Source organism: Roseibium sp. SCP15 (assembly GCF_040329435.1).
In the GTDB taxonomy this organism is placed as follows: Bacteria; Pseudomonadota; Alphaproteobacteria; order Rhizobiales; family Stappiaceae; genus Roseibium.
Genome location: NZ_JBDZYI010000005.1, coordinates 338,822 through 395,862, shown reverse-complemented (window position 1 = coordinate 395,862; position 57,041 = coordinate 338,822). Strand labels below are relative to the sequence as shown.

53 protein-coding genes and 2 tRNA genes (1 of these 55 cut by a window edge) are annotated in these 57,041 nt (G+C 56.2%); 32 read left to right on the top strand and 23 right to left on the bottom strand.

Features of this window, described 5'->3' with window-relative positions:
• The 4 genes from ABLO27_RS24830 to ABLO27_RS24815 all read left to right on the top strand — a co-directional run.
• On the top strand, window positions 1-992 hold the end of the coding sequence (locus ABLO27_RS24830; RefSeq protein WP_353036754.1) for an ABC transporter permease. Its footprint begins 1,591 nt before the window's first position; only the last 992 of its 2,583 coding nucleotides appear in the window; its start codon lies off the left edge, out of view; its stop codon occupies window positions 990-992.
• Between the two features lie 158 nt (window positions 993-1,150).
• Window positions 1,151-1,924, top strand: coding sequence for a hypothetical protein (locus ABLO27_RS24825; RefSeq protein ID WP_353036752.1), 774 nt, complete (start codon window positions 1,151-1,153; stop codon window positions 1,922-1,924).
• 172 nt (window positions 1,925-2,096) lie between these two features.
• Window positions 2,097-2,879: a Bax inhibitor-1/YccA family protein gene (locus ABLO27_RS24820; RefSeq protein WP_352947517.1), complete on the top strand. Its 783-nt coding sequence runs from the start codon at window positions 2,097-2,099 to the stop codon at window positions 2,877-2,879.
• Window positions 2,880-2,985: 106 nt separating this feature from the next.
• A complete protein-coding gene (locus ABLO27_RS24815; protein WP_353036751.1) occupies window positions 2,986-3,636 on the top strand; it encodes a hypothetical protein in 651 nt (216 codons plus the stop codon).
• 10 nt (window positions 3,637-3,646) lie between these two features.
• On the opposite strand, the gene ABLO27_RS24810 is transcribed toward ABLO27_RS24815, so the two are convergent.
• A complete protein-coding gene (locus ABLO27_RS24810; protein WP_353036749.1) occupies window positions 3,647-4,036 on the bottom strand; it encodes a DUF2794 domain-containing protein in 390 nt (129 codons plus the stop codon).
• Window positions 4,037-4,570: 534 nt separating this feature from the next.
• Between ABLO27_RS24810 and ABLO27_RS24805 the strand changes: the two genes are divergently transcribed.
• Window positions 4,571-5,110: a GNAT family N-acetyltransferase gene (locus ABLO27_RS24805; RefSeq protein WP_353036747.1), complete on the top strand. Its 540-nt coding sequence runs from the start codon at window positions 4,571-4,573 to the stop codon at window positions 5,108-5,110.
• A 78-nt stretch (window positions 5,111-5,188) separates the two neighbouring features.
• Here the strand turns inward: ABLO27_RS24805 and ABLO27_RS24800 are convergent, their stop codons facing one another.
• Complete coding sequence (locus ABLO27_RS24800) at window positions 5,189-5,770, bottom strand: hypothetical protein (protein WP_353036745.1); 582 nt, start codon at window positions 5,768-5,770, stop codon at window positions 5,189-5,191.
• Between the two features lie 134 nt (window positions 5,771-5,904).
• Between ABLO27_RS24800 and ppa the strand changes: the two genes are divergently transcribed.
• Window positions 5,905-6,444, top strand: a complete 540-nt coding sequence (ppa, locus tag ABLO27_RS24795; RefSeq protein WP_353036743.1) for an inorganic diphosphatase — start codon at window positions 5,905-5,907, stop codon at window positions 6,442-6,444.
• A gap of 37 nt (window positions 6,445-6,481) precedes the next feature.
• On the opposite strand, the gene ABLO27_RS24790 is transcribed toward ppa, so the two are convergent.
• The 5 genes from ABLO27_RS24790 to ABLO27_RS24770 all read right to left on the bottom strand — a co-directional run bounded on the left by ABLO27_RS24790 (window position 6,482) and on the right by ABLO27_RS24770 (window position 8,645).
• On the bottom strand, window positions 6,482-6,916 hold the full coding sequence (locus tag ABLO27_RS24790; protein ID WP_353036741.1) for a metallopeptidase family protein: 435 nt from the start codon (window positions 6,914-6,916) through the stop codon (window positions 6,482-6,484).
• A 38-nt stretch (window positions 6,917-6,954) separates the two neighbouring features.
• Window positions 6,955-7,209 carry a hypothetical protein gene (locus tag ABLO27_RS24785; RefSeq protein WP_353036740.1) on the bottom strand — a complete coding sequence of 85 codons (255 nt, stop codon included), beginning with the start codon at window positions 7,207-7,209 and terminating at the stop codon, window positions 6,955-6,957.
• On the bottom strand, window positions 7,206-7,730 hold the full coding sequence (locus ABLO27_RS24780) for a disulfide bond formation protein B (protein WP_353036738.1): 525 nt from the start codon (window positions 7,728-7,730) through the stop codon (window positions 7,206-7,208). Before ABLO27_RS24780 ends, ABLO27_RS24785 begins: the two co-directional genes overlap by 4 nt.
• A gap of 18 nt (window positions 7,731-7,748) precedes the next feature.
• Complete coding sequence (locus tag ABLO27_RS24775; protein WP_353036736.1) at window positions 7,749-8,327, bottom strand: YqaA family protein; 579 nt, start codon at window positions 8,325-8,327, stop codon at window positions 7,749-7,751.
• Between the two features lie 233 nt (window positions 8,328-8,560).
• Window positions 8,561-8,645: transfer RNA gene (locus ABLO27_RS24770), tRNA-Leu, on the bottom strand.
• Between the two features lie 270 nt (window positions 8,646-8,915).
• Between ABLO27_RS24770 and ABLO27_RS24765 the strand changes: the two genes are divergently transcribed.
• Window positions 8,916-9,443 (top strand): cupin domain-containing protein, encoded by a 528-nt coding sequence (locus ABLO27_RS24765; RefSeq protein ID WP_353036734.1) that lies wholly within the window; start codon window positions 8,916-8,918, stop codon window positions 9,441-9,443.
• A gap of 123 nt (window positions 9,444-9,566) precedes the next feature.
• Complete coding sequence (locus tag ABLO27_RS24760) at window positions 9,567-11,132, top strand: CYTH and CHAD domain-containing protein (protein WP_353036732.1); 1,566 nt, start codon at window positions 9,567-9,569, stop codon at window positions 11,130-11,132.
• A 60-nt stretch (window positions 11,133-11,192) separates the two neighbouring features.
• On the opposite strand, the gene phnF is transcribed toward ABLO27_RS24760, so the two are convergent.
• Window positions 11,193-11,933 (bottom strand): phosphonate metabolism transcriptional regulator PhnF, encoded by a 741-nt coding sequence (gene phnF / locus ABLO27_RS24755; protein ID WP_353036730.1) that lies wholly within the window; start codon window positions 11,931-11,933, stop codon window positions 11,193-11,195.
• Between the two features lie 122 nt (window positions 11,934-12,055).
• Here phnF and phnG point away from each other — a divergent pair, with 122 nt between their 5' ends.
• The 12 genes from phnG to ABLO27_RS24695 all read left to right on the top strand — a co-directional run bounded on the left by phnG (window position 12,056) and on the right by ABLO27_RS24695 (window position 21,357).
• Complete coding sequence (gene phnG, locus ABLO27_RS24750; protein WP_353036728.1) at window positions 12,056-12,529, top strand: phosphonate C-P lyase system protein PhnG; 474 nt, start codon at window positions 12,056-12,058, stop codon at window positions 12,527-12,529.
• Window positions 12,529-13,164, top strand: a complete 636-nt coding sequence (phnH, locus tag ABLO27_RS24745; protein WP_353036726.1) for a phosphonate C-P lyase system protein PhnH — start codon at window positions 12,529-12,531, stop codon at window positions 13,162-13,164. The genes phnG and phnH overlap by 1 nt, the downstream gene beginning before the upstream one ends.
• A 3-nt stretch (window positions 13,165-13,167) precedes the next feature.
• Window positions 13,168-14,289 carry a carbon-phosphorus lyase complex subunit PhnI gene (locus ABLO27_RS24740; RefSeq protein ID WP_353036724.1) on the top strand — a complete coding sequence of 374 codons (1,122 nt, stop codon included), beginning with the start codon at window positions 13,168-13,170 and terminating at the stop codon, window positions 14,287-14,289.
• Entirely contained in the window at window positions 14,286-14,714 is a 429-nt protein-coding gene (gene fosX / locus ABLO27_RS24735; RefSeq protein WP_353036722.1) for a FosX/FosE/FosI family fosfomycin resistance hydrolase, read from the top strand. Before ABLO27_RS24740 ends, fosX begins: the two co-directional genes overlap by 4 nt.
• A complete protein-coding gene (locus tag ABLO27_RS24730) occupies window positions 14,711-15,637 on the top strand; it encodes an alpha-D-ribose 1-methylphosphonate 5-phosphate C-P-lyase PhnJ (RefSeq protein ID WP_353036720.1) in 927 nt (308 codons plus the stop codon). Before fosX ends, ABLO27_RS24730 begins: the two co-directional genes overlap by 4 nt.
• 8 nt (window positions 15,638-15,645) lie before the next feature.
• Window positions 15,646-16,422: a phosphonate C-P lyase system protein PhnK gene (phnK, locus tag ABLO27_RS24725; RefSeq protein ID WP_352947686.1), complete on the top strand. Its 777-nt coding sequence runs from the start codon at window positions 15,646-15,648 to the stop codon at window positions 16,420-16,422.
• A 14-nt stretch (window positions 16,423-16,436) separates the two neighbouring features.
• Window positions 16,437-17,141: a phosphonate C-P lyase system protein PhnL gene (gene phnL / locus ABLO27_RS24720; RefSeq protein ID WP_353036718.1), complete on the top strand. Its 705-nt coding sequence runs from the start codon at window positions 16,437-16,439 to the stop codon at window positions 17,139-17,141.
• Window positions 17,142-17,253: 112 nt separating this feature from the next.
• Window positions 17,254-18,003, top strand: coding sequence for a DUF1045 domain-containing protein (locus ABLO27_RS24715; RefSeq protein WP_353036716.1), 750 nt, complete (start codon window positions 17,254-17,256; stop codon window positions 18,001-18,003).
• Window positions 18,000-19,145 (top strand): alpha-D-ribose 1-methylphosphonate 5-triphosphate diphosphatase, encoded by a 1,146-nt coding sequence (locus ABLO27_RS24710; RefSeq protein ID WP_353036714.1) that lies wholly within the window; start codon window positions 18,000-18,002, stop codon window positions 19,143-19,145. Before ABLO27_RS24715 ends, ABLO27_RS24710 begins: the two co-directional genes overlap by 4 nt.
• A gap of 4 nt (window positions 19,146-19,149) precedes the next feature.
• A complete protein-coding gene (gene phnN, locus ABLO27_RS24705; protein WP_417714842.1) occupies window positions 19,150-19,716 on the top strand; it encodes a phosphonate metabolism protein/1,5-bisphosphokinase (PRPP-forming) PhnN in 567 nt (188 codons plus the stop codon).
• Window positions 19,717-19,933: 217 nt separating this feature from the next.
• On the top strand, window positions 19,934-20,302 hold the full coding sequence (locus ABLO27_RS24700) for a group I truncated hemoglobin (RefSeq protein WP_353036710.1): 369 nt from the start codon (window positions 19,934-19,936) through the stop codon (window positions 20,300-20,302).
• A complete protein-coding gene (locus ABLO27_RS24695; protein WP_353036708.1) occupies window positions 20,299-21,357 on the top strand; it encodes an adenylate/guanylate cyclase domain-containing protein in 1,059 nt (352 codons plus the stop codon). The genes ABLO27_RS24700 and ABLO27_RS24695 overlap by 4 nt, the downstream gene beginning before the upstream one ends.
• A gap of 37 nt (window positions 21,358-21,394) precedes the next feature.
• Here ABLO27_RS24695 and ABLO27_RS24690 read toward each other — a convergent pair whose 3' ends face one another.
• From ABLO27_RS24690 to ABLO27_RS24670, 5 genes are all read right to left on the bottom strand, one after another.
• Entirely contained in the window at window positions 21,395-24,277 is a 2,883-nt protein-coding gene (locus tag ABLO27_RS24690; RefSeq protein ID WP_353036706.1) for an AsmA family protein, read from the bottom strand.
• A gap of 232 nt (window positions 24,278-24,509) precedes the next feature.
• Window positions 24,510-25,670, bottom strand: coding sequence for a DUF1513 domain-containing protein (locus ABLO27_RS24685; RefSeq protein WP_353036704.1), 1,161 nt, complete (start codon window positions 25,668-25,670; stop codon window positions 24,510-24,512).
• Window positions 25,660-26,733, bottom strand: a complete 1,074-nt coding sequence (locus ABLO27_RS24680; RefSeq protein WP_353036702.1) for an imelysin family protein — start codon at window positions 26,731-26,733, stop codon at window positions 25,660-25,662. Before ABLO27_RS24680 ends, ABLO27_RS24685 begins: the two co-directional genes overlap by 11 nt.
• A complete protein-coding gene (locus ABLO27_RS24675) occupies window positions 26,733-28,274 on the bottom strand; it encodes a di-heme oxidoredictase family protein (protein ID WP_417714841.1) in 1,542 nt (513 codons plus the stop codon). The genes ABLO27_RS24680 and ABLO27_RS24675 overlap by 1 nt, the downstream gene beginning before the upstream one ends.
• Before the next feature lie 81 nt (window positions 28,275-28,355).
• Window positions 28,356-29,618: an imelysin family protein gene (locus ABLO27_RS24670; protein WP_353036698.1), complete on the bottom strand. Its 1,263-nt coding sequence runs from the start codon at window positions 29,616-29,618 to the stop codon at window positions 28,356-28,358.
• Between the two features lie 300 nt (window positions 29,619-29,918).
• Here ABLO27_RS24670 and ABLO27_RS24665 point away from each other — a divergent pair, with 300 nt between their 5' ends.
• From ABLO27_RS24665 to ABLO27_RS24655, 3 genes are all read left to right on the top strand, one after another.
• Complete coding sequence (locus tag ABLO27_RS24665) at window positions 29,919-30,395, top strand: TerB family tellurite resistance protein (RefSeq protein ID WP_353036696.1); 477 nt, start codon at window positions 29,919-29,921, stop codon at window positions 30,393-30,395.
• Window positions 30,396-30,483: 88 nt separating this feature from the next.
• On the top strand, window positions 30,484-31,239 hold the full coding sequence (locus ABLO27_RS24660; protein WP_353036694.1) for a glutamine amidotransferase: 756 nt from the start codon (window positions 30,484-30,486) through the stop codon (window positions 31,237-31,239).
• 157 nt (window positions 31,240-31,396) lie between these two features.
• The gene (locus ABLO27_RS24655) at window positions 31,397-32,506 is read left to right on the top strand and encodes a calcium:proton antiporter (protein ID WP_353036692.1); all 1,110 of its coding nucleotides are present in this window, start codon (window positions 31,397-31,399) and stop codon (window positions 32,504-32,506) included.
• Window positions 32,507-32,578: 72 nt separating this feature from the next.
• Here ABLO27_RS24655 and ABLO27_RS24650 read toward each other — a convergent pair whose 3' ends face one another.
• The gene (locus ABLO27_RS24650) at window positions 32,579-33,529 is read right to left on the bottom strand and encodes a DMT family transporter (protein ID WP_353036690.1); all 951 of its coding nucleotides are present in this window, start codon (window positions 33,527-33,529) and stop codon (window positions 32,579-32,581) included.
• Between the two features lie 80 nt (window positions 33,530-33,609).
• Here ABLO27_RS24650 and ABLO27_RS24645 point away from each other — a divergent pair, with 80 nt between their 5' ends.
• On the top strand, window positions 33,610-35,004 hold the full coding sequence (locus tag ABLO27_RS24645; RefSeq protein WP_353036689.1) for a PLP-dependent aminotransferase family protein: 1,395 nt from the start codon (window positions 33,610-33,612) through the stop codon (window positions 35,002-35,004).
• A 101-nt stretch (window positions 35,005-35,105) separates the two neighbouring features.
• Here ABLO27_RS24645 and ABLO27_RS24640 read toward each other — a convergent pair whose 3' ends face one another.
• Together ABLO27_RS24640 and pyc are read right to left on the bottom strand one after the other, a co-directional pair.
• Complete coding sequence (locus ABLO27_RS24640) at window positions 35,106-35,702, bottom strand: cytochrome P460 family protein (RefSeq protein WP_353036688.1); 597 nt, start codon at window positions 35,700-35,702, stop codon at window positions 35,106-35,108.
• Window positions 35,703-35,892: 190 nt separating this feature from the next.
• Window positions 35,893-39,333, bottom strand: coding sequence for a pyruvate carboxylase (gene pyc, locus ABLO27_RS24635; RefSeq protein ID WP_353036686.1), 3,441 nt, complete (start codon window positions 39,331-39,333; stop codon window positions 35,893-35,895).
• Window positions 39,334-40,132: 799 nt separating this feature from the next.
• Between pyc and ABLO27_RS24630 the strand changes: the two genes are divergently transcribed.
• The 6 genes from ABLO27_RS24630 (at window position 40,133) to ABLO27_RS24605 (ending at window position 47,409) form a co-directional block, all read left to right on the top strand.
• The gene (locus ABLO27_RS24630; protein WP_353036684.1) at window positions 40,133-43,243 is read left to right on the top strand and encodes a helicase-related protein; all 3,111 of its coding nucleotides are present in this window, start codon (window positions 40,133-40,135) and stop codon (window positions 43,241-43,243) included.
• Window positions 43,243-43,644, top strand: a complete 402-nt coding sequence (locus tag ABLO27_RS24625) for an RNA-binding S4 domain-containing protein (RefSeq protein WP_417714852.1) — start codon at window positions 43,243-43,245, stop codon at window positions 43,642-43,644. The genes ABLO27_RS24630 and ABLO27_RS24625 overlap by 1 nt, the downstream gene beginning before the upstream one ends.
• Window positions 43,645-43,869: 225 nt before the next feature.
• Entirely contained in the window at window positions 43,870-44,202 is a 333-nt protein-coding gene (gene fdxA, locus ABLO27_RS24620; RefSeq protein ID WP_352947596.1) for a ferredoxin FdxA, read from the top strand.
• Between the two features lie 454 nt (window positions 44,203-44,656).
• Window positions 44,657-45,247, top strand: coding sequence for a CarD family transcriptional regulator (locus ABLO27_RS24615; RefSeq protein WP_353036682.1), 591 nt, complete (start codon window positions 44,657-44,659; stop codon window positions 45,245-45,247).
• Between the two features lie 469 nt (window positions 45,248-45,716).
• Window positions 45,717-46,274, top strand: a complete 558-nt coding sequence (locus ABLO27_RS24610) for a hypothetical protein (protein WP_353036680.1) — start codon at window positions 45,717-45,719, stop codon at window positions 46,272-46,274.
• Window positions 46,275-46,545: 271 nt separating this feature from the next.
• Window positions 46,546-47,409 carry an RNA polymerase factor sigma-32 gene (locus ABLO27_RS24605; protein ID WP_353036678.1) on the top strand — a complete coding sequence of 288 codons (864 nt, stop codon included), beginning with the start codon at window positions 46,546-46,548 and terminating at the stop codon, window positions 47,407-47,409.
• 53 nt (window positions 47,410-47,462) lie between these two features.
• Here ABLO27_RS24605 and ABLO27_RS24600 read toward each other — a convergent pair whose 3' ends face one another.
• A complete protein-coding gene (locus ABLO27_RS24600; protein WP_353036676.1) occupies window positions 47,463-48,485 on the bottom strand; it encodes an alpha/beta hydrolase family protein in 1,023 nt (340 codons plus the stop codon).
• Between the two features lie 144 nt (window positions 48,486-48,629).
• On the opposite strand from ABLO27_RS24600, the gene ABLO27_RS24595 reads away from it, so the two are divergent.
• Window positions 48,630-49,709: a helix-turn-helix domain-containing protein gene (locus tag ABLO27_RS24595; RefSeq protein ID WP_353036674.1), complete on the top strand. Its 1,080-nt coding sequence runs from the start codon at window positions 48,630-48,632 to the stop codon at window positions 49,707-49,709.
• Window positions 49,710-49,868: 159 nt separating this feature from the next.
• Here the strand turns inward: ABLO27_RS24595 and ABLO27_RS24590 are convergent, their stop codons facing one another.
• Complete coding sequence (locus ABLO27_RS24590; RefSeq protein WP_353036672.1) at window positions 49,869-51,350, bottom strand: M48 family metalloprotease; 1,482 nt, start codon at window positions 51,348-51,350, stop codon at window positions 49,869-49,871.
• Window positions 51,351-51,378: 28 nt separating this feature from the next.
• On the bottom strand, window positions 51,379-52,314 hold the full coding sequence (locus ABLO27_RS24585; RefSeq protein ID WP_353036670.1) for a hypothetical protein: 936 nt from the start codon (window positions 52,312-52,314) through the stop codon (window positions 51,379-51,381).
• A gap of 278 nt (window positions 52,315-52,592) precedes the next feature.
• Here ABLO27_RS24585 and ABLO27_RS24580 point away from each other — a divergent pair.
• A tRNA-Arg gene (locus ABLO27_RS24580) sits at window positions 52,593-52,669 on the top strand.
• A gap of 62 nt (window positions 52,670-52,731) precedes the next feature.
• Here ABLO27_RS24580 and ABLO27_RS24575 read toward each other — a convergent pair.
• From ABLO27_RS24575 to ABLO27_RS24560, 4 genes are all read right to left on the bottom strand, one after another.
• The gene (locus ABLO27_RS24575; protein WP_353036668.1) at window positions 52,732-54,501 is read right to left on the bottom strand and encodes a caspase family protein; all 1,770 of its coding nucleotides are present in this window, start codon (window positions 54,499-54,501) and stop codon (window positions 52,732-52,734) included.
• Window positions 54,502-54,672: 171 nt separating this feature from the next.
• Window positions 54,673-55,068, bottom strand: coding sequence for a YbaN family protein (locus tag ABLO27_RS24570; RefSeq protein WP_353036666.1), 396 nt, complete (start codon window positions 55,066-55,068; stop codon window positions 54,673-54,675).
• Between the two features lie 148 nt (window positions 55,069-55,216).
• The gene (locus ABLO27_RS24565) at window positions 55,217-55,858 is read right to left on the bottom strand and encodes a TetR/AcrR family transcriptional regulator (RefSeq protein WP_353036664.1); all 642 of its coding nucleotides are present in this window, start codon (window positions 55,856-55,858) and stop codon (window positions 55,217-55,219) included.
• Window positions 55,859-55,963: 105 nt separating this feature from the next.
• A complete protein-coding gene (locus tag ABLO27_RS24560) occupies window positions 55,964-57,040 on the bottom strand; it encodes a siderophore-interacting protein (RefSeq protein WP_353036662.1) in 1,077 nt (358 codons plus the stop codon).
• Between the last annotated feature and the right edge of the window lies 1 nt (window position 57,041).

The window sequence follows — 57,041 nt, the reverse complement described above, 5'->3', positions numbered from 1 at the left end:
TCTTTTTTGTCGACATTCAAAGCCACGAGCGCGATGCCTTTGAAGCGTTGCTGATGCAGGAAGCTCCGGATGCCGACATGCAGAGCGTTCCAATGCTGCGCGGGCGCATCATCAGCTTGAAAGGCATTCCCTCCGACCAGTTCAAACCGGCCGAGGAAGGTTCTGAATGGGTTTTGCGAGGGGACCGCGGCATCACCTACGAAAAGACATTGCCCGAGAACTCCAAACTGGCGGAGGGAACCTGGTGGCCGGAAGACTATTCCGGAAAGCCGTTGGTTTCCTTCGACCTTGAATCGGCAACGGAACTGGGCCTTGCAATCGGCGATACGATCACCGTCAACGTTCTGGGGCGTGAGATCACTGCAGAAATCGCCAATCTGCGCGATATCGAATGGCAGTCCTTTGGCATCAATTTCGTCATGGTGTTTTCACCGAACACCTTTGCCGGTGCGCCACACGCCAATCTGATGACACTTGGCTGGGCAGAAGAGGTTCCGACCGAAACCGAGCTTGCCTTGCTCAAGACCGTTTCCAATGCCTTCCCGACGGTCACGTCGGTTCGTGTCAAGGATGCGATTTCACAGGTGAACGAACTTGTTGCGCAATTGGCCTGGGCTATCCGCGGCGCCAGTTCCATTACCCTGATCGCCAGTGTTCTGGTGCTTGCAGGGGCGCTCGCAGCAGGACATCGCAGCCGGATCTACGACGCGGTCATTCTCAAGACCATTGGCGCGACCAGGCCGCGACTGATCCTCGCCTATGGTCTGGAATATGCCATCTTGGGTCTGGTCACTGCAGTGTTCGCGCTTGTGGCCGGTGGCATTGCCGCCTGGTACGTGATCACCCAGATCATGGGCGGATCCTTTGTCCTCATGCCGGTGACCGCTGCCGGCGCCGCCCTGGTTGCTCTCATACTGACGGTCGGCTTCGGCCTGATCGGCACCTGGAGGGTCCTTGGGGAAAAACCGGCGCCGGTTCTGAGAAATCTGTAAGACCGCCCCAATCGGCATCTTGATCACGCCTGTCAGGAAACTTTCATGAAAATCAGAAGTTTTCCTGGCAGGCACCAGCCACACGCAACTTGCATGCCGCCCTATTCTTGGCTATCCGAATAATGTCGGGGTCAAAATTGGAATAGGGGCGGAGTTGTATGCTTAAGTTTACCCAAAAGACAGTTTTCAGAAATCTTGCCAAGGTGGCAGCTTTTGCTGCGGTAGCGACCTTGACATTCGCTGCTCCTGCCCAGGCCGAGAGCCCGTTTCACACGGGCGTCTGGCAGTTGAACGAGGCCAACGGCCCGCGGGGCCTGGTGGTCAGCGACTGGTTGGTGTTCGAAGATGGCCTGCCGAAGCGCTGGCTCTATCGCCGTGCGGGCACAAACGATGAAAATCAGTTCGACTTCTTTACCCGGACGCTTGGCGACTCCGGTTACACACCGGTCGGGATTCGCGTTTACCGGACCGGCGAAAACTCCATGAAATACACCATCGCTGCCAAAGGTCAGGAACCGATCGAGGTATCCGCAGTTCGGCTTTCCATTCCGAACTTCGAAAATTCCTGTCTCTCTGTTGAGAAAAAGGGCAAGCGCTTCTTCGGCAATTGGGTGGGGACTTCCGGTTCAACGCTCAAGAAGCTCAATGTCGGCAAGAACAAGATCAGCATTGACGGGAAATCGCGCGATATTTCGATCGAGGAAGTTCGTGTCGGCCGTATGGGTATTACCGAGGGTGGCAAGCCGATTGCCTTCCTGACGGATGCCGGAGGCGATTATGCTGTTCTCCAGTGGTTCAAGCCGGGCGTCACGGTGGAACAGATGCGTAACAAGGAAACGGAAATTCTTGATTTCGCTGCGGAAGAAATCGTACGCAATCCGGGTGGCACCTGTGACCGGCAGATCGCCTCTCGCCTGAAAGCAATGAAATAAATACCCGGTTTTTTAAACATAATGACGTATAATGCGGGCAGAGGCATGAAGATTACGATTTTTTCAGAAATCTCGTCTTGTGCTTAAGTCCGCATTTTCCCATATGTTGAGGGAGTTGTGTTGCATGTGATCGTACATGCAAAAACCAATCTAGAAGGGGATTCACACGACCATGTCGACCTTTGACCGTCAACCTCAAGGCGCTTACACAGTCGCCGGCACACGCGCCGAGGCCGGCATTGATCAAGGCCTGCGCTCCTACATGCTGGGCGTCTACAACTACATGACCATCGGTCTGGCGCTGACCGGTTTCTTTGCCTTGGCTACTTCCATGCTGGCAACGACAACCGACCAGAGCGCTGCAGTAGCAAGCCTTGGCAACGGCCAGATGCTCACGCAGCTCGGCGTAACGCTCTACGGCAGTCCGCTGAAGTGGGTTGTCATGCTTGCACCACTTGGAATGGTCATGTGGCTGTCTTTCCGCATTCAGTCCATGAGCGCGAGCTCCGCACGTACCCTGTTCCTGGTCTATTCGGCCGTGATGGGCATTTCGCTGTCATCGATCTTCCTGGTGTATACCGGTGCATCGATCGCGCGCGTGTTCTTCATCACCGCTGCTTCCTTCGGTGCGCTTAGCATCTTCGGCTACACCACCAAGAAAGACCTGTCCGGCTGGGGTTCGTTCCTGATGATGGGCCTGATCGGCATCATCATTGCGGCGATCGTGAACATCTTCCTGGCTTCTTCCGCTCTGCAGTTCGCCATTTCCGTGATCGGTGTTCTGGTGTTTGCCGGTCTGACGGCCTACGACACCCAGCAGATCAAGGAAATGTACTACGAAGGTGACAGCGGCGAAGTTGCCACCAAGAAGTCCGTTATGGGCGCCCTGCGTCTCTACCTCGACTTCATCAACATGTTCCTGATGCTGCTGCAGCTGTTCGGCAACCGCGAATAAGCTTCAGTCACACAGACAGAAACGAGAAAGCCCGGCCATTGCCGGGCTTTTTTTTGAAGCAGTTCTTTCAAATGCATTTTACTTTCAAACGCCACGTAGCCAACAAATGTACTTTGCGCCTGTGCAACTCTCCAACCTGAACGACTTGATCGCACACCTTCGAGAGCAAATTGAGTCCAGGGACCTGATCATTGCCGGAGTTTGTGGATTGGCAGGTGCCGGAAAAACAACTCTTTGCAAGACGCTCGCCAGCAATTTTCCGGCACACACACTTCATCTCGAATGCGATCGCTTTTCTCAGTTCAGTTTTGTCGAGCGTGAGAAACGCATCGAAGAGCAGCGCCGCCTCGCGCCCGTGAACTCTGAAGAAAATCCGTTGAACTGGTACGCATGGGAAGCGATTGGCAGGTCACTGGCTGCCTTGCGGGATCAAGGTTGTTTCACGTATGAGCGCGCCTGGAACAATTGCACAGGCGAACTGGACGGAAAATATTCTCTTCAACGCACTCAGGATGCGTCAACGCTCGTACTTTGCGACGGCATATACCTTTTGCACGAACCAGTGCGCGACTGGCTCGACATGAGCATTTTGGTTGATACCCCGGAAGCAATCAGGAGAGCACGCGGCAAAGCCCGAACGACGGACGTTGACAGGCGTGACTGCATGGAACGTTTGGAGCGGATCTATGTGATCCCCTACTTTGAAACAAATATCGCCAGCGCGGATATCATCTACCGGGTGGCTGATCCTGCCTGACAGCGTATTGTTACGCCTCTACCAGGCGCAGATGCTTCTTCTTTTCCAGAACCCGCAGAACCTGGGCCAGATCGTGCCCTCGTTTCAGGATCATGCCTCCGGCCGCAACCACCGAATAGGCTCCTTGACGACGAGAGAGTTTCGGATCCTTCTCGATCCGGTAAAGCGGCATCTCCGAGGATCTTCGGAACACAGAGAACACGGCTTTGTCTTTCAGGAGGTCCATTGCATAGTCGCGCCACTCACCATCAGCAACCATGCGGCCATACAGCCTCAGGATGGTATCAAGTTCACGCCTGTTGAATGCAACAACGGGTCTGGAGGGGGGAGCCGGGTGGCTTTGCGGTTGCGGGCTCAGTCCCGCGCCGCGTTGAAACGCGCTGTCATCGGCTTCGCTCATTCCGCCTCCATTTTCGTTTGCGGTTTCGCTTCTGACGGGAAAACCACTCCAGGAATTTTCTCTGTCACCTGTCTGTCATGATGCGTTGCCTTGGGGGCAGATGGCAAGCCCGCAATCAAAGAAAGGAAATTCCGGCAAACCCGCTCCGTATTTTTGCCAAGTAAATTTTCCTCAGATTACCCAAAGAGTTAACGCTGCGGAAAGTTGCCCAGAAAGAATGCGCAAAATTCCATGATTTCGCCTTATTCCAGCCCTTGGCCAGCCATTTTGCCTACCCATATTGAACTCATACCCTGATGGGTGTGACCAGTAGGGACCGCGGAATGCATTAGCCCCCCAGCCCCCCGGGGTTTTTACCGGTCAACCAGATTTAATGAGTCAAACATCAGGGCAACTGAAGGGCCGGCGCTATGCCGGCCCTTTTCATATTCAGCCTCACTCCGCTATTGCCATCGTAAGTTTTGCCGATTCCATCGCACAGCCGGATCACTTTTCACATTTCCCGTTACGAATGCCTCTTTTCCGACGCATCGCTTGCTGTATCCTTTTTGCAGGATGACTACAGACCTGATCGATCTCCGTGCGGCCCGAACCGCTGATTGCGAGGCGCTTGCAGGCATTCACACCGAAGCCTGGCTCGGCGCCTATCGTGGAGTCCTGCATGGCGTCGACCTTCAAAAAATGGTTTCGCGCAGAGGCATTGGCTGGTGGCGCGGCGCGCTTTCGCGTGGCGTCAACATCAGAGTTCTAAGCATCGCCGACGTCCCGGCAGGCTACGCGACTTACGGACCGTGCCGACTGCGTGGCACAGGCATGGACGGGGAAATCTACGAGCTGTACTTGAAACCGGAATATCAGGGCCTTGGATTTGGGCGAACTCTCTTCACCAATGTCCGCGAAACTCTTGCCTCCAAGAACATGGCAGGTCTGGCCGTTCAGGTTTTGAGCGACAATCAGCCAGCACGAAATTTCTATCGGGCCATGGGCGGCAAGCTGTCGGCAAAGTCCTGGTACAGGATTGGCGGACGGCGTATGGAGCTCTCCATTTACACCTGGTTGCCCGACATTCCCTGATACTTGCCAAGGTCGTTTTCGAACTCTCTTGACCTTGGCGTTTGGTGAACCGGTCACGTCTCGAAATGTTTCAGCGGATCAATGCAAGACCCCGGGCTTGCCCTCGATAAGCGGGCCACGGGAGCAATCGTGCTTTCCGGCAAGCCTGTCTGCGACGTTCCGTGCAAGAACATTGGCGTTTTTGTTGGCCTGCGCATCGATCCGGGCAATCTGGCAAATAGCTCCCCCCGGATCAAGCTGGGTAACGATCAGAACACTGCCGGTCTTCCCGCTGTCGTCCAGGGTCGGAAACCAGCGAAGGATCGTTGCGAAGGCAACTCCATCCCGCAAACGCCACTCCAATGTCTCGTTGATCGTATTGAAATTCGGCAAGGTCTGCGCCGCTGCAGGTTCACGAGCGGCGGATGGGCCGAAAGAAACAAACATGCGCAAGTCACCTTCCGCGACATAAACCTTCTGCCCCTGGAAGCCTGAACACTCCCACGAACCACCAAAGGTGCCTTCTTTGGATGCTGGTTCCGTTTGGGAGCAATCCTGCAGCCGGATCTTTGTGTAAGTGCTCGTGATTTCAGCCGCTTCTGCGCCAGTCCCCTGCCCTTCCAGCACTGCTGCGGAAAAAATCAGGAACGCCAACTTCTGGCACAGGTTGAATTTCCCCATCGACGCACTCTCCTAAATCAGCGGCTGTCATCATAGACACACTTTCATCAATTAGGTGCAATGCAATAATTAAAGGCTTGAACTTCTCGGGCTGGATTGCGATAGACGGCGCAAAGATCAACAGGAGTTTTGCGATGCGTATCGACGCTGTGCCGATTGGCAAGAACCCGCCGGAAGACATCAACGTCATCATCGAAGTGTCGATGGGCGGCGAACCAATCAAATACGAAATGGATAAAGAAGCCGGCGCGATGTATGTCGACCGGTTCCTGTACACCCCTATGCGGTACCCGGGGAACTACGGCTTCGTTCCGCATACGCTGTGCGGCGATGGCGACCCGATCGATGTGATTGTCGTCAACCAGCGCCCGGTCGTGCCTGGCGCCATCATGAACTGCCGTCCGATCGGCGTTCTGCTGATGGAAGACGAGTCCGGCCAGGACGAAAAGATCATCGCTGTTCCGACCCACAAGCTGACCAAACGGTACGACAACATCAACGATATTGCCGACCTGCCGGAAATCACCATCGCCCAGGTGAAACACTTCTTTGAACACTACAAGGATCTGGAACCGGGCAAGTGGGTCAAGGTCACCGGCGTCGAGGGCATGGAAGCAGCCAAGAGACTGGTTTCTGAGTCTATCGTCCGCGCACAAAAAGAAGCTGCCGAATAAGCTGCCAGACGATTTTATGACGAGGCTGTCGCATGATCTAACGGTCGGCGGCAGCCTCGATTCTTTCCATGTCCTGATCGGACAGACCGAAGTGATGGCCAATTTCGTGGATCAGCACATGCGCAACCACGTCGCCAAGAGGATCATCCATAGCGGCCCAGTAATCCAGGATCGGCCTTCTGAACAACCAGATCCGGTTCGGCATCTGGCCGGTTCGATCAGAATCGCCACCCTGCGCAAGTCCCTGGCCTTCAAACAATCCCAGAAGGTCATGAGGGTCTTCAATCGACAGCGCATCAAGGACATCATCTGGCGCATAGTCGGCAAGGCTGATCTGCAGATGTCCGCAGCGCAGCAGAACATCGTCCGGCAATCCAGCCAGAACCTCACTCGCCATTGCTTCGAAATCGGCAAGACCGGGTGCCTTGCGCTCAGACCAGTCGCTACGGCTTATCGGTTGGACAGACGCCATACTGCTTCCCTTGACCCGTTTTTCAGCAAAAATCCTACCTAAAGGTAGGTAACGACGAGGTAAATCACCAGTCCGACAGCAAAAATGGCACCTGCAATCCGGCCGATCCGGGTGCCCCAGACCTCGATGCGGTCCTCTTCGTCCTTGTCAGCGGCACTGAGATGATCCTTGGCGCGGTCCGCCATACGCACGAATGTCGAACCGGTGATGGTCTCGCTTTCCGCCTGCGCGCGGTCGATGGTTCTCAGCGCTTCTTCGCGCTGCTCTTCCTTTGGGTGCTTTGGTCCGCTCATGCGTTTAAAGTGGCTTCATTCTCACGTCGATTCAACACAAAAGCGGAAATCAGTGCCAGCAGGGCAACACCGCCGGATGCGACAGCATTCCAGCCGGCAAAGGAAAGACCGAACATGCGCCAGCTTGCTTCGGTGCAGCTGACAATGCGGGTGGACTGCAGTGCCTGCAACATGTTGGCTGCGGAAGCCGGAGCTGCTCCCCCTCCACCGCAATCATTCGGACCGGCCCAGAACCCCCATTCAGCGCCAGACTGGTAGATCCCCAATCCTGACCCGTAGGCGAAGATCGCTGCAACAGCCAGAAGCACGATGGTGGCCAGACCGACCCGCCTCTGCGTCATCAGGATAATTGCCAAAGCTGCAAGCGGCAGTCCGACATAGTAGGGGACGCGCTGTTCGAGGCAGAGCTTGCACGGCAGATATCCGCCAATCAGCTGGTATCCCCAGGCCGCAGCAATCGCAGCGGTTCCACCCAGGAACCCCAGGACGGTCAGATTTCGCGCTACACGCTCTGAAGACATCACACCACCTCTATCTCTTTAAATATACCGCAGAAGAACAAAAGCTCCGACCAGCAACACCACAAACAGGGTGAACATCAGGCCAAGCCGTCTTTCGATGAATTCCTTGATCGGCGGACCGAAAAAGTAGAGCAGTGCAGCTACGACGAAAAAGCGCAAGCCCCGCGACACAATACTGGCCAGAATGAACACCGGCAGGCTGAGCCCGGCGACCCCGGAGGCAATCGTGATGACCTTGTATGGAAACGGTGTCAGCCCTGCGATGAAGACAAACCACCAGCCCCAGTGATTGAACACCGCACTGAACTCATCGAACTTTTCCATTTTTCCGTAAAAGGAAAGAATGGGTTCGGCGACCTGATCGAACAGGAACATTCCGATCAGATATCCGAGAATTCCGCCGGCAACCGATGTCAGCGTGCACAGGAATGCGTACCACCAGGCACGTTCACGCCGAGCAATGACCATCGGGATCAAAAGAATGTCCGGAGGGATCGGAAAGACCGAACTTTCGACAAAGGAAACGGACCCCAGCGCAACGGGCGCGCGCGGTCCGGCAGCAAGGGACAAAGTCCAGTCATAGAGGCGTCTGATCATGGCGCTTCCCATAGCCGCGATGGCACAAAAAGTCACCTAGAGAATTCTTGAAGTCGTCACGATGCCGCACACAAGGCACCCATGGCAGTCGATCACCTGCGGACAAAATTTCTCGGCTTCAATATCTGAAAACAGTTTTGGAGAGAAGATCCGGTCGAAACCAGGCGCACTTGAGCATTCCTGCGAGCGCATCATGCGCTCGGCACAGTTGGTCGCAGATTGTGCAAGGAAAGTGGTGCCCCCCGCCGGAATCGAACCGGCACTCCCGAAGGAACGGGATTTTGAATCCCGCGCGTCTACCAGTTCCGCCAGAGGGGCAACTGACACCGGAGAGCGTGCCTATCATGGGCCATTGAAGGATGCAAGCGGCCCATCGCACAAAGTGGTTGGTCTTTCCACTACATAACGCCCCACCGGGCCAACCGGTTTCCTGCAACTTTAGCCTTTGTCTTAACTGTTCCTTTGCGATAGCGGGAGAAATCGGCCTGTATCTCCCGATTTCGGAAGGAAGTTCTGCGACACTTAAAGTTCATATCAATTCCGGCCATGCACACTGGCCTGAAACATTGACGACGACTGGACAGTGAGTTGGCACAGAACACACAAAAATCCGCCTCCGCGTACACACCTCGGGACGATGAAGCCGCTCTGGTGGAAAAACTGGGCCTTCTAACGCTGGAAGCAGCACAAGCCCATGCAGTTGGCGGACTGTTTACTCAGTCACGCCTGGACAAGAACTCTCTCGAACCGTCGCCGATCAGCCCGGACTGGATCCTTGAAGGCAATCCCGAGGCCAAATGCAAGAACCTGTCTCAGATCGGAGATTGCTGGACGGTTATCGATCACTGGTCCTGCACGAAGGGAAAGTTCGTCTGGCATTACTTTTTTGACGAGACCATTCTCATTCTCGAAGGCGAAGCAATGATTGTGGACGAAAATGGCGTCGAATATCTCGCCGTTCCGGGCACGACGGTCTCTTTTCCGGATGGGTCGAAAGCAACCTGGACGGTACCAGAATATGTTCGCAAGATCGCCTTCAATCAGAAATCGGTTCCGAGTTACCTGCACACGTTCTGCCGCGCGGTGAACAAGGTGCACCGCAAATTGTTCAGGTAGAAACTGCCCACACATGAGCCGGACGCATCGGACAACACTCCGCTGCGTCATTAGCCGGCTTACAAAAGTGCAAATTGTGCACCTTTTCTGGACAAGAGCGCTCCGCTTGGCTAGAAATTTTTCATGTCAAAATCTGCACGTGAAATCGAGCTCAAGCTTGAACTGGATCCAGGTGCGCATGACGCGATGAAACGCGTCGGCGTCATCGAAGGATTTACAGCGAGCAAATCCACTACCAAAACGCTGCAGTCGATCTATTTCGACACCCCTGACCAGGCGCTGCGCAAGGCAAAAATCTCGCTCCGGGTTCGCAAATCCGGTCGAAACTGGATCCAGACAGCCAAACTCGGAACAGGCGTCATGGGCGGGCTTTCCTCGCCCATTGAATCGGAGCACCAGGTCAAGGGCCGCGCGCTCGATTTCTCTGTTATCGAGGATCCGGATGTTGCCAGGAAGCTGACGGAGACAGTCGGCGACGGTTCCCTTCAGGAGTGCTTTGAAACCGTGATGAAGCGGACCACCCGCATCCTCACACGGGAGAGTGACGATACCGAAATCGAGATTGCATTCGACACTGGCAACATCCTTGCCGGAGACGGCAGTCAACCGCTTGTCGAACTTGAACTCGAACTCAAATCGGGACCAAGCCATTCGATTTTCGAGGCGGCCAAGGCATTGGTGAAGGATACTCCCTTCCGTTTTTCACCCTATAGCAAAGCCGAGCGGGGCTACCGGTTTGCCGAGGGACATCAGGCAACCCGACCCGAACCGTTTTTTGCCGACCCGATCACCTTTTCCGCAGGAAGCAGTGTTGAACTGGGGTTCCGAGACGTCCTGAGGTCCTGCCTCACACAGGTCGCTGAAAACAGGATCGCAATTCTGGCGTCCGAGGACCCGGAAGGACCACACCAGCTACGTGTCGGCCTGCGCCGGCTGCGCAGTGCTTTCCGTCTGTTCAGGCCGGCCCTCAATCCGGCGACGACACTTCCGCTTGACCAGATGGCGCGTACGATTGCCGCTGAAGCCGGCGCCTTGCGCGATCTCGACGTCCTGATTGATGAAATTGTGGCTCCGTTGATCGACAAGGCACCTGAGAGCCTTTCTCTCGATGCACTTCTCAACAATCTCAATGCGTCTCGTGGACAGGAAACGCGCAAGGCACTGGTCGACCATTTGAAGTCAGCTGAAGTGAATGCCTTTCTCCTGGACCTTGCGGCCTATACGGAAGGCCGGGGCTGGCTGGATCCGGAAAACTTTGACCAGACAGGGCTTTTGGCGCAACCGATTGAAGCCTTTTCCAGCAAAGCACTCGCCCGGCAATGGAAGAAGGTCATGAAGTACGGCAAGCGGCTGGAAGAGCTATCGATCCCCGAACGCCATGAAATGCGCAAGGCGATGAAGAAGATGCGGTACGGCATCGAATTTTTCGGTTGCCTCTACCCGCAAGACACGGTCAAACCGTTCCTCAAGCGCATGAAGAAGCTGCAGGACATTTTCGGGTATCTCAATGACGTCGCAATGGCGGAACAGCTGCCGGAAAAATGCAAGGTGAGCGGAGCGAGGACATTGGAGATTGTGCAGGCCATCGGATTTGTGATCGGCTGGCATGAATCACAGTGTCAGACCAAATGGCAACATGCCAAAGGTTATTGGGAAGCAACCCGGTCAACGCCAAAATTCTGGACATGATCGGAATTGGTTCGACGCGGCAGGATCTCGACGGTTTCGAGGACGACGAACCTCAAAAGCCTAGCCACTGCCGTTGACGACAAGCTGCATCCGGTCTGCCGCCGCGCGCGCCCGCGTGTACTGGAGTGGGGTGCCAGTCATATCCAGATTGACACTTTCGACAACCAACACGGGCTGCCCAAGTGGAAGTCCGAGCTGTTGCGCGTCCCGCGCCTCCACCAGTTCGGCTGAGATCCGTGTCTCCTTGCGGCGATAATCGTCGATACCGGCGCGCCGCAAGGCTTCGGTGATCGAACCGCAATCGGCATAATCGGCGACCAGGTTCGGAACCTTCGACTGTTCGAGCCAGCTGGTCCCGATCATCATCGGAATACTATCGGCAACCCTCAGCGTTTCCAGTCGGATGAGCATCGTCCCCAGCGGCACGTCCAACTGATTGGCCAGCAGCGCGTCGGCCTCTTCCAATGCCGACCCGATCAACCGGCCACTTGGAGCACGGTCCTGCCCAGACACAATTTCGGAAAACCGGGTACGCGGACCGATCGGGTAACTGAGCGGCGCAGAGGCGACGAAGGTTCCCCGGCCCTGATCCGCCCGCAAGATACCTTCGCTTGTCAGAGCGGCAATCGCCCGGCGCACCGTATGCCGGTTCACGCCAAAGCGCGTCGCCAACTCCGACTCGGGCGGCAATCGACTGCCCTTTTCGAAAGCACCGCTGACGATTTCCGCCTTCAGCGTTTCCATGATCTGGCGCCAGACGGCGATGCCTGCACTGCGGTCAAGAATGGTGTTGTTCGTCATGTGACCGTCATCAAATTTCGGTACCAAAGAGTCAATCAGTTTATTTGTATAGACAAATAGACAAATCAAAGCTAGAAAACTTCAACACTCTCCTCCCAAGACCGCCAGCAAAAGGCGTGCCCATGACCGAAGCCACCTCCACCACTCCTATCGACGGTGCCACAGGCATCCGGCAGAAAAACATGGCGACCCTGGCCGCCGCTTCGCCGGAAGCTGTCGCCGAACGGTTCGAAACCCTGTCACTCCCGTCCTATGAACTCGTACGCCAGCCCGAGACCGGCCTTGTGATGGTACGCGGTCGCATGGGCGGAACAGGCAGCCCCTTCAATCTCGGGGAAGTCACCGTAACGCGCTGTGTTGTGCGCCTGGATACAGGCGAAACCGGCAGCGCTTACGCCCTTGGCCGCAACAAGACAAAGGCGCTTCAGTCCGCGGTGATTGATGCACTCTGGCAGCGAAGCGAAGTCCGGGCCCAGATCGAAACCGACATCATCGCCCCGCTTGCAGACGCACAGTCCGGTGAGAAGGAAAGTGTTCGCAGCGAGACGGAAGCCACCAAAGTCAACTTCTTCACCATGGTGCGAGGAGACAACTGATGACAATCACAGCAACAGGACGGCCCGCGGAAGGCACACCACTCGCCGCAGGCCTGCAGGATCCGGTTCATGACGCACAGACCTGTTTCCGGGCGATCATGGATGTCATGGCAAGACCCGGAGACAGACGGCTTGTGAACACGGACGGTCTGACACCGCCTTCCCCATTGACGCCGGTCGCAGCCGCTATCGCGCTTACGCTGTTCGACTATGACACGCCAATCTGGCTCGATCGCCCGCTGATGACATCAGAACCGGTCAAGGCATTCCTGCGTTTTCACACTGGTGCACCCATTGTCTCAGAACCTGTCGATGCCGCCTTTGCACTTGTCGCAGATCCTGAACACCTGATCCCTTTGGCAAGCTTCAACCAGGGCTCGGCGGAGTACCCCGATCAATCGACAACCGTGATCCTGATCGGACAGGAATTTGACAGGGGCCCCAAAGTGAAGCTGGAAGGCCCCGGCATAAAGGACTTCACAGCCTTTTCGTCATCTCCCGTTCCCCCGGTTTTCTGGGATCAGGCCATCAGCAACAGCAGGCAGTTCCCGCGCGGCATCGACCTGATCTTTGCCGGAAAAACGAACGTGGCAGCCCTGCCTCGCTCCACCCGTATCACGCTCACGGAGGCATGAGCCATGTATGTTGCCGTTAAGGGTGGCGAGAAGGCCATCCGCAATGCTCACAAGCTTCTGGCAAAGCGCCGCAGGGGCGACACTTCGGTTCCTTCGCTTACATTGGAGCAAATCGCACAGCAGCTGTCCCATTCCGTTGCCCGTGTGATGGGCGAAGGATCTCTTTACGATGAGACCCTCGCCGCGCTTGCCATCAAGCAGGCACGCGGAGACCTGATCGAGGCAGCCTTCCTGATGCGCGCCTATCGCACAACCCTGCCAAGGTTCGGCTACAGCCAGCCGGTCGACACCGCGAAAATGTTAGTGGAACGGCGTATTTCGGCCACTTACAAGGACCTGCCCGGCGGACAGGTTCTCGGGCCGACTTTTGACTACAGTCACCGCCTTCTGGACTTCGCTCTGGCAGCTGAAGAAGACGCAAGTGACGTTGCCGTTGAGACCGCGCCCGCAATGGACGAGACGATGCCTCGCGTGACGGATCTTCTCGGAGACGAGGGACTGATGGAACCTGATCCGATTTCCGATGAAGGTGCTCCGGTCGGCGACCTCACCCGCGAACCGCTGGCCTTCCCGGCAGATCGTGACCTTCGCTTGCAGAACCTTGCAAGAGGAGACGAAGGTTTCTTGCTGGCGCTCGCCTATTCCACTCAGCGTGGCTATGGCCGCACGCACCCTTTTGCCGGCGAGATCAGATACGGCGAAGTTGAAGTCGAGTTCTTTGCGGAGGAGCTGGGCTTTGCCGTGACCCTAGGCACTATCAAAGTGACCGAGTGCCAAATGGTCAATCAGTTCCAGGGGTCAGCCAAGGCCGCTCCGACTTTCACGCGTGGATATGGATTGGTCTTCGGCCAGGTTGAACGCAAGGCCATGTCCATGGCTATGGTCGACCGGTCCTTGCGGTGGCAGGAACTCGGCGAGGAGCAGACCGCGCCCGCCCAGGACGTTGAATTCGTCCTTTCGCACTCAGACAACATTCAGGCGACCGGTTTTGTCGAGCACCTGAAGCTTCCGCACTATGTCGACTTCCAGGCGGAACTCGATCTTGTTCGCCGCATGCGCGACGAATGGTTCGAGAAGCGTCGGCAGGAAGAAAACGGCGAGACCGCTCAGGAGGCTGCGGAATGAGCCGTGGCCTCAGCCATATCACCTTCATCGTCAGCGACCTTGAAGCGATGACGCGCATCCTGACCGATGTGTTGAAGGGCCGGCAAATCTACGAAAGCGGCGAAGACACCTTTTCGCTGTCTCCGGAAAAGTTCTTTCTGGTTGGCGACGTCTGGGTTGCAATCATGCAGGGCGATGCTCTTGCTGAGCGCAGCTACAATCACGTTGCTTTCAAGATAGAGGAAAGCGAATTCGAAAGCCGGCTTGAGACCATCAGAAACCTTGGTCTCGAGTTCAAGCCGCCCCGCCCGCGCGTCGAGGGGGAAGGCCGGTCGATCTATTTCTACGACAACGACAACCATCTGTTCGAGCTGCACACCGGAACCCTGGAAATGCGGCTTGAAAACTATCGTCAAATTCTGCTGGAGCGGAGGACCGCACCATGAACGACACGGCTCAGATCTACGATCAGGGCGAATACAATTTCGCTTATCTGGATGAACAGACAAAACGCATGATCCGCCGAGCGATCCTGAAAGGCATTGCCATTCCCGGCTATCAGGTTCCCTTTGCCTCCCGCGAAATGCCAATGCCATATGGCTGGGGCACGGGCGGTGTGCAGGTAACGGCTTCGATCCTCGGCCAGGACGATTGTCTGAAGATGATCGACCAAGGATCGGATGACACCACGAATGCAGTCTCATTGCGCGGTTTCTTTGAAAAGACCGCCGGCGTCAGGACAACCTACGAGACTTCGGAAGCGACAGTCATCCAGACGCGTCACCGGATCCCGGAAAAGACGCTCACGGAAGACCAGGTTCTGGTTTACCAGGTTCCGATCCCCGAACCGCTGCGCTTTCTGGAACCGCGCGAGACCGAAACCCGCAAGATGCACGCCTTGGAAGATTACGGGCTGATGCACGTGAAACTCTATGAGGATATTGCCAAGAACGGTCACATCGCCACCACCTACGCCTATCCGGTCAAGGTCAACGATCGCTACGTGATGGACCCGTCGCCGACGCCCAAGTTCGACAACCCCAAGATGGACGAGATGGCGGCTCTGCAGCTGTTCGGTGCCGGACGGGAAAAGCGCATCTATGCGATCCCCCCCTTCACGAAGGTCAAGAGCCTCGATTTCGAGGATTATCCCTTCGAAATTCAGAAATTCGACAAGCCCTGCGGGCTCTGCGGTGCGGAAAACGTGTACCTCGATGAGGTCATCCTCGATGACCAGGGAGGGCGCATGTTTGTCTGTTCCGACAGCGATTTCTGCGAAGAACGGCGTGCCAACGGCCACCTTGGCCCGATGGCCGCGGACCCTGCCGCAGCCCAGATCGGCAGCAACGTGAAGGAGACGGCCCAATGAACGCGTTGATGCCTGAAGAACCACTCCTGCAGGTTCACAATGTCACCCGCTACTATGGCGACAGGATTGGCTGCTCGAACGTGTCCTTCGACCTATGGCCGGGGGAAGTTCTGGCAATCGTCGGCGAAAGCGGGTCGGGGAAGACAACTCTTCTCAATTGCCTTTCCACCCGACTTGCCCCGACGGCCGGTGCAATCGAATACCGCATGCGTGACGGCTCCATGCGCAATCTCTATCAGCTCACCGAGGCCGAACGCCGGTTGCTGATGCGCACCGACTGGGGATTTGTTCATCAGAACGCCGCCGACGGACTGCGCATGAACGTATCTGCGGGCGCCAATGTCGGCGAACGGCTGATGGCGGTTGGCGAGCGCCACTACGGCAATATCCGCTCGACGGCTGACGACTGGCTGGGCCGTGTCGAGATCGAAAGTGACCGGATTGACGACGATCCGCGCTCGTTTTCCGGCGGCATGCGTCAACGCCTTCAGATTGCCCGCAATCTCGTGACCCGTCCACGGCTGGTCTTCATGGACGAACCGACCGGTGGTCTCGATGTTTCCGTGCAGGCCCGTTTGCTCGACCTCTTGCGCCGACTGGTGGCTGACCTCGGACTGTCCGTAGTGATTGTCACCCATGACCTGGCGGTCGCCCGTCTCCTGTCACACCGGATCATGGTGATGCGCCAGGGCAATGTTATCGAGAGCGGCCTGACCGACCAGGTGCTTGACGACCCGCGCGAGCCATACACCCAGTTGCTCGTATCCTCGATCCTTCAAGTCTAAGCGGAGTGCAACGAATGCCTGTCCGTCTTTATCTCAACAATGTCGGCAAGTCCTTCACCATGCATCTGCAGGGCGGCACCGTGATACCGGTCGTCGAGAAGGTCGAGTTCTCGGTCAATGAAGGCGAATGCGTTGTCCTGGGCGGCCCGTCCGGAGCCGGCAAGAGCTCGATCCTGAAAATGATCTATGGCAATTATCGCTGCGACGAGGGTCAGATCCTCGTGACGATCGGCGACGAAATCGTCAACATCGCCGGTGCCGAGCCGCGCCAGGTTTTGAAGCTGCGCGAAAACACCATTGGTTATGTCAGTCAGTTTCTGCGGACGATCCCCCGTGTCTCGGCCGAAGATGTCGTTGCCGAACCCTTGATTGCACAGGGCACCAGCGAAGCCGAAGGGCAGGACACCGCCCGCGCTCTGCTCGCCCGGCTGAATGTGCCGGAGCGTTTGTGGACCCTTCCTCCAGCGACTTTTTCAGGCGGAGAACAGCAGCGGGTCAACATTGCCCGTGGTTTCATTGCCCATTATCCGATCCTGTTGCTGGACGAACCCACCGCCTCTCTTGATGCCGCCAACCGGGCCGTGGTGGTCAGGCTGGTGGAAGAGAAGAAGGCACAGGGCGTTGCCATGGTTGGCATTCTGCATGATCAGGACGTTCGCGAAGAGATTGCCGACCGGATCATCGACGTTACCGGCTTTGCCGCGGAGGTTGCAGCCTAGCCTGTTGACAAGAAACACTTGCAGGTGACGGAAAACTGTCACAGAACAGTCACTCCCCACCTGTAAGGCCATCACCTCGGCCACCCCTAGATCGAAGTCGTGATTCTGAACCATGCGCTACGCCATCTATTTTGCCGCTTCAGCTGAAGACCGCCTGATGCAGTTGGGCAATGCCTGGCTGGGCCGGGATCCATTTGCTGCCAGGGACCTGCCTCAACCGGCGCTCGACGGACTGGATGCTGAACGGTTTCATGCGCTCACCGGCAATCCTCGCCGATACGGCTTTCATGGCACGCTGAAGGCGCCTTTTCATCTGCATCACGACAAGACCGAAGCAGGGCTTGTGGCAGCCTCCAAGGAATTCGCCAGCCTTGTTGCCCCTTTTGAAATTCAGGGATTGGCGGTCAATCGCCTCGGAAAATTCCTGGCCCTGACACCAGACCAGCATGAGCCGGAGCTTTCTGCTTTCGCGGCAACATGCGTTCGCCACTTTGAGACGTTCAGGGCACCGCTTTCCGAAACTGACTTGCTGCGGCGCCGGCAAAGCAACCTGACACCCCGGCAGGACGCCTATCTGGTCGATTGGGGGTATCCATATGTCTTTGATGAATTCCGCTTCCATATGACCTTGTCGAACAAGCTGGAAGATGACAGGGACGCAGAGCTGCTTGCAGCCAATGCAAAGTCACATTTCAACTCCGTGACCGGGTGCCCGAGAACCTGTAACAGCTTCGCCCTCTATTTTGAGCCGGAACGTGGGGCCCCCTTTGAAGTCCATTCTGTGTTTGAACTGACCGGCGATATTGCACCGGTCGAAGCCGAGTCACGATCCGTTGGCGTGACGTCCAAGGAGACAGCATGAGCACGCATCCCAAATCCTTCAAGAACGCCAGACTTGTTGTGGCCGATGAAGTGATCGACGGGTCTCTGACCGTCGACAGGGAGGGTCGCATCGAAAACATCGCCTCTCCAACAGAGACCGACGGGCACGATTGCGAAGGCGACTATCTGCTTCCCGGACTGGTCGAGTTGCACACCGACCACCTGGAAACCCACTATGCTCCGCGCCCCAAGGTACGCTGGAACACGGTTTCGGCCGTTCAGGCCCACGATGCTCAGATTGCCTGTGCGGGCATCACCACCGTGTTCGACGCGCTCCGGGTCGGCATGGATGAAGATGCCGATCTGACTTACCAGGATATGAGATCACTGGCCGATGCCATCGAAACCGGTCAGCGGGAACACAGGCTGCGCGCAGATCATTTCATTCATCTGCGCTGTGAAGTGTCTGCGCCGGACGTCATGAATGCGTTCAAGGTGTTTGAGGAAGATGACAGCATCCGGCTGATATCCCTGATGGACCACACGCCCGGGCAGCGCCAGTTTGTCTCTCTCGACGCCTACAAGATCTATTTCAAGGGCAAAAAGGGCTTCTCGGATGCCGAGATGGACGCGTTTATCAAACGCCGCCAGGAAAAGGCCAGCGCGCTCGCGCCAGAACATCGCAAGCAGCTTTCCGATCAGGCCGGCAAACGCGGCATTGTCATTGCCAGCCATGATGACGCCACCAGCGAGCATGTCGAGGAAGCTGTCGCCCTGAACACGCGGATCGCGGAATTTCCGACCACGGTGCAGGCGGCGAAGGCCTCTCATGAGGCTGGCATGGCCGTGCTGATGGGGGCCCCGAACGTCGTTCGCGGCGGCTCTCATTCAGGCAATGTCTCGGCGCGCGAACTGGCCGAAGCAGGATATCTTGACGTTCTGTCTTCAGATTATATCCCGGCATCGCTCCTGCAGGCCTCGTTTCAGCTGGCTGAAGAAATCGAATCGATTTCACTTCCCAAGGCGGTCGCCATGGTGACGTCCAATCCCGCGAAGGCAATCGGGCTCGATGATCGCGGCTCCTTGTTGCCGGGGCTCCGTGCCGACCTTGTTCAGGTCAAGCTCGTCGGGAACGTGCCGATCGTTCGCGGTGTCTGGCGCGAAGGCAAGCGGGTTGCCTGACATCATGACGGAACCCTCCGCAAAGTTGGGCCCAGGACGAATGGTTCTTGTCGTCGGTCCAAGCGGCGCGGGCAAGGATACGCTCATGGCCGCACTAAAGGCACGGCTCAAGAACCACTCCGGCGTACACTTTGCCCGGCGCGCAATCACGCGCGAGGCCGATGCGAATGCCGAAGATCACGACACGCTGACCCGGTCCGAATTCGACCATCTTGTGAAGTCGGGAGAAACTGCTCTTTCCTGGGAGGCGCACGGGCTCGGCTACGTCATTCCCAAGTCCTATGATGGAGCCATCTCCTCCGGCGACACGGTAATCGCAAACGGCTCTCGCAAGGTCCTCGGCCAGTCCGCAGCCAAGTATCAAACAGCAATTGTCCTGCTGATAACCGCTCCGATCGATGTGCTGGCGGAGCGCCTGTCCGCACGCGGACGCGAAAGCATGGAGGACATTCGAAAGAGACTTCAGCGCGCCGACCTGGAGCCCGACAATGTTCCAAATCTGATCCGGATCGAAAACACCGGCACGATTGATGAAGGTGTCGCAGAAATGGTCCAAGCCCTTGAACTGTAGTTACCTGCAGCTTGATGATCACTGCCTCTGAGCTTTTTCATCGGAATGCAGTTCAAATATTGCGAGCAAAATTCAAGACAGCAACTAAAGATAAATTGTATATAGTAAGAAATTACAAGTAAACGCAATCAATCTCCAAACAATTTTGAATAAGCAGCACAGTCGCTTAAGCTATATCCATTGCATGACATCTGACTACAAACAGAGTCCAACGGATATGACCGAGGCGCTTTTTGATAAATATGGCGGCTTCAAATTTGTCAGCCGACTTGTGTTGTCCTTCTACGACAAGGTTCTCGACTCTGATCAGGTCGGTGACTACTTCGATGATGTCGACATGCCGCGACTTATCGATCATCAGACCAAATTCGTCTCCTCGCTCCTTGGTGGCCCGGTTTCCTACACGGACGAACGCCTGAAGAGAGCACACGCCTCTCTCAACCTGACTTCGGCTGATTTCGATGAAGTCCAGCGCCTGCTGCGAGACACGCTTTCCGAACACGGCATCGAGTCTCAGGACATAGATATCGTCATGGCCGAGGTTGAAGCGCGGCGCGGTTCAATTCTGGCGGACCGCGCGTCATGAGCATTGCTGCGATCAACGAGCAGCTGCTGCGCGCGATCGGTGTTGGCATTGCCGTTGTACGGCGCAAGGATCTCAGGTTCCTTTTCACCAACGAACCATTCGCCGAGTGGTTCGGCAAACCCGAACCCAGGTCATCCCTGCCCGAAGTCCTGCAAGATATCGACATGGACGACGTCAAGACCGAGATGGAAAGGAACGGTCGCTACACCGGTGAACTGCAGGTTAAACGCAAGCGGCGAACCTTGATCATCGCCCTGTCCATATCCTGCGCCAGCGCTGAGGCACAGGACTTCTATGTGGTCGAGTGCCAGAACATCACCCGGATCCGAGAGCTGGAATCGATGATTGACAGCTATTCAGCCATGGTGGAGCGCAACACCCGGGAACTGGAACGCGAAAAGGAACGCGTGGAGCGCCTTCTTTTGAACCTCATGCCTCGGTCCGTTTACGAAGAGTTCAAGACATTCGGCGTTGTCACGCCGCAGCTCTACGATAGCGTCTCGGTGGTGATGCTGGACTTCGTGGACTTCACGAGGTTCGCCGCCGAGCACGACCCGACGGTCACGCTGGGGGAGTTGAATGACATTTTCACCGCATTCGACAGGATTGCGGAACAGTTCGGCTGTGAGCGGATCAAAACCATTGGCGATGCTTATCTCGCCGTTGCAGGCATGCCTGAACCGTCGCCGGATCATATGCGCGCGGTTGCCAATTGTGCCGTGCGATTCATCCGCTACCTGGACCGTCGAAACCAGAGCCATCAATACAAGTGGGAAGCCCGCATCGGCCTCGGCACCGGCTCTGCCGTCGGTTCAGTGGTCGGCATCCAGAAATACGTTTACGACGTCTTTGGCTCGGCGGTTAATCTCGCAGCGCGCCTGCAGGAATTTGCCAAGCCAATGTGCATTGTCGCGCCCGATGAGATGAAGGAATTCCTCGTGGATGAGTTCCATCTCGTCGACCTGGGCAATCAGGACATACGCAGCTTCGGCGAAATGCGCCTGATGCGGGTTACACCCGGCATTGAGCTTGCCCGAAAAGCCCGGCAGTTCTAAGGGCCAGGCGAGACAGGCGGATTTGCTCAGGCTGAACTCAATTGTCGTTTTTCTTCTTGCCGAAAACGTTGCCAAGCAGGCCTGACGGCAGACCAAAACCTTCTTCCACCGCCTTCAGCACTTCTTCGTCATCCACATTGCCTTCTATGACTTTCTGGACATCGATCTGTGTCCGTCCTCCGGTTGCGCGATTGATAACCTGATTGGCTGTGTCCACGAGCTCTTCCGATGGGGCCTTCTTGCCCTGCAGGATCGAGATCAATTCACCACCGGTTTCCTGAAGCTGCTTGTAGGCGGCCTCCGGGTTTTCCAGAATGCCGGCGATATCCGGATAGATGCGCGGATCGCTCCACGGACCCTCGATCATGATCGGCACGCCCAGCCCCGACATTTTCTTGTCTTCGCCCTTGCGGCGCGGCACAGGAGCCTGACCTTCCAGTGTTGCAACAATCCTTGGCTCGACCCGCCAGTTAAGGCTTTGCTTGGGCAGATCCGTCTTGCCCTTGCCCGTCATACGCACCAACGGACCCGCCATGGCAAGGTCTTCTGTCCGGGCGACGCCGTCGGCAATCTTGAATGTAGCTCCGAGTGAACTGAAATCGGTCTTCTCGGAAGGGTTCTCCTGCCACCCTAGCAGAGTTTCGACAGACAGGCCGCGTACCATCTTGGGGACATTGATGCCGCGGATCGCACCGTCGATGAACTCGAAATTCGCATCGCCGTTCAAACCCTGAACCAGTGCCTGTTCGCTACCACCTTTCGAACTGACGGTAAGATTGATCGCCGAGGTTCCTTCGATCCAATTGAAATCCGCCGCATCGCGCAGCAGCGGATAGGCATCAAGCCCGGAAAGTGAGAACTTCGCCTCCACCTCGGGCGTCGCCGCCGCTCCATTCAACGTCACGGTTCCGGTTCCGGCCCCGTCGTAAAGGGCAAGTTTTTCAAGCTTGGCGCTCAGCACACCGTTCTGAATGGTGGTTGAAAGAGCACTTTCATCAATCTTGATCTTGTCCCAGCGAATTTCGCGTGTTGTGACCTTGAAGTCGACATCAACTGCCTTGAGTCCGGAAAAGTCGATAGGGTCGGAACTCCAGCCGGAAGCACCGCCTGAGTTGCCACCGCCGTTGCCGCTGTTCGAACTCCCTGAAGATCCCGAACTGCCACCTGCGGCTTTGGAACTGCCGCCAAGATAGGGGTCAAGAACCAGCTCGCGCAAAGCCATTTGGGCGGTCACCTTGGGCTTCCCGCCAAACTCAACCCGCCCGTTTGCTTCACCGGAGGTCTCATCGAGAGTGAAGCGGGTTTCTTCGAAGGAAATGGCATCTCCATGCATTCCGAAGATGCCCGAAGCCTTGAAGGTCTTCAGCCCGTCTCCGGCTCCGATCGACTGCCCCATCCAGGTCATCAGACCTCGCAGGTCTGCCGTCTCGACACGCATGGCACCATCGACGTCACCGTTCATCGCAGCCTGGCCATCAAACCCGGCGCTCACTCTGCTGCCTTTGACGGTCACCGAGACCGGAGCGGCGTCTCCGGCAAGCAGACGCGCTGTGTCGGCCTCACCCGTCAGGCTGAAGCCTTCCCCGCGCCAGGAGAGCGCTCCGCTCAGGGAAACCGGGTTTTCCAGACCTTCCAGATCAACATCCATTGCAAGATTGGTCAGCCGGTCAGCCTCGGGGTCGCCACCAACGGCGGAAGCCAGACCCAACCCACCGATTTCGCCTTCGGCAATGGAAACCGAACCATTGATATCGAGCCCTGCCACAAGCTCTTCACCGGTGATGCCGACGGTCTCGAATGCCAGGTCGGCGCTCAACTTGCCGCTTGCAGGCAGGTCCTGTCCGGCAAGCAGCAGCAGATCTGCGATGGAACCTTCCTTCAGAACCAGCCGTCCTGAAATTTCCGGCAGCAACCCTGAAAGATCGGCATCTGCGGCACCTCCGAGAGACAGCTGTCCCAGGACGACATGCAGGTCCGCGACAGAGACGGCAGCCTCTGAACCGGAAATTTTTGCGTCAACGGAAAACGCGCCCGGATCTGTCGCCAGGTTCTGGCCAGCGAGTGCCGCAACGGCCTGAAGCGACGGTCCGCTTCCTTCCACTGCGAGATTTGCCCGTGCCGGTTCCATACCGGCATCGCCCGAGACCGTGACGGTGTTTTCGCCGGTGGAGACAGTCAACGAAACCGGCACTTGTTCTCCGCCGACCAGCCCGAGCGGATTGGTCAGGGAACCGGAAACGTTGAGCGGAATGTCCTGCAACGAGAAACTGGAGGTCAGATCCGCGTCCCCGGCAAGATCCGGGGCCCGAAGTGTCAGATCCAGATTGCTGATCTTGATCGGCGATGCAGAAGCCTGATTCTTGTATGTGACAGACCCTCCGGTAATACGGAAGCTGTTGACGCCGATGCTTTTCAGGTACCCCTCGGACGAGGTGACTGCAGCAGGCTGTTCTCCGGTCGATGGCGTACCGGAGGCGTTCTGCTGCGCGGACGTCGCAGCTTCCGAGGCCACTGGAGCTTCGGCTGCCAGCCTCCGGCGCGGTTCCCAACTGGTGCGCCCGTTCGCGCCGATTTCCAGATAGATATCCGGCTGGTCGAGCGAAATGCCGTCCACCTGCACGTTGCCGGAGATCAGCCCGTCCCAACCGAGCGTGAATTCGACCCGCGAGGCCTTCGCAAACTCCACCCCGTCGGCACCCGCTTCTCCTGCGATGCCGATATCCTCGGCAACAAGCGAGAATCTGGGAAACAAGGACAGGGAAACAGGGCCGTCCAGCCGGACACGCCACCCAAGGCGCTTGTCCACCTGTTCAACCACCTGACGCTTGATCTCTTCCTTGGGCAGGAACATCGGCACCACCAGAAGGATGGTCGCCAGCACGATCACCAGGCTGCCCAGACCGATCAATAGCCGTCGCATTTTAGAGCGTCTCCCTTGCACGAATCGGCCCCAATGTAGACCAATACGCCGTCAAAAATGCCCTCTGAATTTGACAAAAGCAGGAAATTTGCCGTTTCGCACTCATGGATGCGGCTCCCGCATTCGTTGAATGCAGGAACATCTCTCTCTTTCAGGGCAACAAAACCTTACCGCACAGCGAAAGCACGGTTTTCCGTTTCAGGCAAGGCCGTTCCACTCTGGCACGTCGGTTTCAACCGAACGCAGCCATGTGATTGTCCCAGGAATAGCCTGGTGGCCGGGCCAGAATTTCCGCTGGCTCTTCGGCGTCCCCCACATATGACAGGCCACCATTCCCGTCGGATATCAGGAAACTGCCCTGATCAATTGGCGCAATGCCGCAGCCGTCCGGAACCGTCTGCGCTCCAAGAAACGCACCATCTGCCACGCTCCAGAACAAGGTCCGCCCCCCGCGAGGCGCTGACGTCGCGATCACGTCACCAGCTGCATTGGCAGTCACCGAACCGATGTAATTTTTCAACCGCGATGCGACTGTCTCCGGCATCTCCAGAAGTTTCGGCAATTCATCACGAGAGAAAACTCCGACCAGAGGCGGCGTCTCACTCAGCGACCCCTCAAACTGACCGCCGACCCAGGCCCGACCATCTGCATCCAGTGCCATGTGCCTTAGAGACAGTTGGTGAAGAGAAGCGTCAAGACCATGTCGTGCCAACAGATCTCCGCTCACCGCCTCAAGAAAAACCACGGAAGGAGACATGGTCTCCAGGTTCAGTTTTTCCCGACCTTTGTCCGGATGCGTCTCAATCCCGCCATTGGCTACAATCAACGTCTTTCCGTCGTGAGACAGAAGGATGTCGTGTGGTCCGACACCATGGGTATCCAGCTCGCCAATTCGCCGGGTTTGCGGCCCGCTTGCGTCATAGACCCCGACCACGCCACGGGCAGCATCGAAGTCATTCTCGACCGCATAGAGCAACCTGCCGTCTTTGGAAAAACAGCCGTGACCGTAAAAATGTCGACCGGGCTCCGCGGTCAGCACTTCAGGTTCAGCGTCTTCGAACGGCCGCAGAACGATCAGAAAGGTTCCAGGGCGTCGGGCGAATGCCGCGAGACGCGTTGCATCAGGTGACACGGCAACACCGTGTCCACGCCCGGGAAGTGAAATCTGGGCAAGCACCTGACCGAGATCATCCAGGATACCGATCCCGAATTCGCCATTGGCCTTCTTGTAGGCACTGGCAAAGAGTGGCTCACCGCTCGCCGCATCCTTGTTCAACAGGCTGTCGGCCAGTGGTGAACCGGAAAACGCTGTTGCAGCGGCAAGGCCGCCGAGGGCTGACAGGAACCTCCGCCGCGAAAGCGTGATCGACCGAGAAACAGACCTAGTCGCCATCCAGGGCATTGAAGCCTCCGGCAAGTTCCAGGGCCCCGGCAACTTCCTGTGCCATCATGTCTCTGATCGCGCCCAGTGTAACGGCAAGTGCGGCCGTCAGATTATAACTGCCATTTTCACCAAATGTCTGGCGCAATGGCGGTGTCAGCTTGTCCAAATAGCTTTGCGCATTCTTGAATTCAAAGCCCAGAGTATCAAGAACCCAAGTGTCGCTTTCCGACATCAATGGTTTCAGATCCATGCTGTGAATGGCGTCGCGGATTCCTGACAGTTCGCTCGACAGGTAATCAACCCCGTTTCTGGAACGCGAAAAGGGAAACCGGCGCGGCTTGGCTTTTTCAGCAGATGTCCCCAAGGCAGGCAGGATATCCTGATCCCGCATGACGATCACGCCGGTCACCAATGCATTGAAAACAGTTTCAAGAGCTTCCTTTGAAGAGCGAAACCTTTCATTGTCCGGGCCTGCCGACAACAAAACGGAACTGTATCCTTTGGGGTCTGCCCATTCTGTGTTCAGTTCGTTTGCGATGGATGCGACGTTGACGGCAATCGCTGACGCGTAGCCACAGTCGAACTCTCTGGTTTCCTCGGAATCGCCGAGTACGACTTCTCCATATTTGTTGAATGCAATCAGCTGCAGGGCTGTCAGCCCCTGGAGTGCAACACTCTTGTCACGAAGGGTCTCCGGCGAAAGAACGGCGGGGTCCTGGGCCGCATATATCTTTCTGATTTGACGCATGGAGATCCCTCTCGGATCCGGCATGAACGCCAATCTGCTGAGGCGATCTTCTTCAACGAGCGGCCCGAACCTGAGAAAATGAATTCGGGAAAAGTCGCGCACCGTTTCTGAGAAGACTTCCTGAAATCCTGTGAGCGCGGCCTTTTTGTTCTCGGAACAAACGGCCGACACCGCATCGGGAAGCATTGCGGAACTTTTGGAAAACTCCGCCATTGCGGGTCGGACATAGTCAACAATCATATGCTCAAGAGGAGGATTGAACTCCTCTGAAGCTGCAGGAAGTGCAAGGCAAGCTGCGATTGCCGCTATCACCAAACGTCGCATTACAAGGACTCCAAGAACCGAATAAGTGAACGACGGTCATCAGGTGCAAGAGACACGACATCGTCTCGAGCCGCTTGTGCTTCGCCGCCATGCCACAAGACTGCCTCCAGCAGGTTGCGGGCCCGTCCGTCATGCAGGAACCGGGTGTGATTGTTGACTGTCTGAGTGAGACCGATACCCCAAAGCGGCGGTGTGCGCCACTCCTGTCCGTTTGCATCGCCGACCGGGCGGCCATCTGCCAGTCCCTCACCCATGTCGTGCAGCAACAGATCGGTATAGGGCCAGATCAACTGGAACTGATGCGCAGGGTTTTCGGCATCGCGCCGCGTGACGTATTTCGGCTGATGACAGGAAACGCATCCGGCTTCGTAGAAGATCTGCTTGCCTCTCAGGACTTCCGGGTCGTCAACATCGCGGCGCATCGGGACAGCCAGGTTTTCCGAATAGAAAGTCACCAGATCCATGACCGGGTCCGGGGCTTCAGACGGGCCAAGTTGGGCCTGTTCTCCGTGGGGCAATGACCGGCACTCCTGTTGGGCATCGGTGCAGTCGCCGTAATTGTCGGGCTTGTAAGGAGTGCTGATGCCGATATCACCGGCAAAAGCACCTGCCGTTTGGGCCCGTATCGTCGGATTGGAAGCCTTCCAGCCGAACCGGCCGATTGTCAGCTCGCCGGTCTCCATGTCCCGGACCTGGCTGACTTTGCCGGAGATGCCATTGCCATCCAGGTCGTCCGGATCGGCGAGGGCTTCGATATCACCTGGATGTATGGCTTGCAGAAGCCCCAGACCGATCATCGGCGGCGCAACGCGCGGTGAAGTCATCGCATCGGCGTGCATCTCACCAAAGCCAAGGTCACGGATCCTGTATGTCGGTTTTTGCAGAATGGCGGTTTCGCCACCGTTCAACTCGACTTCAATCTCCTCAAGCTCGATATCGAACTTACCTTCAGCCGAGAGACCCGGAACCGCAAAAGCCTGGAACTGCCCACCGTAAGTCGGTTCCGGAACCGACAGGATCTCTTTTGCTTCGAGCGCTTGCCGGTCTTCATCGCTCTGAGGCGGGATGGAAAGACGCAGAAACAGGGACACCGCTTCATCGCCGGGGCGCGGAGGCCGTCCGCGGCCGTCCTTCAAATGGCATCCCTGACACGACCTGGCATTGTAGAGCGGACCCAGGCCGTCGGACGCCTGCGTCGACGAGGGAGAAGACGCCCAAAGCTTCTTGAAGAGCCCGTTGCCGACCTTGAACGTATGCTGCTCTTCGAAAGTCAGATTGCTGTTGGAATGAGAAAAGGCATCCCTGTTGGGCCGTCTTGTCGACGTTCCCGCACCACCTTGCATGGGTTCAAAGAGTTCCGGTTTCTCGAAGTCCACCGGGCCTTGAAGCACCTTGGCGGCCTTTGACTTGTCCCTGGTGGACAGGTCACTTCGGTGAGACAAACTCTCTTCTGCAAACGCAGAAGATCCGGCAGAAAGAAAAATAGCCAACATCGCGCCGGAAACGGCGCTGGTCACGGGGGCCAGTCCCATAAGTCGCATCCTGAAATGTTGTCCGCGAGCCCCAATTCGCAGACATGAAAGAAACGTCAGGCGGCTTTAACACCGCCTGACGTGCAAATCTTATTCGAAGACAGCGCCCGGGTTGTCCAGGCTGTCGGAACCTTCAAACGCGATTTCGTCCAGATCGAGAACCTTGACAACGCGCTCGATGGAAGAGGTCTGATCAACCAGGGCGTCGACGGCGGCCTGAATGACTGCATTACCTTCTTCATTGCCTTCACCGATCATCTGATCGTAGGCTTCGCCACCTTCGGCACGTGCCTTCATGGCCTCGAACGCAGCCAGTGTGGCGTCGAGTTTCGTTTTCATTTCCTCTGCAAGCGCCGGATCCTTCGCCGCAACGAGGTCTGCAAGAGAGGCGCCGGAAACATTGTTGCCGAGGGCGCTGCTGTACTCACCGAAGTAAACGTTCCGGATACCGACAACGTCATTGTAGTGCGACATGTGCGTGTTGTCGGAGAAGCAGTCATGCTCTTCTTCCGGATCGTGCAGCATGAGGCCGAGTTTGATACGCTCACCCGCCAGCTCGCCGTAGGAAAGAGAACCCATGCCGGTCAGGATGGTAGCGAGACCACCGTTTTCGCCCTTGCCGGCCAGCTCTTCACGAGCTGCTCCACCCGGCGCCCAGGCAGCTGCCATTTCTTCAAGGTCGGTAATCAGGAGATCGGTCACGGCTTCGAGGTACTGGACACGACGCTCGCAGTTGCCACCGGTGCAGTTGGCGGTGTCGAAATCGGTCGCCGGACGGCTGCCAGCGCCAGCATCGGTGCCGTTCAGGTCCTGGCCCCAGAGCAGGAACTCAATCGCGTGGTAACCGGTCGCAACGTTTGCTTCCACTTCGCCGGCTTCCTGAAGCCTGTCGGCCAGAAGACCCGGAGTGATTTCGGCTGCGTCAATGGTCTCGCCACCGACCTTCAGGCTCGGATTGGCAATGACGTTGGCGACATAGAAATCGTTTTCTTCGGACTCATCGCCGTAGGAAGCGTCGACATAGTCGATCAGGCCTTCATCGAGCGGCCACGCGTTGACCTTGCCTTCCCAGTCGTCAACGATCGCGTTGCCGAAACGATAGGCTTCCGTCTGCTGGTAAGGGTTGCGCGCCTCGACCCAGGCTGCGCGGGCAGCTTCCAGGTTGGCTTCGGTCGGCTCGGCAATCAGCTTGTCGATTGCCGTCTTGAGCGTCTTTGCGGTTTCAAGGGAGTCCGCATATTTTGCCTGTGCGATATCGCCATAGGTTGAAAGAACATCAGCCGGAGCTGCTGCGAACGCTGGAGTTACGAACAGAGCGGTTGCGGCCAAAAGGCCAAGCTTGAAGGAATTCATTGTCCCATCCCAATATTTGAGGCGCCAGCTTGCCATGGCGCCAAACAGGCGAAAACTGAATGATGTCGCGGCCCCACGAGCCGGAACGCAAGTCGCGTAAAACCATTTCATGAGGGCAAAAGTCAAGAAATAAATTCAGAAAAATCAATAGTTTAGAATGATTCAAAAACTTGACTTGGAAATGTAAGTTTAACTACTCATATCAAAGTCTTAAAAGGGACATCAACGCTTTGATGCTAAGGGTAGATTGGTATAGCAATAGAAATCGGTCATGAAGGCCGGACCATGGGAACGTCGAAAATGCTGAATGCACTTAAGAGCTTTGTTCGTGAAATTACTTTTGGCGACAGTGGCAAGAAGACCTTCGCCGAAGATGACAAGCGACTGGCTGCAGCCGCCCTTTTGTTTCATCTGATCGATATCGACGGCATCATTGAAGACAGTGAAAGCGAAAAGCTTCGCCAGATTCTGAAGAAGCATTACGAACTGACGGATCAGGAGACCACCGAACTCATCTCCGCGGCCAAGCAGCGAGACGAGGAAGCGGTTGACCTTTATGGCTTTACTTCGGTTCTGAAACGTACGACGGACGAAAACGAGCGCCTCGCCATCGTCGAGATGATGTGGGAAATCGTTTATGCCGACGGCCACGTCCATGAATTCGAGGACAACACCATCTGGCGGGTCGCCGAACTGCTGGGCGTTTCCACCCGGGACCGGATGACCCTTCGCCACAAGGTTGCCCAGTCCGCACCTGAAGGAGAGGGCGAAGACTGAGTCCGGTCAAACGGCGGTCTTGAGCGCTTTCTGGTGACGCCTTCTGTCAGGGGTCGATTTTTTGACGGCCGTCCCTCATATTATTCCTATGAGACTTCCGTTCGAACCTGGCAGTAACCGCCCCAAAATACTGATCATTCTTCATCAGGAGACCTCTTCTCCCGGTCGCGTCGGCCTGGAACTGGTCAAACGCGGATTTGCGCTGGACATCCGCAAGCCCCGCTTCGGTGACTCGCTTCCCGATACTCTTGAACACCATGCCGGCGCCGTCATTTTCGGCGGCCCGATGAGCGCCAATGACCCGGACGCCTTCGTGCACAAGGAAATTGACTGGATCAAGGTTCCGCTGGCGGAGGAAAAGCCGTTCCTGGGCATCTGTCTCGGCGCCCAGATGATGGTCAAACATCTCGGCGGCTCTGTCTCCGGCCACCGCGACAGCCTGGTTGAAATCGGCTACTACCCGCTGCAGCCGACCGATGCCGGCAAGGCTCTGATGAGCTGGCCGAAAAAGGTCTATCAGTGGCACCGGGAAGGGTTTGACCTGCCGAGGGGCGCGGAACTTCTGGCCGGAGGCCCCACCTATCCGAACCAGGCCATTCGCGTTGGACAGGCGGCGTACGGCATTCAGTTCCACCCGGAACTCACCCACCAGATGATGGTTCGCTGGACCACAAAAGGCGCACCGCGCATGGAACTTCCCGGCGCCCAGAACCGCCGCGATCATTTTGCAGGACGGTTCGTCTACGATCCCGACGTCAGGAAGTGGCTAGACCGGTTCCTGGACATCTGGATCGGCACCGCTGCGTCACCAGTTGAATATTGCCAGCTGAAGGCGGCGGAGTGACACAACTGTATCGGTTTGATTGCCTGGCTGCAGAAGTCTGAACTCTACTCAAACGCCCGTTTCCGAAGAACGTTGATTTAGCAATTAGAACGAACTGAAGTATTCTGGTCTCAAGCCTCCACACTGAACCTGCGAATTTTATCGTGAGGAGGAGATCATGAACATTGATACCAGATTCCAAACGAAGCCCCTCACCTTTCTCCGCTCGGAGATGGCCTGCTGGGTCGGACTTTTCACGGTCTTGCTGATGTTTACGGTGGGCAGCAACTGGCTGGACGACCTTTCCAACCCGATCTGGTTTCTTATCCTCTTTCTCGGACTGAGCGCCGCCATCCTTTGGGCCGCCTTCGGGGTCACCAGACACGCGGACTGTCTGGCTATCATGCTGGGGGAGCCATACGGCACTCTACTGCTGACGGTCGCCGTGACCGGGATGGAGGTCGTCATGATCGTTGCCGTCGCTTTTTCCGGCAGCGGTGCCCCGACCGTTGCTCGCGACACAATGTTCTCGGTTGTCATGATCCAACTGAACGGTCTGGTCGGCCTGGCATTGTTGATTGGTGGCCTCACACACCGTGAGCAGTACTTCAACATTCAGGGCAACACGTCCTTCCTTGCAGTCATCACCGCACTGTCCGGCCTGACACTGATTTTGCCGAAACTCATGCCTGTCCCACCTTGGTTCCTGATCGCCGCAACGATTGTTCTTTATGGAACGTTTCTGGGCATTCAGACCATGCGTCATCAGGGCTATTTCAAGTTTGCGGAAACCGAGGGAGATGATGCCGTTGACCATGGCCATCACGGCCTTATCCTCCGGCCGAAGCCTTATCACGTCGCCCTCCTGCTCCTGACAATGCTGTCCGTTGTTTTACTGGCCAAGAAATTCGCAGTGCTGATCGATCACGGCGTCAATCAGATGGGGGCGCCAGTTGCCATGGGCGGACTGTTGATAGCTGTCCTTGTGCTATCACCCGAAGTCATGAGCGCAATCAAGGCTGCAGGAGAAAACAGGATGCAACGCTCAGACAACATCATCCTCGGCGCCACACTTGCAACAATCGGACTGACGGTCCCAGGCGTAACCATTGCTTCGCTGATGACCGGAAACGCAGTTAAGCTCGGTCTCGACGATGTCGGCATTCTTCTTCTCAGTCTGACCTTGCTGATTTCCTTGATCAACGCTTCGACCGGCCGAACCAACATTCTTCAAGGCCTGATCCACCTGACCCTGTTCGCAGCATTCTTGCTGACTGTTTTCGTTTGAGTGTTACTGCACTTCCCACCAGAGATTAGGCAGGTCGCGGCGTTGAACGCACTGAACATTCGCAACGCTGTGTCACGCGATTTTCTCCCTCGGGCCGACTTTCCTGAGGCCGGCCAGCGTCAGTCCGTAGATGCAGGCAACCACGATAACGAGTGCGACGACCTGATACAGCTCGATGCTGTTCCCCAGGAACATGACAGCCAACACCATGGTCAGCGCAGGCCACGGTGTGGTGATGGAACTGGCGAGCGACACGTCGATATGCCGAACGGCATAAAACCAGACGATCAACTCCAGGAAGTAGACCAGCCCCATGACTGCTGATGTGACCTGAAAAATCGCACTGCCAGAACCCAGAATTTCCGCAGGCGACACAATTGAAAGCAGCACGAAAAGGAACATTGTAGAGATCGCCACCCTGAAGAATGTCACCTGAACAGGCGTAATGGGCGTGCGACCAAGCTCTTCCTTTATAATGACGTGCGCAATGCTCCAGAGCAGTGGCACGCACAAACTGACAAGAAACCAGGGAGACAGGCCCGACAAAAGGAACGTGCCACCTGTTCCGAGATAAAACAGCGTCCCGATCAGAACCGCCGTAAGGGTCAGCTCGACAGCCGATTTTGACCGTTTCAGAAACAGGCTCTCCCAGAGAATAGCGAAAAGCGGATAAGCCTGAATGGCGATGGCGGCATTGGCGGCTCCGGCTTTCTCAACCCCCAGAACATAAAGGTAGGTCGACATGCCAAACAAAGCGCCGGTGAAGAGTGCCACAACCGGCAGGCGCACTTTCTCACGACGGGAAATACCCGATCCGAAAATCCCCTTCCCGCCTGCCCGCAATTCTATCCAAAAGACCGGGACGGCAAAAACCAACTGCCAGACCGAGAGTGCAAACGCGAAGGACAAAGCTCCGACCTCCGCAGGCCTAAGGTTTGAAATGACCGGCATCACACCGAGAAACAAAAGACAGACCAGGGCGAGCAGCACGCCCTTTCCGACTGACTGAGATGAGGGAACCATCGGACACGCTCGTTAAATTGAGTTGACTGCATCTAAAATTGATAAGAATATTTTTTAAGTGCAATCAAAACATTGATCTGATGGCAATTTGGATTCCAGACCTCAAGGGGCGCCGCGGTCCCAAATATCTTCAAATCGTGGACGCAATGGCTGAGGACATCGCTTCCGGGCATTTGTTACCAAATGCGAAGCTCCTGCCGCACCGGGAGATGGCCTATCAGCTTGGAATTTCGGCGAACACGACCAGCCGGGCCTACGCGGAAGCCACCAGGCGGGCGCTGCTTCGAGGAGAAGTCGGACGCGGCACCTTTGTCCGCGCTCCCGGCGCCATTCTCGAAAATGGCGAGCAAGGCAGTTTGCTCCGTCAGGAAAACGGACCGATTGACCTGTCCCGCAATCTTCCGCTGCCAGGGTTTTCCGAGCCGCACATACGCCGCATCCTCAAGAAAATTGCGGCAGATGCCAGACTTCCAACACTCCTTGACTACCAGACCGACAACGACCTGGCTCACCACAACGAGGCTGCCAGGATCTGGCTTTCAAATTGCGGGATTGACGCTGCCACGGATCAGATCGTCATGACGATGGGCGGTCAGCACGGCCTTCTTTGTTCGCTTATGTCGGTGTTGAATGCGGGAGATCTGCTGCTGACGGAGGCTCTCACCTACACACCCGTGCGCGCTATCGCCGAACGTCAGGGACTGAACACTGCAGTCGTTGAAATGGACGAGTGCGGCATCATTCCGGAGGCCTTCGAGGAGCTCTGCAAACGGGCAAAGCCGAAGGCATTTTACCTGACCCCCACGCTTCAGGCTCCAACGACGCTGACCCTTTCAGCCCAACGCCGAATGGCTCTTGCAGCTCTTGCGCAGCAATACAATGTGGTTTTGATCGAAGACGACGTGTTCGGGCCACTCAAGATAGATCGGCCACCGCCCGTTGCGACGTTTGCGCCCGATCACACGATCTATGTGACCAGCCTGTCAAAATCTGTTGCTCCGGGCTTGCGAGTTGGGTTTCTGTACGCCCCCTCCAGACTGGTTCCCGCCCTTCGGCACGCGATCAACCTGAGTGTCTGGATGACCCCGCCGATGACACTGGAAATCGCGACCAGGGTGATTAATGACGGAACGGCTTTCAAACTGGCCAAACAGCAGAGAGATGCTGCTGCTCACCGGCAAACACTTGCCAGAACGGTTTTGAAGAACGTGGACTACACTTCCGATCCCAATGGCCTGCACATGTGGATCAGGCTGCCCGCTGATTGGAGAGCGGATTCGTTCCGGGCACAATGTGCCAAACACGGCGTTTTGGTAACCGAAGGCCGTAGTTTTGCAGCCCCCTCTGAAACCGCGCCGGAGGCTGTTCGCATCTGTCTGAGCCACGAGGTCAGTGAACTTCGCCTGACGAAGGGCCTGCAGGTTCTGGCAAGCCTGCATCATCAGGCGCCGAGCACGTCCGTGATGGAAATCTGATCAAGCTCCTGTGCCAGATCGTCTTTCAATAATTGCTGCATCACAGGATCAGCGAGAACAGCGAAACACGTGTGTTGTTCGCCAACATATCGCCGGTGAAGCTATTTGATCCGGGCATCCTCAACCGGATAACCCAAACCGCCTTGCTCCCCGAAATTGCCCTGGTGACATTCGCTGCAGGCAACGAGCACGTTGACGGCCTGGGGCGTGCCATTGGGCGCAACCATCATGTAGTACCAATCGTCGGTCTCGGGGGACTTGCCGGCTTCCACTTTTTCCATGAGGAACAGAGGCCCCGGGCTTGCCTTGCCATCGTCGTTCACGGCAAAGGATTCCTTGGCGATCCTGGTGCCAGCCGGAATGTTCACATTCTCCGGCTTGTACTTCAGATATTCGTCGGCTCCGATGGAATTGACGTAAGTGACCAGAAACCGACCACCGTGAAAACCGGGAGCTGCCGGAAAGGCGCTCACCTTTGTCCAGCCCGGATAGTCCTTGACGAAATCTTCGGGTATCCAGCGTTTCGGTCCCTTCTGATACCCCGCCTGCAAGTCCGCCTTCAGGCAATCGTAAACCGCCTCGGCCTCAGCGCCGGTGAGTTCGTCGCCCGGCTTTTGCGCCTCGCAGGCCGCATGCGCGGATGCTGATAGAAACAGGGACGCAGCGGCGGCGCCCAGCCAAACAGGTAGCTTCCTCATCGTTCTCTCCCATAGCTACCGCCTCAAAAGAGACAGGACGGGAAAAGCATCCGTGTGAAGCAGGCTCGCGTTCAATTCACATGACGGGTGACGGCATGTGAATTTGCGTGATCAGTAAAGTTTATTGGAATGAATTCAGGTATTTAGCGAGCGGATCGCGTCAACGTGCAATCCGCTCACCTTTGCTCGATCAGCTCTCGAAGACGACCAGAAGGTCTTTGGCGTCGATCTGGGCGCCTGGTGTGACCAGCACCTCCTTCACGGTGCCGTCACGCTCAGCATGGAGCGCGGTTTCCATTTTCATGGCTTCGATCGACACAAGAACGTCGCCGGCCTTCACTTCCTGACCTGTTGCGATCGCAACCGTGGAAATGACGCCAGGCATCGGCGCACCAACATGGGATGCATTGCCGTCTTCCGCCTTGCGCATGGCTGCTGCACCGGTAGCTCCGTGAGCGCGGTCCGGAACCTTGACGTTGCGCGGCTGGCCGTTGAGTTCGAAGAACACCTTCTTCTCACCCTTTTCGTCCGTCTCGCCAATTGCCTGGCAGCGCACAACCAGGGTCTTGCCCGGCTCCAGATCGACGAAGATTTCCTCGCCCGCTTCAAGCCCGTAGAAATAGACCGGCGTCGGCAGAACCGATGTCGGGCCATATTGCTGCTGAGCCTTGTCGAAGTCCGTATAGACCTTGGGGTACATCAGATAGGAAGCAAGCTCGGTGTCGTTGATGTCATGACCGGTCGCCGCCGCAGCCGTCTTTCGCTCGGCATCGAGATCAGCCTCATCCAGAAGCGAACCAGGGCGAACCGTGATCGGCGTTTCGCCTTTCAGCACCTTGTTCTGCAAGGCTCCGGGCCAACCGCCCGGAGATTGACCAAGGTCGCCGTGCAACATCTTCACGACACTGTCCGGGAAGGCCACGTCCTTTGCCGGGTCTTCCACCTCATCAACCGTGAGCCCCTGACTGACCATCATAAGCGCCATGTCACCGACAACCTTGGATGACGGCGTCACCTTGACGATGTCGCCGAACATCATGTTGACGTCCGCATAGGCTTGCGCAACCTCGTGCCAGCGGGTTTCAAGCCCCAGGGAACGGGCCTGTTCCTTGAGGTTGGTGAACTGTCCACCCGGCATTTCGTGCAGGTAAACCTCAGAGGCACCGAACCGCAGGTCGCTTTCGAAGGCCCGGTATTGGGTGCGCACAGCTTCCCAATAAAAGGAAATCTGACGGATCGTTTTCGCATCGAGACCGGTGTCTCTTTCGCTGCCGCGCAGTGCTTCCACAATGGACCCGAGACATGGCTGTGACGTCAGACCGGAAAGAGCATCCATTGCGGCATCTACCGCATCCGCACCTGCCTCAACGGCTGCCAGAATGGTTGATGCTGCGATGCCGGACGTATCATGCGTATGGAAATGGATCGGTAGATCCGTTTCCTGCTTCAGTGTCCTGATCAGAACCTTCGCGGCTTCCGGCTTCAGGAGACCGGCCATGTCCTTGATACCGAGAATATGAGCACCGGCCGCTTCGAGCTCCTTCGCCAGACCGACGTAATATTTCAGGTCGTATTTCGGCCGCGCGCTGTCCAGCATGTCGCCGGTGTAGCAGAGAACGCCCTCGCAAAGCTTGCCCGCTTCCTGGACGGCATCCATGGAAACACGCATGTTTTCGACCCAGTTGAGACAGTCGAAGACACGGAACAGGTCGATGCCGTTCTCGGCAGCCTGCTTGACGAAAAACTTGACCACATTGTCCGGATAGTTGGTGTAGCCGACACCGTTGGAGCCGCGCAGCAGCATCTGCAACAGAATGTTCGGCGCCTTTTCCCGGATGTGGTGCAAGCGCTCCCACGGGCTTTCCGTCAAGAAGCGCATCGCCACGTCAAAGGTCGCACCGCCCCAGCATTCCAGCGAAAACAGCGACGGCAGACCTGCGGAATAAGCATCCGCGATGTTGACGATATCATGGGTACGCATGCGTGTTGCCAGCAGAGACTGGTGAGCATCGCGCATGGTCGTATCAGTGACCAGCGCCCGCTTTTGCGCCTTCATCCAGTCGGCAAAACCCTTCGGACCCAAATCGTCCAGCAACTGTCGGGTACCGGCCGGTTTGTCGTCGCCGAAATCCGGAACAACCGGTGCGGCAACATCCTTCGGCGGGCGCGCCCGGCTTTTGGTTTCCGGGTGACCGTTGACCGAGACATCCGCAATGTAGGTCAGAAGCTTGGTGGCACGATCCTGGCGCTTGGTCTGCTCGAACAGGGCCGGCGTGTCGTCAATGAAGCGGGTCGTGTACTTGTTTGCCCGGAAATCCGCATGGTCGATGATGTTTTCCAGGAACACCAGGTTGGTCGCGACACCGCGTATACGGAATTCACGCAAGGCGCGATCCATGCGCTTGCGCGCATCTTCCGCGGTCGGCGCCCAGGCCGTGACCTTTTCCAGAAGCGGATCGTAGAAGCGGGTGATAACCGCGCCGGAGTAAGCCGTGCCACCATCCAGACGGATGCCGAAGCCGGTCGCGCCGCGATACGCGGTGATGCGGCCATAGTCCGGAATGAAGTTCTGCTCCGGATCCTCGGTGGTGATACGGCACTGCAGGGCGTGGCCGTTAAGCCGGATATCCTGCTGAGCCGGCACACCGCTTTCCGGCGTTCCGATTTTGGCACCATCCGCGATATGGATCTGCGCCTGCACGATATCGATGCCGGTGACCTCTTCGGTCACCGTATGCTCCACCTGAACGCGCGGATTGACTTCAATGAAGTAGATGGCTCCGGTATCGGCATCCATCAGGAATTCGACGGTTCCTGCGCCTCTATAATCGACCGCTTTGCCGATCTTGAGACCGTATTCGCAAAGTTCGGAGCGCTTGGCTTCGTCCAGATACGGTGCCGGCGCGCGCTCAACGACTTTCTGGTGACGGCGCTGGATCGAACAGTCACGCTCATAAAGATGGACGACGCTTTCGCCATCCCCGAGGATCTGAACCTCCACGTGACGCGCACGCTGAACCAGTTTCTCAAGGTAGATTTCGTCCTTGCCGAAAGCTGCCTTGGCTTCACGCTTGGCCGCCAGAACTTCCTTTTCCAGCGTTGCCTCATCCGGGATCACGCGCATGCCGCGCCCGCCGCCGCCCCACGAGGCTTTCAGCATAACCGGATAGCCGATCTCCAGCGCCTGACGCTTGATCTCTTCAATGTCGTCAGGCAGCGGGTCGGTCGCCGGCATGACCGGCACACCTGCTTCGATCGCCAGATTACGCGCAGCTACCTTGTTGCCCAGGCGGCGCATGGTTTCCGATTTTGGACCGATAAAGGTGATGCCGGCCTCTTCACAGGCGTCAACGAATTCCGGACTTTCCGACAGGAGCCCATAGCCCGGATGAATGGCGTCCGCGCCGGCATGTTTGGCAACACGGATAATCTCGTCAATGGACAGATAAGCCTCGATCGGACCAAGGCCCTTTCCGACCTGGTAGGCCTCATCCGCTTTGAAGCGATGCAGCGCCAGTTTGTCTTGCTCTGCATAGATGGCCACGGTCTTCAGACCGAGCTCGTTAGCTGCCCGGAAAACCCGGATCGCGATTTCGGACCTGTTTGCAACGAGAATTTTTGTTATCGCCAAACGCCCTCTCCTCCTAATTTTACGCAAAAGCGGAGCTGATTTTGGCAAGATTTCTACTTTGGTCGGAGGCGCTTGAAAAGGGGCAGAAATGATGTCCTTTTTTTTACCAGGAAAAATATTTTGCGCCTGCACCGGTAACTCTTGGAAAAAAAACGCTAATTCACCGTTTTTCCTGTCAAAGACTTCGGTTCGAAAAAATTTGCAGTGCAGCAAATATTGGCAAAATTCAGACTTGAGAGCGGTCAAAAAACACGTTTCTCACGCTTTGCACCGAATTGAAACAATCTGATTAACGCGCACAACGACGAAGATCCGCAATCAGAAATCGGAACACGGCTGCTTAGATTCCAGAACCGCCACACCTACTAGATATTGTAAGAACAAAGCTGAAACACTTTCAAATCAGCGATTCGTCCGGGATTCGTTCTCCATGTGTCCAATCGTTAACCATTCCCGGAGTTCAGAAATCCGAACGCTTTTTCAAAAATTAATCATTGACAGAGTTTCGCCGCAATTCACATCACTCCCGGCCAACTGAATCAAACCATTGACCAGATTCACGATTTCGCACCAGCTTCGCGACCAAACACCACATGTTGTAGGGAACAAATCCTGAATCAACGAGAGTCAGCGATTCGGTTTTGGTTTGTTCCAGAGTCGTTCTCCACAGGAAATTTTTCTTCGCAATTTCCAGCACTTCACCCCAAAAGAATTAGCGACACAGCCAGTCCTGGTATGCTAGACACGCGACACTAGATATAGGCGCAGAGCCGAAAGAAAGCCGACCACAACCAATTCCATGTCCCGCCCTCAGACCCTGCCGCTGCCTCCGTCAGCCCGGTCCCGCACTGTGACGGCAGTCCTCGGACCGACGAATACCGGTAAGACCCATCTCGCGATCGAACGCATGCTGGCTCAGCCTTCAGGGCTGATCGGCCTGCCTTTGCGCCTTCTTGCCCGCGAGGTCTACGGGCGTGTTGCTGACCGCGCAGGACCTGAAGCCGTCGCCTTGATCACCGGCGAAGAGAAAATCATTCCGGACAATCCCCGTTTCTGGGTTTCAACCGTCGAAGCGATGCCTCTGGATCTGAACACCGAGTTCGTTGCGATTGATGAGGTACAGCTCGCCGGGAACCTGGATCGCGGTCACGTGTTTACGGACCGCATTCTGAACCTGCGCGGCAGATCGGAAACACTGCTTCTGGGCGCCGCGACTGTTCGTCCGCTTCTGGAAAAGCTCATTCCCGGGCTCAATGTGGTCACCCGGCCGCGCATGTCGATCCTGGAATATGCGGGATCGAAGAAGGTGTCCCGCTTGCCGGCACGGTCCGCGGTGGTCGCGTTCTCCGCAGATGAAGTCTATTCCATCGCGGAACTGATCCGGCGCCAGCGCGGCGGCGCCGCCGTGGTGCTCGGCTCGCTCAGTCCGCGCACCCGCAATGCCCAGGTCGAACTGTTCCAGAACGGCGATGTGGACCACCTGGTTGCAACCGATGCCATCGGCATGGGACTTAACCTCGACGTTCATCACATTGCCTTTGCCGGCAACCGGAAATTCGACGGCTATCAATACCGTCAGCTGACCCCGGCAGAGATGGGGCAGATCGCCGGACGTGCAGGCCGGCACACCAAAGACGGCACCTTCGGCGTGACCGGAAGGGTCGATCCGCTGGACGATGATCTGGTCGAACAGATAGAAAGTCACCACTTTGACGGCCTGAAAGTGCTGCAATGGCGCAACAGTTCGCTGGATTTTTCATCCACCGGCGCTTTGCGGCGCAGCCTCGACACGGTGCCGAAAGAAGAGGGTCTCGCTAGGGCACCCACTGGGGACGACATCACCGCGCTTGAACATTTATTGCGCGATAGCGCAATATCTGAAATGGCAAAGGGGGCAAAATCAGTCGAATTGTTATGGGACGTGTGTCAGATCCCTGACTATCGTAAGATCGCCCCGGCAAACCACGCAGAGTTGTTGAACACCATCTATACACATCTGATACAGGACAATTACATCGCGGATGACTGGTTCACGCGTCAATTGGCCTTCGCAGACCGCACAGATGGTGATATCGACACACTCGCAAACCGGATTGCACATATCCGGACCTGGACCTATGTCGCAAATCGCCCTGACTGGCTGGCCGATCCGGCTCACTGGCAGGGAGAGACACGTGACATTGAAGATAAACTATCTGACGCCCTTCACGAGCGGTTGACACAGCGCTTCGTGGATCGGCGGACAAGTGTATTGATGCGACGTTTGAGAGAGAACGCAATGCTGGAAGCGGAAATTACATCGAGCGGCGATGTGCTCGTTGAAGGTCAGCACATCGGAAATCTGCTTGGCTTCCGGTTTGCCCCAGATGCGGCGGCAGAAGGACCGGATGGCAAGACTGTCCGGGCTGCCGCACAGAAAGCCCTGACGACCGAAATCGAAGCAAGAGCGGAAAAGCTCGGAAAATCGGAAAATGCCGATTTCGTGCTTACCTCCGATGGAGCCATTCGCTGGCGCGGTGAACCCGTGGCCAAACTGGTTGCCGGAGAAGACGTGCTGACACCGACCGTGCTGTTGCTGGCGGATGAACATCTGACCGGCTCAGCCCGCGATGCGGTTCAGGGCCGTCTGGATCTCTGGATCAAGGCACAGATCGACACGCTGTTGAAGCCTCTCATGGACCTGAAGTCCGGCGAGGGGCTCGAGGGCCTCGCAAGAGGCATTGCGTTCCGCATCGTTGAAGGTCTCGGCATTCTCGAGCGTCAGGACGCAGCCGACGAAATTCGCCAGTTGGATCAGGACATGCGTGCTGGTCTTCGCAAGCATGGCGTTCGCTTCGGTGCATATACCATATTTGTCCCGGCCCTTCTGAAACCGGCTCCGAGCCAGCTTCTTGCACAATTGTGGGCACTGAAGCACGGTGCCCTGGACATGAATGGCATGGCGGAACTGCCGCAGCTTTCCGCATCCGGCCGTACGTCGATCCCGGTCGATGAGAGCATCGAAAAGGCCCTTTACAAGGTGGTCGGCTTCCGCGTTTGCGGACCACGCGCCGTGCGCGTCGACATTCTGGAGCGTCTCGCGGACCTCATTCGCCCGCTCATCGCCTGGAAGCCACTGGACGCGGAAGTCTCCCCTCCGGAAGGGGCGATCGAACAAGGTGGCGGCTTTACCGTCACCGTTGCCATGACCTCGCTGTTGGGATGTGCCGGTGAAGATTTCTCGGCCGTTCTGAAATCGCTCGGCTACCGGGTCGAAACCAAAGAGGTTCAACGCCCGGTCACCGCCAAGCCTGCCACAGAGCAGGTAGCGGAAGAACAGGTAAATGGCACTGCCGCGGCAACGCCGGAAGCCACCGACGCTCCGCAAGAAACAGCTGAAACTGCACAGGCATCCGACACCTCGGCAGAGACAACTGAAGCAGAAGCTGTTGAAGCTCCTGCAGAAGAAGCGCCTGAAGGCGAAGCTTCAGAAGGTGCCGCCGATCAGGAAACCGCAGAAACACCTGCAGAACCGGCTCCGGCGCAGGAAGAAGCCGCCACAGAAGCATCAGAAGAAACCGTTGCGGTGGCAACCGAAGCTGCTGGCGAAGCCGAGATGGAAACCGTCACCATCGAAATCTGGCGACCAGGCCGTCACGATCGTCGCCCGAGAGGACGTCATGACCAGCGGCGCGGAGAAAACCGCAGGGGACCGGGTCCGAAAGGTGGTCAGGGCGAAAAGCGTCATGGCAAGGGCGGTGGCAAAGGTGGCCCCAACCGAAATCGCGGCGGTCACTCGCATGGCCAGAAAGGTTTCGACGGCGGCAACCGGCGCGGTAACGCTCCCAAGGACAAGCCGATTGATCCGAACTCGCCGTTTGCGGCCCTCATGGCGCTGAAAGCCGATATGGACAGCAAGGACAAGAAGTAATTTCTGCTGGGCAGTCACAATCTGCAGGCGGCAACCTGCGCATAGACAAGTGGCTCTGGTACGCCAGGGTCACGAAGTCCCGGTCACTTGCCCAGAAACTGGCGACCTCCGGACATGTCCGGATCAACAAGGACAAGATCTCCTCCGCCAGCAAGACCGTCAAGGAAGGTGACGTTCTGACCATAGGTTTGGAACGCAGAATTCTTGTCCTGAAAGTGGTCGCGCTCGGCACAAGACGCGGCCCTTACGAAGAAGCCCGGAAGCTTTACGAGGACCTGTCTCCTCCGCCGCCCCCCAAGAAAGATGCGCCGCCGCCTCCCCCAGGTCAGCGTGAAGCAGGATCAGGACGGCCAACAAAGCGGGACCGGCGCAAATTGGACGCCTTCCGTCGCGACGACTGAAGCAAAATCCTGAAAGAGCTGCAAAAACAGAATAACATTCTCTTGTAACGCCGGATTGCGTCATCCTGTGCGCTTGCGCGCATCCGACAAAAACGATACCCAACAGCGATCAGAGAATTGAACCGTGCACCTCCCTGTGGAATGCGCTGCACGTAAGTAACCGCCGGACAAAGCTTGAGACGCGTAGCGACGTTCTCACGCAGATTGGCACGAAGCGAGGATACGATGACCTACGTCGTCACAGACAACTGCATCAAATGCAAATACACCGATTGTGTGGAAGTCTGCCCGGTTGATTGTTTTTACGAAGGCGAGAACTTCCTCGTCATCAATCCGGATGAATGCATCGACTGCGGCGTGTGCGAGCCGGAGTGCCCGGCCGAAGCCATTCTTCCCGACACTGAGCCCGGTTTGGAGAAGTGGATAGAGGTAAACGCCGAGTATTCGGAGAAATGGCCGAACATTACAGAGAAGAAAGATCCGCTTCCGGAAGCTGAAGAGTTTGACGGCAAGGAAAACAAGTTCGAAAAGTTCTTTTCACCCAATCCGGCATCCTGATTCGCTTCAAGTGCTTGCGTCAGACTGACGCAAGCGTCATTCAGGCATTAAGTGATTGCATTTTCATCAGGAAACTCGCCACCTGCCGTGCAAGTAAAGGCAGGTGGAATGTGGCGTTTGCGCACTGCAAAAGAGCAGTACTTTAATTTTCCACAAAAGTATGTTACAAGTGGGGGATAGTCGCCAACCATGAGAACAACCCCCAAAACGGAGTCTTGAAAACGTGTCCCGGATCTTATCGATACCGGACAACGCAAGATCCCGGCAGCTCATCTGTCTGAGATTAGGTTTTAAAGTGGAAATTGGCGACTGACCAGCCCTGACACGCCGCATATCAACAGGCGTTCCACATCGGATCGCTCGGCGGGGTTCGTGTCGCATAAGAAAAGGTGACCGCACAGCGGTCCTTCCCGGCCCGAATGGGCCGAATAACTGCGCAGGAGAGAATACGAGTATGGCAACGAACACCAAAAAGACCGCGCAGCGTCAAGGTTTCAAGACTGGTGAGTACATCGTCTATCCGGCACACGGCGTCGGCCAGATTACCGCCATTGAAGAACAGAATGTTGCGGGTCACTCTTTGGAGTTGCTCGTTATCGTTTTTGAACAGGACAAGATGACCCTCCGGGTCCCGGTCGCCAAGATCGCTTCCGTTGGAATGCGCAAGCTCGGCGACCCGGCTGCCGTCAAGAAGGCTCTGGAAACAGTCCGCGGCCGCCCGCGTGTCAAGCGTACAATGTGGAGCCGTCGTGCTCAGGAATATGAAGCAAAAATAAATTCCGGCGATCTGAATGCGATTTCCGAGGTTGTACGCGACCTTTACCGGTCCGACAGCCAGCCGGAACAATCCTATTCCGAACGCCAGCTTTATGAAGCTGCTCTTGACCGCATGGCACGCGAAATTGCTGCGGTGAACAAGTGTTCCGAAACGGAAGCCGTCAAGCAGATTGAACAGAACCTGGCCAAGGCTCCGAGCCGGTTAAAGGCCGCAGCGGAAGCCGATGCTGATGCCGACGATGATGAGGACAAGGAAGAAGCTGCTTAATCTTCCTGCACCCTAATATTCATTCAAAAGGGCTCGGAGCAATTCGAGCCCTTTTTGGTATTGTCGAAGTCTTTGACACTTCAAGAGTGGCCGCGAGTCACCGTTCGCAAGTTCCATCTTAGTGATACGAATCAAATACCCTGAAAAAGAGAAAATCTCATCGCAAAATCTTTGTATTCAGTGCGATGGGGTTTTCTCTTTTTTGCCAAATTCTTTAAAATTATCAGCAATACATCCTTGTCCGTCTTCAATCCACACCTCCCGACAAGATTGTACCTCATAAAATTTCCACTTTCGAATTCCAGCATTTCTTTCCACTAAAAGTTACGTTTAGGAACTTAGTTCAATCTACTTACAATTGCATTTTCCCCAATAATGTTACTGTTGAACCAGGTAATCCTGCAGTCCTGTATCTGAATCCAATTCTAATCTGGGTAGTAATACACACCGCTACTATCCAGAGGTGACTATGCAGGCATTGACCATTGAAGACAATTTCCGGAACTGGGAAACTGATAAGCTGTTGAAGACCAATGAGTGGCTCCCTCGAGCAGAAATGGCCGTTTCGTATGTAAAACCAGGCGAACAGGTTTTAGACCTTGGTTGCGGTTACCAACTTCCCAAACAGTTTTTGGATACGTCATGCAATTACGTTCCTTGCGACGTGGTCGCTCGAACAGAGGACACAATCATTGCTGACCTGAACAAAAGGGAATTTCCAACCGGCAACTTTGATACAACCCTTATTTTGGGAGTCCTTGAATACATACCCGATATCAATTTTGTTTTTGAGAAACTGGCAAAGCAGTCACGGAAAGTTGTATTTTCTTACTGCGTGGCCAATATTCAAACTCCAGAAGCGCTTTCGGTTCGAACAACCAATCGATGGCTAACACATTGGAATTCTAAAGATCTCGATACGACGTTCCGGAGGCACCGGTTTAAACTTGCTGAAGTGAAAACCATTTCGCGCTGGACACACTCGACTCAAGTTTTGGGTATATTGGTCAATTCCAATAAATTTTAGTCATACAAAATATTAAACCTTCCCAAACAAGCGTGAATACTTTGATGCAATTAAGGTACTATATATAGAATAAGAGCCATTGCCATATACTAGCTGCTTCCAATTAAAAGGCTCGTAACGATGACTATTTCAAATTAGAAATATTTGCCTCGAGTTCTGATCGCGCGCTAATCACAAAGAAGTGCACAAAATATGCCCCAGCGGCAGCAATAACTGATCTAACCTAAGCTCTGGTACGTAAATACACCGATAACTTATCGGAGCGTTGAACATGTCCCTGAACGAAAAACGTCAGCTGGTTCAAGCTGCTATGAAGGCGCCCTACCTCTCGCGCGAAGAGGAAAGGGAGCTTGCGGTTCGCTGGCGTGAAAACCGGGATGAAAAGGCGCTCGAAAAACTTTCACTTTCACACATGCGCCTGGTTATTGCCGTCGCCTCACGTTTCCGCAATTTCGGCTTGAATCTCGGCGATCTGATTCAGGAAGGGCATGTCGGCCTGCTTGAAGCCGCAGCCCGCTTCGAACCGGCTCGCGAAGTGCGGTTTTCAACCTATGCGACCTGGTGGATCCGCGCTTCGATACAAGATTACATCCTGCGCAACTGGTCGATCGTCCGCGGCGGGACCTCGTCGTCCCAAAAGGCTCTGTTCTTCAACTTGCGGCGGTTGCGTGCCAAGCTTTCAAGCAATCAGACGCCATTGACCGACAGTGAGCTTCACCAAAAAATTGCAGATGCTATCGGTGTGAAACAATCTGACGTTGCCCTGATGAATGCCCGCCTCTCCGGTCCGGACACGTCGTTGAACGCTCCGGTGACCGACAGCGACGGCTCCAGCGCCGACAGGCAGGACTTCCTCGTATCCGACGCTCCGCTTCCCGATGAGATTGTCACCGGCAACATTGATGCCGAGCGGCGCAGAAAATGGCTGAAATCAGCACTGGAAGTCCTCAGCGAACGCGAGCTCAAGATTGTCCGCGAACGCCGGCTCACAGAAGAAGGCGCGACCCTTGAGTCGCTTGGCCTGAAACTTGGAATTTCCAAGGAACGAGTCAGGCAGATTGAAAGCCGCGCCATGGAAAAACTGAAGTCGGCCCTTCTGGCCGTCCAGCCAGATCAAGCTGTCTACCGGACGTAAACAGCATTTGCGCTGATCCTGCTTTCACTCTTCAAGCTGCTGTTCGATCCTTGTTACAGGTTCAGCACAAATCTTGCGATTTCCCTTGCGATCTGGCGATGGATGTCTGCACGGTCCACTCCTGCAGGGTCGTCGCAAACGGGGTCGTCTTCTTCCTCCTTCAAAATCTCCCCCCCCTGCTCGGTGCACTCGTCCAGAAAGGTGAAGTGGTTTGCCGGCGACAAGGTGACATGCGTTGCATGCTCCAGCTTGCCGGTCAGATTGCTCCCATTGGGCCCGATATCAGCAGCATCCCAAAGATTCCGCTCCCCCAAACTGATCAGCTGCACCGGTAACTTCATCTGTTCAACGCTTTCGCTTTGCACCGCATAGGTAAAGCCGGGGTCAATGGAGACGACGGCCTTTACCCGGTGATCCCTGCCGTTTGCAGCAAGTCCACCTGCCATAACCGTCAAATCGACATCCCCCTTTGCAAAGAACACACAATCTTGGGCCTTTTCACCGAACTCCTGGCAATATTCGGCATAGGTTTCCGGTTCGAAGGTCACGCCACCGAGGCTCAATGCAGTCGCGCCACCAAGGGAAAACCCTGCAGCGACAATCCGCTCCTTGTCGATAAACCGGGAGAAATAGGCATCGTTCAATAGCTGATCGAGCGCAGCGCTCAGATCAGCCGCCCGTTCCGCTGGTTGCAGGGAACGGCGGGGAGACGAGTCCCCGGAGGTAGATCCCGGATGGTTCACCGCGACGACGATGATACCTTCCTTGGCAAGAGAGGAAGACAACCAGGAAAGCGCATCCATGTTCCCACCCGACCCGTGCGAGAAAAGCACGATCGGATAGTCCCCTTCCCTGATACCGGCGCCGACGAGCGCCTTCGTTCCCTTGAACACCGGTCCTTTGCCGATATAGCCGGCATAGGTTCTGGTCCCTGCCGGATACCATACGGATGCTTGCAGCAGGGCGGGACGGTGAGCAGTGGAAACGGCGAACCGATCATACCCGGCAAGCTCCGGTTCGACGGCAAGTGCGGAAGCAACAGGCAGAAGGGAAAATGCAATAATGAGAGACTTCATTGTTCCGGATCCATTTCTGTTTCTGACAGAGATCCGATATGGAATTCTGCATCAAACAACGTCCTGAATCCGGAAACAGGTCGCCTCAATCCGGTTTTCGTCCTATCGCAACCACCTGTTCACGAACACACCAATGAGCTGACCATGCTGGTATTACCGCTTCCGATGTTTGTTGCCCTGGTGCTTGGCTTCCTGTTCGTGCAAGGCCTGCTTGCCAGAAACCGGCCCTCTCTGTTTTCGGCGCTTCTTCTTGTTTGTGCTCTTCAGAACCTGATCGTTGCGCTGGCGCAATATTACCAAGTCGCCCCTGCCTGGAAAATTCAACCGGTGAGCGCGTCACTGATACCTCCGCTGGCATGGTTGGCATTCGTTTCCGCTTCCATACGACCCGTAACACTCGCCAGGGATTGGGTTCACGGACTGGGAACGATGTTCGTTGTTTTTTGCCTGGTGTTTGCACCTATCACTCTCGATATTGCGCTCATCGCCCTCTTCGCCGGCTACGGTGTGGCTATCCTCGCAAACTTGCGTCTCCACCGGGACGCCCTGCCTTTGGCGCGGCTGGATGCCGGTGCCATTCCGCAGAAAATCTGGGCAACCATAGCGGTTGCCCTGCTGTGTTCAGCTCTGACCGATGCGCTGATTGCATCTGCCGTTCTGGGTGGCAACCTGACCTGGGCTCCAAAAATCATCAGCGCCGGTTCAGCCGCTTCTCTTTTTGCAATCGGCGTTTTGTGCCTGTCGCCCGATTTGCGCGCAATTGACCCCGCTCCGGTTTCGACGTCCACCGACGACATCCATCCGAGCGAGCCTCAAACATCGAAAGAAGATCTGGAACTTGTTGATCACCTGGATGAATTGCTGGAGACCAGACAGCTCTTCCTTGACCCGGGTCTCACACTCAGCAGGCTGGCCCTCAGATTGAAAGTGCCGGCGAAGAAGCTGTCCGCAGCCATCAACAAGACATCGGGAGAAAACGTCTCCCGCTATATCAACGCCTATCGCATCCGCCACGCCTGTAATCTGATTGAAAGTGGTGCAAACGTGACGACCGCCATGCTGGAAAGCGGGTTTAACACCAAGTCGAATTTCAATCGCGAGTTCGCAAGAATTACCGGCAAATCTCCAAGCAACTGGACAAAACCCTCCACTACACCCGAAACTCTGCCACCAGCGCAGCTTGCGCAACTGAACAAGCGTCGCGTTGCAACCGGCAGTGAATGATACATGGACATGACTTTTTGAGCGCTCCGAAACACTCGCTCCTTCGGGAACCGCGCAGCTACAGCGTTTCGTGAAAACCTTCAATCAAAGAGAATTTCCCATCACGTTGAAAACTTGATTTCAGGCAGCGCTAGGGGATTCAGTCTTTGCTCGAAAGCTTTAGTCAACCACCAGCTTGACTGCCGTGCCAACCGGTATTGGCTTGTTCGGGCTCAGATCGTTCAGGATCGAGAAGAATTCAAGTCGCCTAGACGGTTCGACCCCGCTCATGCCAACGGCAAGCTTGCGTGGGGTATCGCCGGGCTTGGCTTTGACCACCTTGATCCTCAGGGATCGCAATCGGGCGCGTTCGGTCGGTGTCAGCTGTTTGAAGCTGTCGATTGTCTGGCGGAAGTCCTTGTCGAACCTGTCATTCGGTGACCGGCTGGCGAAAATGAAGCGGTAACCGGTTTTTCCGATGCGAACGACTGCAATGCGGAACGACCACCCTTGCGTAATCGCGGCACCGGTCACTCCTGGCAATCCGTTGATCGTCGTTTCACGCACGCTTTCCGGCAGAAGGCCATTGATCCAGCCGGACTTCATGTAGTCGACAAGATTGGAATATCTGCTGACATCGGCACCGTCGAAGCGGATTGCCGTTCCCGAACCGTTGCTCGCAAGAACGGCTTCGGGCGTATTTTCCAGGATATAGCCCTTCGGTACGGAAAAGCCGATGCCAAGCGCCTTGTGCAGGAAAGACCGGCCGCGGACAAAGCCTTCCAGTGGGTCGTCACCGAAGAGCATGCCATTGATCTGGCTCAGATACCGGTCCCGGTCACGTTCGCCGATACCCGGCGCCCCGATCTGCCGTGCGGAGCGAACAGCGATCTGCAGGCGCTCCGGCGTCGAGGGATGCGACGACAGGAAGTCCGGCGCTCCAGACGCCGCCTTGTCGGCGGACTGATAGCGTGCAAAGGCCGCCATCGACCTCAGAAAGCGTGCCGCAGCATAGGGATCGTATCCCGCCTTCGCCAGCGTCCTGACGCCGATCGCATCGGCTTCCAGCTCCTGAACCTGGCTGAAACGGGCAAAGGACAACTGTGAGGAGACAAGTGCCTTGCGGGCTTCTTCAGAGTCCTGAACCACATCGGTGAGAATCTTGTTTGCCAGCTGCTTGGCTTCCGCCCGCTGTGCTCGCTTGATCGCGTGGCTTGCCGTGACGTGGGCCATTTCGTGAGCCAGCACGGCCGCGACTTCCGACGTGTCATTGGCAAGCGCGAGCAGCCCGCGGGTGACATAAAGATAGCCGCCCGGCAGCGCGAATGCGTTGATTGCAGGCGAGTTCAGAATGGTGATCTTGTAACTTTGCGAAGGGTCGTCCGAAGCAGCAACCAGCCGGCCAACGACGCTGGCTACGGCCCGTTCGGCGCCGGGATCCTTGTAGACGCCGCCATAAGTGGCAACGACACGCGGATGCTCACGTGCACCGATATCACCGGCAAGGTTCGGCCGCAGCGTTCCGGGGGAGACTGTCCCGACGCTGGCTCCATTGCCGAGCAACTGGCAGGAGGCAACAGCAAGCGACAAGCCGCCAACCAACCCTGCGCGCAGCCAACCACGCGCCGCGCCCAGATGGTCTCTCACCCGTGCCCGAAGCATGCTGAAACGCCGGTATTTAGTTGATGTTTCAGCCGCCACGTCCTGCCCTTTTGTCCTCAATTACAACCAGTTGCTCCGGATGGCGGAGCGCAATCAGCGGGCCATCCCGCACCTGGACCACGCCACGAATTTCGACGGTTTTGTTCGCAAGGTTCTCGATACGCCACCCGTTCTGGCTGAGAATTGCGTCAAACCTGTCCTCGTCGGAGGCTTTCAGCGTGACCGTGAAATCGGTTTTCCAATATCTTCCAAAATTCAGATAGCGGGTGCTGCGTGTTTTTCCAAGCGAAACAATACGCCCGCTCGCAATTACATAGTTCCCCGCTGCCGCTTCAAGGTTTTCCAGATCAGTCACCGAGTGCACAGGCGCATCTTTGCCTCGCGCCCAAATGCCGGTTTTTTGCTCGCGAGCCGAGCTTTCGGCCTGACGCAAATGCCTGGCACAGCTTCCGGAAGCCCGCTCCGGCACAAAAATTGCGCCACCGGTTTCCAATTCATCCGCTTGAAGAAGTTCAAGTGTATCGCCATTACGGACAACGATCCAGGCAGGGATCAAGCCCCAGCGATTGGCGGGTCCTGCGGGAATGGCCTCCAGCGTCTGCGAACCTTTCGGATCATCACCGATATTGCTGGAAGAATGAGAGGCATTTTCAGCAGGGAGGAAGTCGATATCAGTTGCAAGAAAGCGCTGTCCGGTTCCGGCCACAAACTCGCCGTTGGCGCTCCGCTCGACGAGTGTGCCTGTATGGGCGTTGTCAGCGACGCAGGCAGAAATTGCGTCTCTTTCGGCTCTTCCAGCCTCGTCAGCCACCGACGGAACCGTCAGTAATATTAACCAGACGACGGAAAACATCCAGTTACGCGCAGCGAAACCTTTTACGCTCTCTTCAGCGCCGATTTTCTCAGGAAACGGCCAGTATTCCTTGAACACCCGCTGCCCTCTCAGCCTGTTCAATTCAATCATTCTCTCTGTAAATCTGCCCGACGCAGCGCCATCACCGATAGGCTCCGGACACTGTTTCCGCAGTTGTGTTTCCATCATTGACGAGAGAACGGTCACGACGAATCCACTTGCTAAGGAGCGAATAAGGCAAGTCCAAGACGGTCGCCCATTCTGACATCAGAATAGCCATCAATTTTCCACGCGAGTGCCGCACTGATACACAATAATCCCCATCCCGTCCCGGCCTCTCCTCTGAGGGCTCGCAAAGATCGAAAAATCATGCTAATCGACCACTTTAAGGCCCCGTAGCTCAGCAGGATAGAGCATCAGATTCCTAATCTGAGGGTCACAGGTTCGAATCCTGTCGGGGTCACCAATCTTTTCATTATTTTCAAAATTGCGCTCGATCCGGTCAATTAATGGCCCGATCAGTTTGGCTTAGTTCCAGAAACACTTTCTTGGAAGATTGCCTTGGGCCCGACAGATCGCCTTACGGCCGCATGGGTGGGTGAAAGTCCTTGAATTGGTGCCCGGGCTGCGCCTCGACGGATATCGAAACGAGTCCGCCGTCGGGTCGCTGGGACAGGCGCTGCTGGTCCGTGTGGTAGATCCGGATTGCGACTTGCTCTTTGAGGAGCCTGATGTCCCGGCTTTGTTGGCGGGCCGCTCAGCTGCAACACACTTTCCGTTTTTCAGCTCCTGGTTCCTGCCACAGGTCAATGGACACACCCGTCCGGAGGACTTTTTCAACTGATCCAGAATCTCCGCACTCGGGTCAAGCGAGGCAAGATCGGCGCCAGTCTCCTTCGCGTAAACCTTTAATGCCCCACGGCTTCTATGCCCCCAGGCACCGTCCACTTTTCCGACTGAACAACCGATGCGGTTCAGTTCGGTTTGCATGGCCGTTGCTAATTCCCTTTCAGTCAGAGTTCTGATTATTTTTCCTTCGGCAGCAGATTCCCCCGGCGCAGGTGTCGGCAAACTTGCAACTTCAACCTCTTGGGAAAAGTTCATCGGGCTCTGCGAACCACCCTCCGGTTTACCTTCCGAGGATTGAGATTTCACAGCATCTTGGGTCGCCTGTTTTTCCAAAAGATCGATCTTTAATCGCGCAAGTTCCACATAGCTGCCTTTCGGATATCGCGAGAGGTAGCTTTCAAAAAGCTCTGGCTGCGATGCATTCTGAATGGTCTGCCAATAGGCAATCTCTGTCGCCACCTGACGCTGGCGCTCTTCTTCCTCGCGCGTTTTCAATCTACTGTTTATCTCGCCAATACGAAGCTTTGCGATGTCAGCGAACTGCCCTTCCGGATAGCGCTTCAGATAGTTCTCAAAATAGGCGATGTTCGTTCCGGTCTTGATCGAATCCCAATAAGCCAGCTCGATTTCCTGGGAGGGCTGTTTCGACACAGGTCCCGTCACATCAGCCGGAACCGGTGCTGCCTTGGCTTTCAGGACGACTTCCCCTGTGAGCGAGGAATTTTCCCAAGGAACCTGTCGGCCGTTTGTTACCTTCAGCACCTCACGTCGAACTGATATGAGGTTGCGGGTAATGTCCTGACCGGGTGTTCCCAGGTGCTTTAGCAACGCACTGGTAAAAGGGCTGTTGTCGCCCTCCCCGTCGAGTGCAACGTTGCCAGGCTGTGTTGCGAACGAGATGAGCGTTCCAATTCCTGAGCTTGTCTTTGCAAGCCCACGACCAACGGCTGCAGATCTCGTTCCCATTGACCGGGCCAGGTTTTCCGCCAGCGGATTGTCCCGGCATGCATCCAGGAAGACCAGGTTTGTCTGGCTGGACTGTTCCATGGTGCTCAAAATCAGGTTTATGGGAACTGCCTCGAACTCGAGATCCAGCTGGGAGCTCAGCTGGGCGTCCGTCGGCAAGAGATAGTTCACTCCATTCACCTGAAGGCCGTGCCCTGCGTAGTAGAACAATGCAATGTCAGCCTTGTCGAGTTTCGATACGAACTCCTTGATCTTGAAGCGAAGGCTTGAGAGATCCAGGTCCAACCCCTCCACAACCTCAAAATCCAGCCCCTGAAGCTTTTGAACCATACCCTTGGCATCGTTGTAGGGGTTCTTGAGGGCTGCGACATGCTGATACCCCGAATTTCCGATTACGAGCGCGACCCGGCGTTCAGCTTGTGCGACACCGGCGCTCGTCAGAATGGCAACCAACAAAAGAAAAACACGAAAAAAAACGGTCACTGCGCCCCCTCCATTTGGCGTCTGAACCTATTCTAGCATCAATTTTCGCCTGAGTTGTAGCAACAGGATTCGGAACCAGGGATCGCACTTGTTGAAGTTACTTTTGCTTCAACTAGGGTGCTGCATTCTGCGGCAGGGCTCAACTTCTTACCGCTGAACACAGCTCTTGTATCAAACTGAAGCGCTTGGCCGGGTGAGAATGAAAACGGCGGCACCGCCCATGCAGATGGCCTGGACGATCAGAATGATCGGTGAGAGCGCCATGACAATGCTAAGGCCGAACACAAGGGCCATCATCGTGATTGAGATGATCTTGTAGCGCACGGCGATGGCGCCGCTGGCGCGCCAATCGGCAATGATGGGCCCGAACACACTGCTGTTTTCCAGGATTGCCTGCAGCTGGGGCGAACTTTTGCCGAAGGCAAAGGCGGCCAGAATAACGAAGGGCGTGGTTGGCAGGACGGGCAGCACCACTCCAAGCCCGCCTAGCCCGAGGGCAAGCAATCCCAGACAGAACCAGAACGCCCGCCTTGCGGCTGGAGCGACATTGTTCAAAACGTCTTTCAAGTGGCGTGCCCTTAACTGGAGTTTGATATTCAGGTTTTACCGCTCAATCGACGGCCCGAACTTTGATCTATGTCAAATAGCGGGTGAATTGATCCCGGATCGAAAACTGGTCGAGTGACTGCGAGCGACCTGCTTCGACGTAGAACGTTCAGGAGTTCAGTCTTTCGATGTCATAGACCAGCCGCATGGTCTTCTTGCCCCAGTCCAGAACGGCGTCTCTTTCAGCGTGATTTCCAACTTGCGCAGCCGCCGCGAGACACCCAACCGTGACGTGATGCTGCAGCGTTGCCAGCACTTCTGCCTGCTCTGTCGGGATCTTGCGGCCGAACTTTTCCTGAAAGGTCACAATGCGGCGAAAAACTTCCTTCTGGTGGTATGCCTCCAGAGCGACAAGCTCTTCCGTGCTGCCCATCGCACGAAGCAGCTGCCAGTGGCCGGGCGAGTTGATCGTGTCGTCCCTCGACAGGCACTCGAACACGGCATCGGACAGCTGTTCCAGGCTTTCGCTGCCGTCGAATTTTTCACCAACCTCATCAAGCAGGTCGACGGTTTGCTGCAGCCACTGGCTGAACAGCTCGTAGAAGATCGCGTCCTTTTTCGGAAAAAACTGATAGAGCGAACCGATGCTGATACCTGCCCGCCGGGCAATTTCATTCGTTGTTATTCTGTCCGCGGGCCCCTCGTTGAGCATCGCAAGCGTCGTGTCGAGAATAAGCTGCACCTTCGCTTTCGAACGCTCCTGCTGCGCTATCTTCCGCTTTTTGACGGATGTTTCCGTTGTTGCAGACACCCCTGCCTCTCCCCTCGATCATTACCGCACTCAGTTCCAGCCTTTTCGGCCAGGAACTGAAACAAGAAACCTCTCCAATTCGGCCTGATGCCGAACTCAGCAGGATCAATCTGCTTTCAGCGAGGCTCCCTTTCTCCAATATGTAATTGAAAACTGACTGCCTTTGCCAAGACCAAGTTCCGACTTGAAAAATTTGCGCATGGCCTGGGCATTCTTGTATTCGCCCGCAAACCAGGCGAATTGCTGCTTTTCTGCAGCTGACAACGTTCTGCAGGCATCCAGGACTTCGGATTGAAACCGGGCAGGCGGAATTGCATGAACGACAAGACTGGTTATCGGCAGATAGCGCTGCAGGTCCTCAGGGGTCTCCGCCTCGCCCACGAGATGGCCTGAAACACCTTCCGGCAGATCTTCAATCATGCGTGCAAGAGCCGGCAATGCGGTCTGATCACCTGCGAAGATCACGTGGTCGCCGGATTGCGGTCGTTCACGGCCACTCGGTCCCAGCAATCCGATCCGGTCTCCTTCTTTAGCGATTTCCGCCCATTCCGCGATCACGCCACCTTCGTGCCGAACAATATCGATGTCCAATTGCCCTTTATCTGCGTCGGTGGATCTGATGGTGTAGTAGCGCACGTGAAGCGCGTCTTCACCACTCGGCCAGCTGGTTGTGCCATTGGCGGCAACCTTCGGCCAGACGGGTGCCCGATCAGGATTGAGCGGAAGCAACAGCTTGACATGAATGCCAGGTCCGGTGAGTGCACCCATATCCCCCTTTGCGTCCAGGCGTAGCCGGATCAGGCCCGGCAATGGCTCGCTCTTTCCGGCAAGCGTTAATTCCTGGAAATTCGCCGGAACACCATCGTTCAACGTCAACACTGCATCGTCGTCCCATCTGAGCTTTTCGGCGGCTGACGCATCAAGATCCGCCAAATGCCTGACGGCTGCTTCCTTGAGAAAATACAGGATACTCCGGGATACGGCGGACACTTTGAGAGAAATGCCCGAACCGTCACCCCCGACCTCGATCGAATTGTCGCCCACCAGAATTCTGACACCTTGTGCACCTGTACGTTCCATGACCGCGTCATGCTCTTCGACATGAGCAACAAGTTGAGCGAAAGCCTGATCGGCTGCTGACAAAGGCACGTAAGCCGTTGATTGGTGAGGCTGACTTGGCATC

What these genes read in the sequence shown, in the direction of transcription:
- ABLO27_RS24825 (WP_353036752.1), top strand. Translation starts at nt 1,151, where the DNA reads ATGCTTAAGTTTACCCAAAAGACAGTTTTCAGAAATCTTGCCAAGGTG.
- ABLO27_RS24820 (WP_352947517.1), top strand. Translation starts at nt 2,097, where the DNA reads ATGTCGACCTTTGACCGTCAACCTCAAGGCGCTTACACAGTCGCCGGC.
- ABLO27_RS24815 (WP_353036751.1), top strand. Translation starts at nt 2,986, where the DNA reads ATGTACTTTGCGCCTGTGCAACTCTCCAACCTGAACGACTTGATCGCA.
- ABLO27_RS24810 (WP_353036749.1), bottom strand. Translation starts at nt 4,036, where the DNA reads ATGAGCGAAGCCGATGACAGCGCGTTTCAACGCGGCGCGGGACTGAGC.
- ABLO27_RS24800 (WP_353036745.1), bottom strand. Translation starts at nt 5,770, where the DNA reads ATGGGGAAATTCAACCTGTGCCAGAAGTTGGCGTTCCTGATTTTTTCC.
- ppa (WP_353036743.1), top strand. Translation starts at nt 5,905, where the DNA reads ATGCGTATCGACGCTGTGCCGATTGGCAAGAACCCGCCGGAAGACATC.
- ABLO27_RS24790 (WP_353036741.1), bottom strand. Translation starts at nt 6,916, where the DNA reads ATGGCGTCTGTCCAACCGATAAGCCGTAGCGACTGGTCTGAGCGCAAG.
- ABLO27_RS24785 (WP_353036740.1), bottom strand. Translation starts at nt 7,209, where the DNA reads ATGAGCGGACCAAAGCACCCAAAGGAAGAGCAGCGCGAAGAAGCGCTG.
- ABLO27_RS24780 (WP_353036738.1), bottom strand. Translation starts at nt 7,730, where the DNA reads ATGTCTTCAGAGCGTGTAGCGCGAAATCTGACCGTCCTGGGGTTCCTG.
- ABLO27_RS24775 (WP_353036736.1), bottom strand. Translation starts at nt 8,327, where the DNA reads ATGATCAGACGCCTCTATGACTGGACTTTGTCCCTTGCTGCCGGACCG.
- ABLO27_RS24760 (WP_353036732.1), top strand. Translation starts at nt 9,567, where the DNA reads ATGTCAAAATCTGCACGTGAAATCGAGCTCAAGCTTGAACTGGATCCA.
- phnF (WP_353036730.1), bottom strand. Translation starts at nt 11,933, where the DNA reads ATGACGAACAACACCATTCTTGACCGCAGTGCAGGCATCGCCGTCTGG.
- phnG (WP_353036728.1), top strand. Translation starts at nt 12,056, where the DNA reads ATGACCGAAGCCACCTCCACCACTCCTATCGACGGTGCCACAGGCATC.
- phnH (WP_353036726.1), top strand. Translation starts at nt 12,529, where the DNA reads ATGACAATCACAGCAACAGGACGGCCCGCGGAAGGCACACCACTCGCC.
- ABLO27_RS24740 (WP_353036724.1), top strand. Translation starts at nt 13,168, where the DNA reads ATGTATGTTGCCGTTAAGGGTGGCGAGAAGGCCATCCGCAATGCTCAC.
- fosX (WP_353036722.1), top strand. Translation starts at nt 14,286, where the DNA reads ATGAGCCGTGGCCTCAGCCATATCACCTTCATCGTCAGCGACCTTGAA.
- ABLO27_RS24730 (WP_353036720.1), top strand. Translation starts at nt 14,711, where the DNA reads ATGAACGACACGGCTCAGATCTACGATCAGGGCGAATACAATTTCGCT.
- phnK (WP_352947686.1), top strand. Translation starts at nt 15,646, where the DNA reads ATGCCTGAAGAACCACTCCTGCAGGTTCACAATGTCACCCGCTACTAT.
- phnL (WP_353036718.1), top strand. Translation starts at nt 16,437, where the DNA reads ATGCCTGTCCGTCTTTATCTCAACAATGTCGGCAAGTCCTTCACCATG.
- ABLO27_RS24715 (WP_353036716.1), top strand. Translation starts at nt 17,254, where the DNA reads ATGCGCTACGCCATCTATTTTGCCGCTTCAGCTGAAGACCGCCTGATG.
- ABLO27_RS24710 (WP_353036714.1), top strand. Translation starts at nt 18,000, where the DNA reads ATGAGCACGCATCCCAAATCCTTCAAGAACGCCAGACTTGTTGTGGCC.
- phnN (WP_417714842.1), top strand. Translation starts at nt 19,150, where the DNA reads ATGACGGAACCCTCCGCAAAGTTGGGCCCAGGACGAATGGTTCTTGTC.
- ABLO27_RS24700 (WP_353036710.1), top strand. Translation starts at nt 19,934, where the DNA reads ATGACCGAGGCGCTTTTTGATAAATATGGCGGCTTCAAATTTGTCAGC.
- ABLO27_RS24695 (WP_353036708.1), top strand. Translation starts at nt 20,299, where the DNA reads ATGAGCATTGCTGCGATCAACGAGCAGCTGCTGCGCGCGATCGGTGTT.
- ABLO27_RS24690 (WP_353036706.1), bottom strand. Translation starts at nt 24,277, where the DNA reads ATGCGACGGCTATTGATCGGTCTGGGCAGCCTGGTGATCGTGCTGGCG.
- ABLO27_RS24685 (WP_353036704.1), bottom strand. Translation starts at nt 25,670, where the DNA reads ATGGCGACTAGGTCTGTTTCTCGGTCGATCACGCTTTCGCGGCGGAGG.
- ABLO27_RS24680 (WP_353036702.1), bottom strand. Translation starts at nt 26,733, where the DNA reads ATGCGACGTTTGGTGATAGCGGCAATCGCAGCTTGCCTTGCACTTCCT.
- ABLO27_RS24675 (WP_417714841.1), bottom strand. Translation starts at nt 28,274, where the DNA reads ATGCGACTTATGGGACTGGCCCCCGTGACCAGCGCCGTTTCCGGCGCG.
- ABLO27_RS24670 (WP_353036698.1), bottom strand. Translation starts at nt 29,618, where the DNA reads ATGAATTCCTTCAAGCTTGGCCTTTTGGCCGCAACCGCTCTGTTCGTA.
- ABLO27_RS24665 (WP_353036696.1), top strand. Translation starts at nt 29,919, where the DNA reads ATGCTGAATGCACTTAAGAGCTTTGTTCGTGAAATTACTTTTGGCGAC.
- ABLO27_RS24660 (WP_353036694.1), top strand. Translation starts at nt 30,484, where the DNA reads ATGAGACTTCCGTTCGAACCTGGCAGTAACCGCCCCAAAATACTGATC.
- ABLO27_RS24655 (WP_353036692.1), top strand. Translation starts at nt 31,397, where the DNA reads ATGAACATTGATACCAGATTCCAAACGAAGCCCCTCACCTTTCTCCGC.
- ABLO27_RS24650 (WP_353036690.1), bottom strand. Translation starts at nt 33,529, where the DNA reads ATGGTTCCCTCATCTCAGTCAGTCGGAAAGGGCGTGCTGCTCGCCCTG.
- ABLO27_RS24645 (WP_353036689.1), top strand. Translation starts at nt 33,610, where the DNA reads ATGGCAATTTGGATTCCAGACCTCAAGGGGCGCCGCGGTCCCAAATAT.
- ABLO27_RS24640 (WP_353036688.1), bottom strand. Translation starts at nt 35,702, where the DNA reads ATGAGGAAGCTACCTGTTTGGCTGGGCGCCGCCGCTGCGTCCCTGTTT.
- ABLO27_RS24630 (WP_353036684.1), top strand. Translation starts at nt 40,133, where the DNA reads ATGTCCCGCCCTCAGACCCTGCCGCTGCCTCCGTCAGCCCGGTCCCGC.
- fdxA (WP_352947596.1), top strand. Translation starts at nt 43,870, where the DNA reads ATGACCTACGTCGTCACAGACAACTGCATCAAATGCAAATACACCGAT.
- ABLO27_RS24615 (WP_353036682.1), top strand. Translation starts at nt 44,657, where the DNA reads ATGGCAACGAACACCAAAAAGACCGCGCAGCGTCAAGGTTTCAAGACT.
- ABLO27_RS24610 (WP_353036680.1), top strand. Translation starts at nt 45,717, where the DNA reads ATGCAGGCATTGACCATTGAAGACAATTTCCGGAACTGGGAAACTGAT.
- ABLO27_RS24605 (WP_353036678.1), top strand. Translation starts at nt 46,546, where the DNA reads ATGTCCCTGAACGAAAAACGTCAGCTGGTTCAAGCTGCTATGAAGGCG.
- ABLO27_RS24600 (WP_353036676.1), bottom strand. Translation starts at nt 48,485, where the DNA reads ATGAAGTCTCTCATTATTGCATTTTCCCTTCTGCCTGTTGCTTCCGCA.
- ABLO27_RS24595 (WP_353036674.1), top strand. Translation starts at nt 48,630, where the DNA reads ATGCTGGTATTACCGCTTCCGATGTTTGTTGCCCTGGTGCTTGGCTTC.
- ABLO27_RS24590 (WP_353036672.1), bottom strand. Translation starts at nt 51,350, where the DNA reads ATGCTTCGGGCACGGGTGAGAGACCATCTGGGCGCGGCGCGTGGTTGG.
- ABLO27_RS24585 (WP_353036670.1), bottom strand. Translation starts at nt 52,314, where the DNA reads ATGATTGAATTGAACAGGCTGAGAGGGCAGCGGGTGTTCAAGGAATAC.
- ABLO27_RS24560 (WP_353036662.1), bottom strand. Translation starts at nt 57,040, where the DNA reads ATGCCAAGTCAGCCTCACCAATCAACGGCTTACGTGCCTTTGTCAGCA.